This window comes from Nonomuraea sp. MG754425, assembly GCF_021699195.1.
In the GTDB taxonomy this organism is placed as follows: Bacteria; Actinomycetota; Actinomycetes; order Streptosporangiales; family Streptosporangiaceae; genus Nonomuraea.
Genome location: NZ_SSXE01000050.1, coordinates 1 through 54,876, shown reverse-complemented (window position 1 = coordinate 54,876; position 54,876 = coordinate 1). Strand labels below are relative to the sequence as shown.

57 protein-coding genes, 3 tRNA genes and 1 pseudogene are annotated in these 54,876 nt (G+C 69.7%); 25 read left to right on the top strand and 36 right to left on the bottom strand.

Annotation, left to right across the window (positions count from 1 at the left end; genetic code table 11):
* Positions 1–10: 10 nt before the first annotated feature.
* Positions 11–1,234 (top strand): XRE family transcriptional regulator, encoded by a 1,224-nt coding sequence (locus FAF44_RS19275; protein WP_237104580.1) that lies wholly within the window; start codon positions 11–13, stop codon positions 1,232–1,234.
* Here FAF44_RS19275 and FAF44_RS19270 read toward each other — a convergent pair.
* Positions 1,212–1,775, bottom strand: coding sequence for an NUDIX hydrolase (locus FAF44_RS19270; RefSeq protein ID WP_237104579.1), 564 nt, complete (start codon positions 1,773–1,775; stop codon positions 1,212–1,214). The two genes, FAF44_RS19275 and FAF44_RS19270, sit on opposite strands and share 23 nt — an antisense overlap.
* A 407-nt stretch (positions 1,776–2,182) precedes the next feature.
* On the opposite strand from FAF44_RS19270, the gene FAF44_RS19265 reads away from it, so the two are divergent.
* Positions 2,183–2,560: a hypothetical protein gene (locus tag FAF44_RS19265; RefSeq protein ID WP_237104578.1), complete on the top strand. Its 378-nt coding sequence runs from the start codon at positions 2,183–2,185 to the stop codon at positions 2,558–2,560.
* 737 nt (positions 2,561–3,297) lie between these two features.
* Here FAF44_RS19265 and FAF44_RS19260 read toward each other — a convergent pair.
* Positions 3,298–4,872 (bottom strand): ISL3 family transposase, encoded by a 1,575-nt coding sequence (locus FAF44_RS19260; protein WP_237104605.1) that lies wholly within the window; start codon positions 4,870–4,872, stop codon positions 3,298–3,300.
* A gap of 184 nt (positions 4,873–5,056) precedes the next feature.
* Here FAF44_RS19260 and FAF44_RS19255 point away from each other — a divergent pair, with 184 nt between their 5' ends.
* Entirely contained in the window at positions 5,057–5,839 is a 783-nt protein-coding gene (locus FAF44_RS19255; protein ID WP_237104577.1) for a hypothetical protein, read from the top strand.
* A gap of 45 nt (positions 5,840–5,884) precedes the next feature.
* Here FAF44_RS19255 and FAF44_RS19250 read toward each other — a convergent pair whose 3' ends face one another.
* From FAF44_RS19250 to FAF44_RS19225, 6 genes are all read right to left on the bottom strand, one after another.
* Positions 5,885–6,466: a DinB family protein gene (locus tag FAF44_RS19250; RefSeq protein ID WP_237104576.1), complete on the bottom strand. Its 582-nt coding sequence runs from the start codon at positions 6,464–6,466 to the stop codon at positions 5,885–5,887.
* 42 nt (positions 6,467–6,508) lie between these two features.
* Entirely contained in the window at positions 6,509–7,270 is a 762-nt protein-coding gene (locus FAF44_RS19245; RefSeq protein WP_237104575.1) for a hypothetical protein, read from the bottom strand.
* Between the two features lie 217 nt (positions 7,271–7,487).
* On the bottom strand, positions 7,488–8,396 hold the full coding sequence (locus FAF44_RS19240; RefSeq protein ID WP_237104574.1) for an aminoglycoside phosphotransferase family protein: 909 nt from the start codon (positions 8,394–8,396) through the stop codon (positions 7,488–7,490).
* A complete protein-coding gene (locus tag FAF44_RS19235; RefSeq protein WP_237104573.1) occupies positions 8,393–9,082 on the bottom strand; it encodes a GntR family transcriptional regulator in 690 nt (229 codons plus the stop codon). Before FAF44_RS19235 ends, FAF44_RS19240 begins: the two co-directional genes overlap by 4 nt.
* A gap of 615 nt (positions 9,083–9,697) precedes the next feature.
* On the bottom strand, positions 9,698–9,970 hold the full coding sequence (locus FAF44_RS19230) for a hypothetical protein (RefSeq protein ID WP_237104572.1): 273 nt from the start codon (positions 9,968–9,970) through the stop codon (positions 9,698–9,700).
* The gene (locus FAF44_RS19225) at positions 9,967–10,365 is read right to left on the bottom strand and encodes a hypothetical protein (RefSeq protein ID WP_237104571.1); all 399 of its coding nucleotides are present in this window, start codon (positions 10,363–10,365) and stop codon (positions 9,967–9,969) included. Before FAF44_RS19225 ends, FAF44_RS19230 begins: the two co-directional genes overlap by 4 nt.
* A gap of 101 nt (positions 10,366–10,466) precedes the next feature.
* Here FAF44_RS19225 and FAF44_RS19220 point away from each other — a divergent pair, with 101 nt between their 5' ends.
* The 4 genes from FAF44_RS19220 to FAF44_RS19205 all read left to right on the top strand — a co-directional run bounded on the left by FAF44_RS19220 (position 10,467) and on the right by FAF44_RS19205 (position 15,028).
* A complete protein-coding gene (locus FAF44_RS19220; RefSeq protein ID WP_237104570.1) occupies positions 10,467–11,723 on the top strand; it encodes a hypothetical protein in 1,257 nt (418 codons plus the stop codon).
* Positions 11,720–12,352 carry a 2'-5' RNA ligase family protein gene (locus FAF44_RS19215; protein WP_237104569.1) on the top strand — a complete coding sequence of 211 codons (633 nt, stop codon included), beginning with the start codon at positions 11,720–11,722 and terminating at the stop codon, positions 12,350–12,352. Before FAF44_RS19220 ends, FAF44_RS19215 begins: the two co-directional genes overlap by 4 nt.
* Positions 12,353–13,110: 758 nt before the next feature.
* A complete protein-coding gene (locus FAF44_RS19210) occupies positions 13,111–14,220 on the top strand; it encodes a hypothetical protein (protein WP_237104568.1) in 1,110 nt (369 codons plus the stop codon).
* 701 nt (positions 14,221–14,921) lie between these two features.
* Positions 14,922–15,028, top strand: a tRNA-Tyr gene (locus FAF44_RS19205).
* 116 nt (positions 15,029–15,144) lie between these two features.
* Here the strand turns inward: FAF44_RS19205 and FAF44_RS19200 are convergent.
* Positions 15,145–15,363: pseudogene (locus tag FAF44_RS19200) on the bottom strand (integrase); the annotation flags it as partial.
* Between the two features lie 379 nt (positions 15,364–15,742).
* Here FAF44_RS19200 and FAF44_RS19195 point away from each other — a divergent pair.
* Positions 15,743–16,081, top strand: a complete 339-nt coding sequence (locus tag FAF44_RS19195; protein ID WP_237104567.1) for a hypothetical protein — start codon at positions 15,743–15,745, stop codon at positions 16,079–16,081.
* Between the two features lie 320 nt (positions 16,082–16,401).
* On the opposite strand, the gene FAF44_RS19190 is transcribed toward FAF44_RS19195, so the two are convergent.
* On the bottom strand, positions 16,402–16,998 hold the full coding sequence (locus tag FAF44_RS19190) for a hypothetical protein (RefSeq protein ID WP_237104566.1): 597 nt from the start codon (positions 16,996–16,998) through the stop codon (positions 16,402–16,404).
* 459 nt (positions 16,999–17,457) lie between these two features.
* Here FAF44_RS19190 and FAF44_RS19185 point away from each other — a divergent pair, with 459 nt between their 5' ends.
* Positions 17,458–18,597, top strand: coding sequence for an SRPBCC family protein (locus FAF44_RS19185; protein ID WP_237104565.1), 1,140 nt, complete (start codon positions 17,458–17,460; stop codon positions 18,595–18,597).
* Between the two features lie 77 nt (positions 18,598–18,674).
* Positions 18,675–19,454 carry an AfsR/SARP family transcriptional regulator gene (locus FAF44_RS19180; RefSeq protein ID WP_237104564.1) on the top strand — a complete coding sequence of 260 codons (780 nt, stop codon included), beginning with the start codon at positions 18,675–18,677 and terminating at the stop codon, positions 19,452–19,454.
* A 50-nt stretch (positions 19,455–19,504) separates the two neighbouring features.
* Here FAF44_RS19180 and FAF44_RS19175 read toward each other — a convergent pair whose 3' ends face one another.
* From FAF44_RS19175 to FAF44_RS19140, 8 genes are all read right to left on the bottom strand, one after another.
* On the bottom strand, positions 19,505–19,735 hold the full coding sequence (locus FAF44_RS19175; RefSeq protein ID WP_237104563.1) for a hypothetical protein: 231 nt from the start codon (positions 19,733–19,735) through the stop codon (positions 19,505–19,507).
* Between the two features lie 9 nt (positions 19,736–19,744).
* Entirely contained in the window at positions 19,745–19,996 is a 252-nt protein-coding gene (locus FAF44_RS19170; protein WP_237104562.1) for a hypothetical protein, read from the bottom strand.
* A complete protein-coding gene (locus FAF44_RS19165; protein WP_237104561.1) occupies positions 19,993–21,804 on the bottom strand; it encodes an ABC transporter ATP-binding protein in 1,812 nt (603 codons plus the stop codon). Before FAF44_RS19165 ends, FAF44_RS19170 begins: the two co-directional genes overlap by 4 nt.
* A complete protein-coding gene (locus FAF44_RS19160; protein WP_237104560.1) occupies positions 21,801–22,325 on the bottom strand; it encodes a thioredoxin domain-containing protein in 525 nt (174 codons plus the stop codon). The genes FAF44_RS19165 and FAF44_RS19160 overlap by 4 nt, the downstream gene beginning before the upstream one ends.
* Positions 22,325–22,840 (bottom strand): MauE/DoxX family redox-associated membrane protein, encoded by a 516-nt coding sequence (locus FAF44_RS19155; protein ID WP_237104559.1) that lies wholly within the window; start codon positions 22,838–22,840, stop codon positions 22,325–22,327. The genes FAF44_RS19160 and FAF44_RS19155 overlap by 1 nt, the downstream gene beginning before the upstream one ends.
* A 293-nt stretch (positions 22,841–23,133) precedes the next feature.
* Positions 23,134–25,287, bottom strand: coding sequence for an RNA polymerase recycling motor ATPase HelR (gene helR / locus FAF44_RS19150; RefSeq protein ID WP_237104558.1), 2,154 nt, complete (start codon positions 25,285–25,287; stop codon positions 23,134–23,136).
* 2 nt (positions 25,288–25,289) lie between these two features.
* Positions 25,290–26,555, bottom strand: coding sequence for a glycosyltransferase (locus tag FAF44_RS19145; protein WP_237104557.1), 1,266 nt, complete (start codon positions 26,553–26,555; stop codon positions 25,290–25,292).
* A gap of 176 nt (positions 26,556–26,731) precedes the next feature.
* Positions 26,732–27,709 (bottom strand): YafY family protein, encoded by a 978-nt coding sequence (locus FAF44_RS19140; protein WP_237104556.1) that lies wholly within the window; start codon positions 27,707–27,709, stop codon positions 26,732–26,734.
* Positions 27,710–27,772: 63 nt separating this feature from the next.
* Between FAF44_RS19140 and FAF44_RS19135 the strand changes: the two genes are divergently transcribed.
* Positions 27,773–28,348, top strand: coding sequence for a DinB family protein (locus FAF44_RS19135; protein WP_237104555.1), 576 nt, complete (start codon positions 27,773–27,775; stop codon positions 28,346–28,348).
* Positions 28,345–28,596: a VOC family protein gene (locus tag FAF44_RS19130; protein WP_237104554.1), complete on the top strand. Its 252-nt coding sequence runs from the start codon at positions 28,345–28,347 to the stop codon at positions 28,594–28,596. The genes FAF44_RS19135 and FAF44_RS19130 overlap by 4 nt, the downstream gene beginning before the upstream one ends.
* Positions 28,597–28,615: 19 nt before the next feature.
* Here FAF44_RS19130 and FAF44_RS19125 read toward each other — a convergent pair whose 3' ends face one another.
* The 7 genes from FAF44_RS19125 to FAF44_RS19095 all read right to left on the bottom strand — a co-directional run bounded on the left by FAF44_RS19125 (position 28,616) and on the right by FAF44_RS19095 (position 33,068).
* Positions 28,616–29,185 (bottom strand): TMEM165/GDT1 family protein, encoded by a 570-nt coding sequence (locus FAF44_RS19125; protein ID WP_237104553.1) that lies wholly within the window; start codon positions 29,183–29,185, stop codon positions 28,616–28,618.
* Positions 29,186–29,412: 227 nt separating this feature from the next.
* Positions 29,413–30,450 carry a UDP-N-acetylmuramate dehydrogenase gene (locus FAF44_RS19120; protein ID WP_237104552.1) on the bottom strand — a complete coding sequence of 346 codons (1,038 nt, stop codon included), beginning with the start codon at positions 30,448–30,450 and terminating at the stop codon, positions 29,413–29,415.
* A gap of 11 nt (positions 30,451–30,461) precedes the next feature.
* Positions 30,462–31,538 (bottom strand): glycosyltransferase family 2 protein, encoded by a 1,077-nt coding sequence (locus FAF44_RS19115; protein WP_237104551.1) that lies wholly within the window; start codon positions 31,536–31,538, stop codon positions 30,462–30,464.
* A gap of 132 nt (positions 31,539–31,670) precedes the next feature.
* Positions 31,671–32,099 carry a MaoC family dehydratase gene (locus FAF44_RS19110; protein ID WP_237104550.1) on the bottom strand — a complete coding sequence of 143 codons (429 nt, stop codon included), beginning with the start codon at positions 32,097–32,099 and terminating at the stop codon, positions 31,671–31,673.
* A 1-nt stretch (position 32,100) separates the two neighbouring features.
* On the bottom strand, positions 32,101–32,550 hold the full coding sequence (locus FAF44_RS19105) for a MaoC family dehydratase N-terminal domain-containing protein (protein WP_237104549.1): 450 nt from the start codon (positions 32,548–32,550) through the stop codon (positions 32,101–32,103).
* Between the two features lie 208 nt (positions 32,551–32,758).
* Entirely contained in the window at positions 32,759–32,923 is a 165-nt protein-coding gene (gene rpmG / locus FAF44_RS19100) for a 50S ribosomal protein L33 (protein ID WP_019632658.1), read from the bottom strand.
* 71 nt (positions 32,924–32,994) lie between these two features.
* Positions 32,995–33,068, bottom strand: a tRNA-Met gene (locus FAF44_RS19095).
* Positions 33,069–33,300: 232 nt separating this feature from the next.
* Between FAF44_RS19095 and FAF44_RS19090 the strand changes: the two genes are divergently transcribed.
* The 4 genes from FAF44_RS19090 (at position 33,301) to FAF44_RS19075 (ending at position 35,218) form a co-directional block, all read left to right on the top strand.
* Entirely contained in the window at positions 33,301–33,504 is a 204-nt protein-coding gene (locus FAF44_RS19090; RefSeq protein ID WP_237104548.1) for a hypothetical protein, read from the top strand.
* Between the two features lie 230 nt (positions 33,505–33,734).
* Positions 33,735–34,037: a hypothetical protein gene (locus FAF44_RS19085; protein ID WP_237104547.1), complete on the top strand. Its 303-nt coding sequence runs from the start codon at positions 33,735–33,737 to the stop codon at positions 34,035–34,037.
* Positions 34,038–34,145: 108 nt separating this feature from the next.
* Positions 34,146–34,310 (top strand): hypothetical protein, encoded by a 165-nt coding sequence (locus FAF44_RS19080; RefSeq protein ID WP_237104546.1) that lies wholly within the window; start codon positions 34,146–34,148, stop codon positions 34,308–34,310.
* A 128-nt stretch (positions 34,311–34,438) separates the two neighbouring features.
* Positions 34,439–35,218 (top strand): DUF899 family protein, encoded by a 780-nt coding sequence (locus FAF44_RS19075; protein WP_237104545.1) that lies wholly within the window; start codon positions 34,439–34,441, stop codon positions 35,216–35,218.
* 23 nt (positions 35,219–35,241) lie between these two features.
* Here FAF44_RS19075 and pstS read toward each other — a convergent pair whose 3' ends face one another.
* From pstS to FAF44_RS19045, 6 genes are all read right to left on the bottom strand, one after another.
* Entirely contained in the window at positions 35,242–36,309 is a 1,068-nt protein-coding gene (gene pstS, locus FAF44_RS19070; protein WP_237104544.1) for a phosphate ABC transporter substrate-binding protein PstS, read from the bottom strand.
* 165 nt (positions 36,310–36,474) lie between these two features.
* A tRNA-Thr gene (locus FAF44_RS19065) sits at positions 36,475–36,547 on the bottom strand.
* 39 nt (positions 36,548–36,586) lie between these two features.
* A complete protein-coding gene (locus tag FAF44_RS19060; RefSeq protein WP_237104543.1) occupies positions 36,587–36,817 on the bottom strand; it encodes a transposase in 231 nt (76 codons plus the stop codon).
* Positions 36,818–36,900: 83 nt separating this feature from the next.
* A complete protein-coding gene (locus tag FAF44_RS19055; protein ID WP_237104542.1) occupies positions 36,901–37,422 on the bottom strand; it encodes a C40 family peptidase in 522 nt (173 codons plus the stop codon).
* A 42-nt stretch (positions 37,423–37,464) separates the two neighbouring features.
* Positions 37,465–38,427, bottom strand: a complete 963-nt coding sequence (locus tag FAF44_RS19050) for a lysozyme (protein ID WP_237104541.1) — start codon at positions 38,425–38,427, stop codon at positions 37,465–37,467.
* A 50-nt stretch (positions 38,428–38,477) separates the two neighbouring features.
* Positions 38,478–39,020, bottom strand: coding sequence for an ATP-binding protein (locus tag FAF44_RS19045; RefSeq protein WP_237104540.1), 543 nt, complete (start codon positions 39,018–39,020; stop codon positions 38,478–38,480).
* A 239-nt stretch (positions 39,021–39,259) separates the two neighbouring features.
* Here FAF44_RS19045 and FAF44_RS19040 point away from each other — a divergent pair, with 239 nt between their 5' ends.
* Genes FAF44_RS19040 through FAF44_RS19030 form a run of 3 tightly spaced genes read left to right on the top strand, consistent with a single transcriptional unit; the run spans position 39,260 to position 41,466 of the window.
* A complete protein-coding gene (locus FAF44_RS19040; RefSeq protein ID WP_237104539.1) occupies positions 39,260–40,201 on the top strand; it encodes an ATP-binding cassette domain-containing protein in 942 nt (313 codons plus the stop codon).
* Positions 40,182–40,925: an ABC transporter permease gene (locus FAF44_RS19035; protein WP_237104538.1), complete on the top strand. Its 744-nt coding sequence runs from the start codon at positions 40,182–40,184 to the stop codon at positions 40,923–40,925. Before FAF44_RS19040 ends, FAF44_RS19035 begins: the two co-directional genes overlap by 20 nt.
* Before the next feature lie 43 nt (positions 40,926–40,968).
* Positions 40,969–41,466, top strand: a complete 498-nt coding sequence (locus tag FAF44_RS19030; RefSeq protein WP_308193341.1) for an NUDIX hydrolase — start codon at positions 40,969–40,971, stop codon at positions 41,464–41,466.
* A 19-nt stretch (positions 41,467–41,485) separates the two neighbouring features.
* Here the strand turns inward: FAF44_RS19030 and FAF44_RS54740 are convergent, their stop codons facing one another.
* Both FAF44_RS54740 and FAF44_RS19015 read right to left on the bottom strand, forming a co-directional pair.
* Positions 41,486–44,338: an AAA family ATPase gene (locus FAF44_RS54740; RefSeq protein WP_272894711.1), complete on the bottom strand. Its 2,853-nt coding sequence runs from the start codon at positions 44,336–44,338 to the stop codon at positions 41,486–41,488.
* Positions 44,339–44,439: 101 nt separating this feature from the next.
* Positions 44,440–44,586, bottom strand: coding sequence for a hypothetical protein (locus FAF44_RS19015; protein WP_237104537.1), 147 nt, complete (start codon positions 44,584–44,586; stop codon positions 44,440–44,442).
* A 207-nt stretch (positions 44,587–44,793) separates the two neighbouring features.
* Here FAF44_RS19015 and deoC point away from each other — a divergent pair, with 207 nt between their 5' ends.
* From deoC to FAF44_RS18990, 5 genes are all read left to right on the top strand, one after another.
* Complete coding sequence (deoC, locus tag FAF44_RS19010; protein WP_237104536.1) at positions 44,794–45,723, top strand: deoxyribose-phosphate aldolase; 930 nt, start codon at positions 44,794–44,796, stop codon at positions 45,721–45,723.
* Between the two features lie 127 nt (positions 45,724–45,850).
* A complete protein-coding gene (locus FAF44_RS19005) occupies positions 45,851–46,402 on the top strand; it encodes an RNA polymerase sigma factor (RefSeq protein ID WP_237104535.1) in 552 nt (183 codons plus the stop codon).
* A complete protein-coding gene (locus FAF44_RS19000) occupies positions 46,399–47,259 on the top strand; it encodes a hypothetical protein (protein ID WP_237104534.1) in 861 nt (286 codons plus the stop codon). The genes FAF44_RS19005 and FAF44_RS19000 overlap by 4 nt, the downstream gene beginning before the upstream one ends.
* A gap of 140 nt (positions 47,260–47,399) precedes the next feature.
* Positions 47,400–48,818, top strand: coding sequence for an aldehyde dehydrogenase family protein (locus tag FAF44_RS18995; protein ID WP_237104533.1), 1,419 nt, complete (start codon positions 47,400–47,402; stop codon positions 48,816–48,818).
* 179 nt (positions 48,819–48,997) lie between these two features.
* Entirely contained in the window at positions 48,998–49,843 is an 846-nt protein-coding gene (locus tag FAF44_RS18990) for an aldehyde dehydrogenase (protein WP_237104532.1), read from the top strand.
* Positions 49,844–49,879: 36 nt separating this feature from the next.
* Here the strand turns inward: FAF44_RS18990 and FAF44_RS18985 are convergent, their stop codons facing one another.
* Entirely contained in the window at positions 49,880–51,163 is a 1,284-nt protein-coding gene (locus FAF44_RS18985) for an FAD-binding oxidoreductase (protein WP_237104531.1), read from the bottom strand.
* Between the two features lie 71 nt (positions 51,164–51,234).
* Positions 51,235–52,671 (bottom strand): amidase, encoded by a 1,437-nt coding sequence (locus FAF44_RS18980; RefSeq protein WP_237104530.1) that lies wholly within the window; start codon positions 52,669–52,671, stop codon positions 51,235–51,237.
* A gap of 56 nt (positions 52,672–52,727) precedes the next feature.
* Between FAF44_RS18980 and FAF44_RS18975 the strand changes: the two genes are divergently transcribed.
* Positions 52,728–53,906: a pyridoxal-phosphate dependent enzyme gene (locus FAF44_RS18975; RefSeq protein WP_237104529.1), complete on the top strand. Its 1,179-nt coding sequence runs from the start codon at positions 52,728–52,730 to the stop codon at positions 53,904–53,906.
* A 9-nt stretch (positions 53,907–53,915) separates the two neighbouring features.
* On the opposite strand, the gene FAF44_RS18970 is transcribed toward FAF44_RS18975, so the two are convergent.
* Positions 53,916–54,876, bottom strand: a 961-nt coding sequence (locus FAF44_RS18970) for an ATP-dependent helicase C-terminal domain-containing protein (protein WP_272894710.1), incomplete at its 5' end; no start/stop codon positions are given.

Here is a 54,876-nt window from a genome sequence, read left to right as displayed (position 1 = left end):
GGAGGACCGCATGCGCAAAGCCGCTTTCGACCCGATCGACATACCAGAATGGGTATGGGATCGCGATGAAACCCGCGAAATCCTCCAAAAACGCGATATCACGGGGCTATTCCGCCTTGTCGCCAAATACGCCGGACTCAGCCAGGTACGCATCGCCACAGCAACCGAGATCGCCCAACCCCGAGTCAACAAGATCTTCAACGGGAGTGCAGGCCCCATCGAGGAACTCGCGGTATTCGAGCGCATCGCCGCCGGACTCGGCCTGCCCGACCACGCCAGAATGCTCCTCGGCCTGGCCCCGCTCGACCTCGCCTCACCGACCGGGGATCATGACGACGAGCACCAGGAGCAGACCAGCGAACTCGCCGCCCGCCTGGACGCCGCCTCAGCCATCGACCCCATGATGGTCATGATCCTCACGACGGACACCAACAACCTCCGCCTCCAGGACCGCCGACTCGGCAGCGTCGCCATCGCCGACAAGATGCGCGCCCAGATGGCCCAGATCGAACGCGCCCACCGCCACGCCGTACGCCCCCAGATTCGCGCCCAACTCGCCCACCTCCTCGCCGAGACCGCATCACTGGCCGGATGGCAGGCCATCAACACCGTGGCTCTCAACGACGCCTGGAACCACTACGAGCACGCCAAGGCCGCCGCACGGGAAGCCGACGACCCCGCCGTCCTCGCCTACGTCTCCGGTGAGCAGGCGTACGTTCTCATGGACCTTGGAAGACCGGCCGAAGCCGCACAACTGCTCCAGTACATCCACGCCACCCACCGCGACCACGTCCCCGCCCGCCTCAGAACCTGGCTGGCAGCAGCCGAAGCAGAGGCCGCCGCCGTCCTCGGGGACGAGGACGCCTGCCGTCGCGCTCTCGACCAGGCCGCCGCAGTGCTGCCGGAAGGGGACGGCGACCCGGAGACGCCTTACCTGTCTATCAACGTTCACCATTTCGCCCGCTGGAGAGGCAGTTGCCTGCTCCGCTTCGGCGACCCCGGCACCGTCGAGGACCTCCGGTCAGCACTGGCCGGAATGGACGGCACCTACAACCGCGCTGAGTCCGGCGTCCGCTGCGACTTGGGACACGCCCTCCTCGCGGCCGGCGACCCGGAAGCCGCCCAACCGCACATCCAGCGTGCGCAGCAGCTCGCGACCATGACAGGTTCCCGCCGTCAGCGCCGTCGCATCGAGGAACTGTCGCGGGCGGTCAACCGCGCTCTCGGCCGTTGAGCCGCTGCTGAGCCTGGAGTAGCCCGATCAACGTCCCGGACGTCCAGATGTCACCGCGGGCGATCATGTCGGGGATCTCCGACATCGGAACCCATTCGAGCCGGTCGGCCTCCACCTCACCCTCAGGCTTGCCCACCAACTCGGCCCCACGCGCCAGGAACAGGATGTGCTCGGAGTCCACCATGCCGGCCATCGGCTGATAGCTCACCAGATGCTCAACCTGCTTGGGCCGATACCCGGTCTCCTCCTCCACCTCCCGCGCAGCGGTCGTCATCGGGTCCTCACCCGCCTCGACCAGGCCGCCGGGAAGCTCCCACCCCCACCGATCGAACACGAACCGATGCCGCCACATCAGCAGGACCCGGTCCTGCTCGTCGACGACAACCGCGATAGCGGCCCGATCCAGATGCACAACGTGATGCTCGAACCGCTCCCCACCGGGGATCTCCACATCGGCCATGCCGAGCCGGATCCACCGGTTGTCGTAGATCAGTCGTTCCCCATGAACGACCCAGCGCGTCAGCTCAGCGTCATCAGCCACAACGCGAAGCTACCGGCCCACACCCCCGACGTACACGCACTTCCAAGCGACAGCCTCGGAACGTTGCCGAATAGCGCTCATAGGGATCAAGCGGCGGCGCGGCGCGCCGCCGTACCCCCGGCCCTCCGCCCGCCCGCCGTCCGGGCGTGCGGCCTGGGGGCCGGTCCCGGACGGCGGCGGGACACCGGGCCGGCCACCGCACGCCGGCTCCGCCGTACTGACCGAACGCACCGGCCGGGGTTGCCGCACCGCCGCACAGATGCAGCCCTTACGATCGCCACTGCCTGGCCAATCGCCATACGTGCTTGGGGGCGATCGACGATCCAGGGTTCGTTCCTCACCCTGGCTCACCGGAGCCCGTGGCTGATCGCCGTTCGCCCGGCCGGTGCGCATGTGATGATGACCACATGGGTGGAACGATCGCGGTTGAGGGATCTGCGTTACGCAGAGTGGCGTACATGGGCATGGCACTGTTAGCCGGCGTTCTCGTGCTGGTCGCGGCCGTGACCATGGCCCCCACCGAGGACGAGCGATTCACCAACTCGGTTGGGGGCATGGAGGCGGCCGCTCGCTCGCTGGGGGAGGGCGATGAGCTTGAGAGGCAGACCATCGGGAACCTCACGTTCGAGAAGGTTTTCCGGGCGAACGGTCTGGTCTATTTCCAGCAAGGCCAGGGGTGGTTGGGAGACCGCGCCTACGGCTACGTCTGGAGTCCCCATGTACAGCCGCGCGATGTTGAGCACGTGGAGGGCCCGTGGTACATGTACACGGATCTTGAGGACTGACCTTTCGGATGGCCAGAGTTGCAGTTCGAGTTGCAATACGAAGCCGTCCAAGGGCGTTCAGGGCGGATCGCGCATGCCCGCTGGCCTGCATTGAACTTCCTGGAACCATGATCGGCCGAGCTTTTAATTCGCAGGTTCCAGGGACGTTCGTCGCTGGCTCGGCCTCGCGGGATATACGCGGGATGATCTTCCCTGGCATAGGGAGGGCGGGAGCCGTACACCAAGGTCAGAGGCCAGATGTGGTCAGTAACGTCAGCCCGCTGTAAAACCGTCGGCTCAGCCTACGCAAGTTCGAACCTTGCACCTGCCACACCAGCAAGAAGAGGCCCGTCACCAGCGGAAACGCGGTGACGGGCCTCTTCGCTTTGTGTCCGGCCGTCTACGGCGATCACGCGTGCCCTACGGCCGCTCACGGCCAATACGCGGCCAAGTTTTCGAGGCGTGAGATGTTGTCTCCAAGGACGTTCCGACTGATCCACGTACTCGGATGTTGTTGAGAGCGGTGACATGCGGACGAGTCGCGGACACATGGGGGCGGCGCTTCCGTGGCCACAGCTGGCACCCTGCGCTGAGCACGCTAGGTGGATGAGTTCGCTGTAACCATGCGTAGTCAAGGCTAGATCGTCTGCCGGCATCCGATCCGGACGGTGCACGACATCCAGAGCTGGACGTCGCAGCGGTCGAACCCCGCGCCTGTCAACGGCCGAGTGCGTGTGGGTCTGGCCCACTTTTCGTGATCAGTAGCGGTGCAGGACGCGGATGCGAAGCAGGTCGGCGTTGGCTCGCCCGTACATGATCCGTTTGATCATCTTGATGCGGTTCACGTTGCCTTCCACCGCGCCGGAGCTGTAGGGCAGGGTGAGCCCGGCCTTGACCGCCGCCCAGTCTCGACGCAGCCCGGCGGCAAAGTCGCGCAGTTCCCGCGCGGGACTGGCTTCCGCTCGCGCCGCCCAGTCGTCCAGGTCCTGTTCACCGCGGCGGTGGACGAGCATCTCGGCGAACTGACGCGTCAGCTCGGTGACCGAAGCGAGTTCCGGGCAGCGGGCGGCGATCTGGTCGAGCGTGGCCAGGTCTTCGGCGGCGACCTTGCCGGGTGACTGGACAATCCAGCCGGTGACCTCCCGGATCTTGGGCGCGGGAGGCCGCGCGGGTGTGACGGTTGCCGTGCGGAGCTTGGCGGTGAGGCGCCGGAGCGTCCGGGCGCTGCCGAGGAAACCTCGGTCGCGCAACTCGGCCAGGAGCTGGTCGGTGCTGCGGCAGCCCTGTTCCCAGCGTTCGAGCAGGTAGGGAAGATAAGCATCGAGGATCGTCTGACGTGGTGCACGCTCGTCGATAATCAGTTCGTCGGCGCTGGCGGCGGTAGCGTAGCGGCGCACCGTCTTGCGAGAAAGCCGCAGCTCACGGCTGATCGCAGTGATGGTCATCCCCTGCGATCGGAGCTGGTGGATCTCAGCGTGCCGCGCCCTGGTCCGGGCCGCCGCTGCCCCTTCCTCGTGGTCCGATTCCAACCCCTCGGCAGGAGGTTCGGTGGTCTCGGGCTTGGCTGGTTCGCGCAGATGCGCGCGGTTTCGAGACACCGCCCGCTGGACCGCGCCCGACAGGTTGTGGAGCAAATGCCAGCGATCGGCGACCTGCACCGCCAGCGGAGCGCCGCGCTGCGCGCCTTCGGCATAGCAGCCGGCCCGGTCCCGGCAGATCACCTCGACCCCGGGATGCGCCTGCAGCCAGGCCGCGAAGGAGTCCGCCGAGCGATCCGGCAACACCTCGACCACATGACCGCCCTCCACATCGACCAGCACCGTTCCGTAGGTATGGCCCTTGCGCCAGGCGAACTCATCGACCCCCAGCACCCGCGGGGTCGCCACCTTCGGATCCGGCACGTTCCGGAGCAGCCGCAGCAGCGTCGAACGGCCCACCGCACAGGCCAGCCGGGCGGTGTGACGGGCACCGGGACGGCCGCCCAGAGCCAGCGCCACCGTCCGCAACATCGACAGCAGCCCCGCCGCGCGCCGGCCGTGCCTGCTGGTCAGGCCGGGCACCTGCTCGGCGAAGGTCTTCCGGCCACAGCCGGGGTTGTCGCAGAAGAAGCGACGCACCCGCACCTGGAGTAGCACTTCCTGCCCGGCCACCGGAAGATCTGCCAGGCACCGCTCATAGCGGCTGTGAACCCGCACCGACTCGCATCCACAGCCCGGGCATAAGCTTTTCGGCTCCGTCGTCGCAGCCTTCACCCGCACGATCGCGCCCACCTGGTACACCCGCTCGATGCGGACGGCGGCAAGGTGCGGGAACACAACCGCCAACAGCTCCATGATCGACACAGAGCAGCGTCTCGGCACCAGCACCGGTTCGCACCCGGCTCTACAACATCGTGATCTTGGATCTCTGGCCGATCACGAAAAGTGAGCCAGACCCTTCGCGAGCATGGGTTTTCAATTCGGGGGCGGACATGCACGTTCCGCGCTCGTCCAGTATTACCACCGAGAAGTCGTTCCCATGCTCGACGGGAAATTCGAGGAATCGGTAGGGCGGGCGCTGTACGCGGCGGCGGCCGAGATCACGGAGTTGGTCGCATGGACGGCGTACGACCTCGGCCGGCACGGGCTCGCGCAACGCTATTTCCTGCAAGGACTGCGTCTCGCCCAGGTGTCCGGAGATCGCATGCTGGGTGGCCTGATCCTGGCCGACATGAGCCACCAAGCCAATTATCTGGGCCGATACGACCAGGCCATCCAACTCGCGCGTGCGGCGCAGGAGGGCTGCCGTAACGCGTCCACCGCGACGCCCATGGCCTTGTTCTTCGCCATGGAGGCCCGCGCGCACGCCGGCAACGGCGATGAGGCCGCCTGTGCGCGAGCCCTGCTTGAGGCGGAGAAATGGTTCGCCAAGCGCAACGTGGACGATGACCCTTCGTGGGTCGGGTACTTCGACGCCGCCGAGCTGGCCAGCGAGGGCGCGCATTGTTACCGCGACCTTCGCAAGCCGTCCCGGGCGATGGAGTTCGTCGGCCAGGCGGTCGGGCTCTGCGATCCGATGTACGTGCGGACCCTGGCCTTCGACCGGCTGGTCCAGGCGGCGAGCTACGTGCACATGGGCGACCCGTCACAGGCCGCGGCCGTCGCGCTGGAGGCCATCGACCTCGCCGGGCCGCTCAAGTCGGAGCGCTACCTCCGGTACATCCGAGACCTGCAAGCAGACCTGAACGCGTACGCGGACGATGGTTTGGTGGCGGAGTTCAACGCCGTCGTCGCCCGGAAGTATTCGTCGGAGAGCGATTAGTGCGGTGACCGCTAACGTTCACCGGGTTCAGTGACCTGCGGCCGGTCAGTCGTCGTTGACCAGCCACTGCCGTCCGTCGATCAGCTCCCGGACCGCGTCGAGCTGTCCGGCGTGCGTCGCAGTGTCGACGATCACGTGCATCAGCACTTCGCGCAAAGACCCCAGCCGCCATGACCCCGAACCGAACATCTTCGTCGGCCACCAGGCCGGCACGGCATCGATCGCCGTCGCCCCGATGACCATGTTCGACTGCTCGATCGTCCGTCGATACCGCGCGAGCACGTCCGCACCGGAGAACTCCTCGGGGACCTTCCAACCGAACTCGCCGACCACGAGCGTGTCGATGACCTGGCGATCGGCGGTCATCGCGCCGCGAAACCAAAGCGCCTCGGACCAGGTCAAATGGTGCACCAGGTCGCGGGGCGACCAACCGGACGGCAGCACCACCTGGCGTAGTTGCTCCTCGCCAAGGCCGTCCAGGATGCCCAGGACGTGCTTGCGCTGCGAGTCCAGGTAACCGACCAGTGTTTCGCGCTCCACGGCCTTGCCCTCCCCACGATATTTGCCGACGTCAGACCATACAACAACGAGATCGGCAACCGCGTGGATCAACGTGAGCGCGGTCAAGCCGGTGCGTTGTCCACCCGGTGAACGTTCATGGTCACCGCATTAGCTGTCGTACCCGTGGCGAGGTGGCCGGCCGTATCTCCACAGGAGGTAACCGAGCGGCAGCACGAGCACCAGCAGCCGAACAGGGGCATCGCCGAGGCCGTCGAACTGGAGTTGGTACAGCAGGCCGGCGCGCAGGGATTCGTCCCGGGTGAGGAGAGGGGCGAGGCCCAACAGCCCGTACACCACCAGGGCGTCCATGACGGTCGTCAACGCGCGCCGCCCAGAGATCGGCAGCGCGGGGGAGTTCGATGCGAGCAGCACCAGCAGGGCAGCCGCCAGCAGGCACAACTCCCAGAGTCCCCAGCCGCCGGACAGAGCCTCGAACCAGTCCGGGGTGAACATGGGCAGTGAGCCCGAGCAGATGTTGTCCCCCTGGTAGTCGGCCGAGAGCGGCCGGGCGAGCGCGAGCAACGCCAGCACCCAGGCTGCACGTGGTCCGGCCGTCGCCGAATGCCGTCGCATCAGGGCGACCAGGACGGCCAGCAGGGGCACGGCCCAGGTCGTCGCGAGGTCGGTGAGGGTGGCGAGGTCGTCGCGCAGCGGTAGGAACGGCGAGTGGTCGATCGCGTCGTACGGACGTACGCAGCTCACTACGCCCTCGGTGAAGCCTCCGAAGTGCTCCTTGCCGTAGTAATCCTCCGACATGCTGATGGCCGTGAACAGCGAGGACCAGTCGAACCTGGTCTTCCAGGTGTCCCAGGTGGGGTAGGCCGCAGCGGCGAGGGCCGCCATCCAGGCTAACGGGGCGGAAGGTGACACGTCAGAGGCTCCTTTTGCTTCTGGCGCACCCTATCGGTGATCTTGAGCGACGAGAGCTGTGGCTGTTGGAGAGGGGCATTCCGTCCCTGCGACTGACAGACGTCACAACATGTCGGATACGGCACGTGAGCCGCAGACACCGACCTTAATTTTCGAGCAGGTGGCACCCGTACTGTGCTCCTGCAGGGCGGTCATCTCCCGGCCCAGGACATCGACCTTAGAAAGCACGCCAGCGGCGAGGTGCGTCGGGATTCCGCAGCGAGTTCATGCGATTGCGGAACTCCCGGGCTATGGCCGCGTCTTCGTCGACGTTCTGCATGAGCCACGTCGTCATTTTCAGCTCATTGATGTCTCTAAGCACCGGGTAGCCTTCCCAGGCCAGAACATCGAATCCGTACCGCTCCGCGAACCGGTCATATTCGGTGCGCGTTCCCCAGCCGACGGCGTGCTCGATGGCGGTGACCGCGAGGTCCGTCTCCGGCGGGCCGAATGCGAAGCGCTCGAAGTCGATGAGCAGGACCCTTCCATCGACGGTCCTGATGAGATTCTCGTTGTGTGCGTCCCCATGAACTGCGCACGGCGTGAGAGGGAAGGCCAGCTCGTCGTACGCGCTCTGCAACTCGTGTCGCCGTGTCAGCAGGAAGTCTCGATCCTCATCGGTGAGGACGGACGCCGCGTTGATGCGTTCGGAGACGCGGCTGAGGATGTCCATCGCCGGCAGCTCCAGGTCGGTGGGGACGGCCAGGCCGTGGAACTCGCGCAGGACGCCGGCCAGGTCGTCGAGGGTCGCGGGCGAGCCGCTGTCGGGGATGAGGTGCCAGAGCGTCACCGGGTGACCTCTGACGATGAGCGGTTGGTTGTGCGCTGTCGTTCTCGCCGCCGGTATCCCGGAGTCGTTCAGCCAGGCCGAGACGGCTACTTCCTTGTGTACGTCGTCCAGCACCTCGACGCTGCGCGCGATCCTCACGACCACCTGCTCGGCGGGGAGTGCGAACAGAGCGTTCTCGCCGAGGCGGATCAGGCGGGCGTCCTGGCTGGCCAGCCCGGTGCTCTCGCAGGTCTCGTGCAGGGTCGCCAGTGCTTCGGTGGTGGTGAAGGGGATCGAGGGCGTCTGGGATACGGTCACGTGTCACCTTCGGCTCGTGATTTGACGACGCGGCCCATGCCGGGCCTTTTCTCGATGACTCCTTCCGCTTCCAGCAGCGCGAAGGCGCGCCTGATGGTGATGCGGCCGACGCCGCGTTCTTGGGCGAGTGCATTCTCTCCGGGCAGGACGGACCCCACAGCGAGCTTGCCTGTGGAGATGTCCTGTCGGAACTCGGCGGCGACCGCGTCGGCTCGGGTTTGCGCGTGCTCGGGGCCGCCGACGAACCAGCCCTTGCCGTGGACGGCTGTGATGAGCCGTTCGCCGGCCAGGAGTTGCAGCGCCTGGCGGGCCGTGCCCTTCGACACCCCGAATTCCTCCGCTGTTGCGGCCTCTCCGGGCAATTGCTGGCCAGGCACCAGCTCGCCGTTCTCGATGCGCCCTCGGAGCGTCTCGGCGATCGACTCGTACTGTGTTGTTGCTGCCCGCGGGGCTGTGGGGTCCTCGCTCTTCACGCGCCAGCCACGGCCGGCCTCGCTGGCCACCAGCCCCGAGCGTTCCAGCTCGGCGACCGCCTGCCGTACGGTCCCTCTCGCCACGCCGTACGTGCCGGCAAGGGTTGATTCGGAGGGCAGCATGGCACCGGCCGGCAGATCACCCTGAAGGATGCGAGTGCGGATGTCCTCTGCAATTCGGACGTAGATACGGGCGTCCTTCGCCTTGCTCATCGCGCTCCCTCGCCGAGGCACAGTGTCTCTAGGGTAGGGCGGGGGACACGGCCACTGGCGAAGCTTCGCGGACCATGTCACCCCTTGGTCTTTCCCTACGCGCAGCGAGGGGACGCCGTGCAGAACCAGCTTGTTCACGCTGGTGGGCAGGCGTCGATCTTGTCGGGCGTGCCGCGCAATCCGCAGAATCCTCCATCTCAGCGTCCAAGCCCATGACCCCTCGCTGGCCATCGCGGCCACGGCGGTTCGCACTTTGCCGCGGAACACCGCAGATTGGATCAGCTCTCTTGTTCCCAGGGAGTTGCTCTGATGGCGGTTCACGTGGCCTTCCCCGGAAGTGCCCGGCCGCGCGGCTTGGGACGAGCAGCCATCCGAGCCCGAACCTTCCGCTTGTGCTCGTCCTCGTGAGGGATGAGTAGCGCCTCCCAGACGGACCGTGCATGCCGGTACAGTCCTCTGGCCGTCTCCTCGTACTGGCCTGTAGAGGTGCGCCGGAGGATCAGGAACTGCCCGCCCTGGCAGGCCCACTCAAGGGCACCGCAACATGAGGTCTCCGTGATCCGGATGCGGTCCCTCGGAGGACGCAGGTACGGCTCCCACTCAGATACGCGCTCGTCAGGAGGCTGGGTCATGCTCCGGTTCCCCTGCGCCGTACTGCCTCACGTACCGGTAGACCTTGCGACGGCTCCGCTGCCAGGTGCACCTGTAGGCGAGCTGCAGGCGCGAGTCGGCGACCAGCTCCCGCTGGACGCCGTAAGCGACTTCGCCGGCCGTCAGCTTGGGCAGCGGCCTCGCATGCCATAGACCCGCGTTGTCGCACCAGATGTAGAAGCGCCTGAACGCACCGCGCAGATCAAGCTCACACGCCTGCTCAAGCGTCGAGGTCATGCCGGCCGTCCTTGCAGTTGGCGAGCCGGACGGATGTGTGGAGGTTCTCCGGGATTCTCGATGTTGCCGATCAGAGTCGACTGCCAGGCCAAGGCGGCCGCAAGCGCAATCGCGTCCTCGCACCTGACGATGCGCATGACCCCCTCCGCCACCAGCTCGACGGTCAGAGACAGGTTCGGCACGGCGGTCCACCACAGCCTTTCCGCGGAGTCGAGCTCCAGAGTGATGTCCCACGCCGGATAGGTGCCGCGCAGAACGGAGAGCTGACGATCCCGCAAGCCCTGTATGAGCGCCGCCAGTGCGGAGGCTTGGCGAACGCTCTGAGCCGTGGCCCTCAGCAGCTCGTCCAGCCCGGCTTTGGTGTCGGCGTCTAGGTGATTCGTGTCCCAGTACACGAATCCATCACAACGCTGAGTAACGACGCGTAGACAGATGTGATTGGGGGACACTGGGGGCGGCGACCGTGTCCCCCAACTCGGTGGTGAGGTGCGACGGCATGCTGGAACAGCCCAGAACTCCCCGGTGGGCCGAACGCCTTCGTGACGAGCGACGTCAGCGCGGCTGGTCACAGAAACAACTGGCCAGACACCTGTTCCAGGCGGCGGGCGTGGAGATCGCCTTGCCCGAGTTCGACTCGGTCGTCCGCAGAATCAAAGATCACGAGGCGGGCAACAGCCGTCCGAAGGACCCCTACCCCTTGCTGTACTGCCGCGTGTTCGGCATGGACGAGGCCGTTCTCTTCGACCACGACGGCGAGCTAGTGGGGACGCTGCCCACGAGCGGCGACTTGATCGAGCACACAGCCTGGATCGAGCAGACCAACGTCGGCAACAGCACCATCGCCATGATTGACGAGACCCGTTACCACCTGACGCAGCGCCACACCCAGACCGCCCCCGCGCCACTGCTCGCCGATGTGCTCCGCCTGCACCGGCGAGTGCTGGCGCTCCTGCGGGGTGGCAAGCAGCGACTTCACCAGACGCGTGAGCTGTACCGGATCGACGCCGAACTCCTCGCCCACGCCTGCATCCTGCTGGGCGACCTGTACGACGACGAATCAGCCATCGTCCACGGTAGAGCCGCCCTCCTGTCCGCCCAAGAGGCTGGCGCGAGCGAGGCGGCGGCATTGAGCGCCCAGGCCAAGACCGAGCGGTGGCGATGCCGGTACGCCGTCTCTGCCGACGCAGCCAGACGCGGCTACGAATGCAGCCCGCCCACACCTCTGCGAGTACTCCTGGCCAGCCAGGAAGCGAATGCCGCAAGCCTGCTCGGCGACTTCGGCCGAGCCCGAGAAGCCCTCCACCGAGCGGACGAGGCGGCCGGTTCCGTGGGCGGCGACTCCGGCGTGACGCCCTGGTCGTGCCCAGCACCAAGGCGGGCACTGTACGCCCTGTCGGTGGCACTTCAGGCCAGCGACCATGCCGCGGCACTACAGGCGGCAGCGGCGGCCGACGACGCATGGGCCAATGGCGCTCCCTGGGTGGCTGGCACGTGGGCACAAGTGCGCTTCGGCGCCGGAATCGCGTACGTGATGATGGAGGACCTGGACGCCGCCGCCGAACAGGTGACGCCGGCCCTATCCCTGCCGCCCGAACACCGACTGTCCACGATCACCAACTACCTGGTGCGGATGGATGCTCGATTGGCCGCACCTCGGTTCCGCGGCTCGGATATGGTGACCACGCTGCGCGAGCAGATCAAGACGTTCAACTCCGCTCGGGCTCTGCCCGCCCCTGTCGAGGAGGATGCGTGAGCCCGTTGCCAACGCGGATGGTGAACCGCTGGGAGAAGCGACGAGCGCTCATGCTGCCGCCAGGCCAGGGCCAGCTCTACTGGCATGTCCTCCTGGGAGAGGACCCCGAAGCGCAGGCCATCGTCCAAGAGGCTCACGACCGCCTGGCCGGCCTGCCCGGCCTCGACCTGGTGCCGCAGAAGTTCATCCACCTCACCACGTTGGTCGCCGGCTACTCACACGAGATCACCGACCACCAGGTGCGCGTGATGGCGGAGGAGGCTACGGCCCAACTCGCCCGAGTGGCACCCATCACCGTCACGCTAGGGCGCGTGCTCTACCACCCTGAGGCGGTGGTCCTGGAGGCGCGCCCGGCGGACCGTCTCCGCCCACTGCTCGAAGCGGCGAAGTTCGCCACGCGGGCGGCCACCGGCCGTGATGGTGCTCTCGCTCATACAGCGTGGGTACCGCACGTCACTGTGGCGTACAGCAGTGCTGACGGCCCGGCGGCTCCCATAATTACGGCCCTCGGCAAGCAACTCCCCGAGCGTGATGTCACTATTCGTAGTATCCACATCGTCAACCAGGATGGCCCGGAGACGGTTTGGGACTGGCGTCCGTTGGCGCAAGTGCGGATCGGGACCTCGTGAGGCGTCGGCGTCACTACGTGACCCTTGACGCCCTGCTCTTCACCACATGACCTGCCGATCAGCTCATTAAGGCCGCGGAAGCATCGCCAGGTTCTGCGTGGGAATCGCCTGGGCTGGTCGTGGAGGATGAGCTGCCCGGCGAGTGATATGGCTGGCGGGCGGCGGTTCTGCGGAATACTGCGGCAATCTGCTGACTCGCCAGGGTCATTGTGCGGTTGCCGCGTCCGAGCCGCTTGACCTGCGACAACGCCTTGACGTATCAATTTTGCGGATTACGCGGGACGCGTCTCCCACACATCGGTTGAACCGTCAAGGATCAACTGGGTTTTTCATGCCCATCATGCACGCACAGAGCCTAGTCAGAGGCGTGATCACCTATGGTGATCGTCAACTGGATGAGGACCCGCTCCACGGTTTCAAGGGCAGCCCGCCTGCGGCGGCCTGCCGCGCGTCGGGCGGTCGCTGGCCGCGCTGCGGCTCTTCGGCCGGTCGTGGCCAGCGCCGCCCGCACGAAAAGGGGCCGAGCCTGGGACCTTGCTGTAACGACGCTTCCCGGAGACAGGAAGCGTCTACACTCGATAGCCCCTACCTCCATCAGACGAACGGCTCAGGCGGATGAGTGATCGCTTCTGGCTGTACGACTGGATCGACGAAAAGGGCATCCAGTCAGAGAAAGATGTACGGAGAATCATAAAAGACGGTCTACTTATGGAGAGCTTGAGCGCATCGCACAAGCTATTCCTTATGAGGTAGAGACCGTGAGCTATGACGGCCTCTATGTCCTCGCTGGCAGAGGTATGGATCTTTCTGGTGAACTGGACTGCAATGCGTGGGAGTGCCAGAAGAAACAGGTGGATGTTCTCTTCTCTCGCACTTGGCATTACTTCAACAAGATTGTGGTAACTGGACTAACTCCCGAGAAATTCCAGGAAAATCTACGTGATCAATATTTTCGGAAGGTTGCACTCGAATCGCAGCTGCGACTGCTGCTATATCTCAGAAAAATCGGTGCCGAAAAGCATCTAATGTTCCGGCAGAAAGCTCCCGCCTGTCAGCTACATTTCGAAGACCATCTACAAGAGGCGGGGCTGGATCATCTGAAAGATGCCGCTACACAAATAGTCGGAGAATTGGCTCGAACTGGAAAATGTAGAATTAGCAAAGCGTGTGAGGGGCATATTCACTACTCATATGACCACTCGATTCTCGAACATACACAGTGGGGGGTAGTGAGAGTGGAGCCTGGAGCGGATCCGGCTCGCTGTATTGCAGAAGACGTTTTTAAGCTGTTCTCTGCGCACATGGTGGCGGATGTCCGCACCTCAAAAATAATCGGGGCCCCGCTTTCATTAGTCGTGGGATTACATCGTGAAACATTTCACCGGTTGACGGATGCCGATGAACATTCCGTCGCCTTGGAGCTTGCGCTACCCTTCCTGGAAGGAGTCCCAGTCGGAGACATCCTCAAAATCAGAGATGATGAGTACCTATCCTTCGAGAAGTTCCGCTCGGCGCTCAGGAGTGCCATAAAAGAAAAAGTCGCCGCAGTCGGTGATCGCTCATCTGTCGATATAGCTGACGAAATAGCAGACGACATGATACTCCCGGCTCTCAATGAGATAGCGTTGAAGCTGAATAAAGCGCAACAACTGCTAACACGGAAGTCCGCGCTCAGCGTAGGCGTAGGCGTGGCGACCACTCTGATCGGAGCGCTCGGAGGAATGCCGCTACTCCTACCTGCCGGCATCGCATCGATTTTGTTGCCCTCCGGCGCCCATGCCATTAAATACCTTGAAGAGAAAAGAGATGTTGAGCTGTCCGATATGTACTTTCTATGGAAGTTGCAGGGTCGAGCAGACGTCCGGTAATGCAATTATGCTTGACATGTCAATATTATCTAGTCGATTGTATAGTTGGTGATATGCGCTTCGGTATATCAATCCTCGCTCTGCTCTTTTACCGATGAAAAGCCGGCGCAGGGCCATGATCACAGCATGCGCCCCAGGTCACTTCCTGGCACTTCCAGTTCACCAACTACTGCTGTTGCTGTACGGCAGTGTGTACAGCAATCCCACCTCATGCCGTCCCACCTCACCGGTTCGCATCTCCCGCTACAGCAGGGCGAGGAGCCGTCGGCGAGATGACTGCCCTTCCCTTCGGATCAGAAGGTGGCGCGGCTGCTGAGGCCGTGACGATCGTGGACTTCGGTACCCGTCGTACGGGCTGGGGCGATCGCCGGCAAGGCCCTCCTTCGTCGGCCCTTGCCACCGGGGGACCACGGTTGAGTGACAGCAGCGCTGACAGCAACGTCCCCACACGCCGACGCATCCGCGCCACCATCCACATGCGCCTTATCGCGGCCTCCATCACCCGAGCAGGGTGATTGCTCCGCCTGAAAAGCGGACGATCGTACTGCCGCCAGACCGGGCTACGACATTCGAGGCCGACATCAGGGCCGCTCGGCAGACGGAAGACGCGCCAACAGGGGCGCCCTCAAGGCGCGAGACATAGGCGCATCTCTGCCTCCCTCGGGGACCAATGAACCTTGATCGTTCCCAATGCGTTCCCTGTGGAGGGCAGCTCGGGATAAAAGCACAGGTCAGAGCCGTGTTGGGACGGGTCTGTAAAACCGTCGGCTCAGCCTACGCAAGTTCGAACCTTGCACCTGCCACACCAGCAAGAAGAGGCCCGTCACCAGCGGAAACGCGGTGGCGGGCCTCTCGCTTTGCGTCCGGCTGTCTATGGCCGTCAACGGCGCTCTACGGTCGCTCGCGTCGGATGCGCGTCGGCGATCAGTCGGTCTCTCGCGGCGGCTTCAGCGCGTCGCCGATCAGCTTGCGGGCGAAGCCGTCCTGACCCACGATGCACGTCGCGTAGCCCCGTAGAAGCACGTTCACGCTGTGTCCTGCCCACTCGGCGACTTGGGGAGCCGGGACCCCGGCGTTGAGCCATGTCGAAACGCAGGCGTGCCGCAGGTCGTAGGGCCGGGCCGCGAGCGGTGAGGCGGCTTCCACCTTGCCCTCCGGCGGGGTGATCGGCGTGTGGTGCTTGGGGCGTGGCTGGTTCAGGTGGGAGGGGTGTGCGTCCGTACGGGGATGTGGCCGCGTAGGTTGTTGCAGCAGATGGAGAAGCCGCTATGGCGAGGGCACTCGACCTCGTCAGACGTTGGGCAGAAGTAGATGTCCGGGCAGCCGCAGTCGTAGAAGTGCGGCAGTGGGTGAGGGAGTTGCGAGGCGGTCACATGCTCCAGAATGCATGATCAGGAGGGTGCCGGCAGTACCTGCTCTTACTGATCGTCGAAGTTCAGCGGAGCGGTTACCTCGAGAGCCCCTGATCATCGACAATCACGTTGTGCGTCTTCTCTTGAGGTCCGCCTTGGCAGGGTCTGTGGTGGCGTTCTTACTGTTGTTTCTTCTCCACTGGCCGACCCATGATTCGAATTCCGAGCCCAAGCTGGCGATTGCGTTCGTGCTGGCGCCGTTTCCGCTCAGTATGGTGGCCGCGTGGCTGGCCCGCGGTCCTGCATGGCCGATCGTCGGGTTGGTGGCGGCTTTCGTCATGCTGGCGCTCGCGTTCATCCAGCCGGATTATGACCTCTGGGTGTCTGGTGGGAATCTCTCGTTCTTCCTCTTCATAGCGGTCCCGGCGGTGACCGGCTTCACGTTTACGTGCTCAGCTCTGCTCCTCGGGAAGATCGCAGGATTGCTGGCAGCAGCCGTAGGAAGGTGACACCATCGCCTGATGGAGCCGGTGACCAAATTGGGTGGCCAACCGGTTTCGGCTTCCCGGGGAGGAGACGGCCCCACGATGAGTGCGGATCTTGCTGTTGAGCTGGTGCCGGCCAGTCCGGCTGTGCTTGGGGAGGGTGTGCTCGCCAGCGCCTTTGTCGGTCTCGTAGGCCCCAGCGCGGGATGAACTCCTGAAGGTCCGTTCGGGGGCTCGGTGTTCGGGTGGGTGGCCTGGGCCGGTTCTGGGCGCTGGCGGGGCACTTTACGCCGGCCCGCCGACACGAGGGCGATGGTCATCCAGTTGATCGCTCGTGGCGGGTGTCAGAACTTGCCGGTGTGTACGTCGATGCGGTGCCTCAGTTGCTCGCTCAGTTCCGCGTGGAAGCTGACGCCGAGAGGTGGCCATCCCCAGAAGTCGAATGCGAGTGCCCCCAGGGCGAAACCGGACCCGTAGAGCCACTCGGTGACCGGGACGGAGGCTTCACACGAGGAGCAGGTGACGCTTCCTTCACCGGTCTCCTTCCAGGTGTCGATGCCGTCGCTGAACGGTTGCCAGACCTGCTGATTCGCCTCCCACTCGTTCGGGTAGTCGATGATCACGGTTGTCGTGTCACAGCGCGGGCAGGTCGCGGAGTCCGCCTCGCTCATCCCTTGCCCTCCGACGTGGGAATCCCGCCCGACGATGACGGCCACCGGGCCCGGTATCCACGACGGGTCCGAGGAATCGGCCACCGCCCGCGCCCAGTTGGGGCCGGGCTCGTAGCCGACGTCTACCTGCAGGCTGTACATGCCGTCGCTGGACGTCTCGCGCGTGATCAGTCCCTCGGAGACCAGCCAGTCGACCATACGGTCGGCGAGCAGCCCAGCCTCTTCGCCGGTCACTTCGACATCGACGACCCGCTCGAAGTAGTCACCCATAGTTCTTCAACTCCTCCTTGGTCACTGGTGCCCACTGTGCCACCACTTCTGAGCGCCGGAGAAACCAGGGCGGCGGCTGGTCGTGGTGCTGTTTGTGCGTCATCAGGAGGGGCAACCACGACCGGCCTCAGCCGCTCACGCGGAGACACAGCATGCCGGCCAGAGATCCCTGAGGTCCCTTCATTCGGACGTGCGGGCATTCTTGTGCTCTTTACCGGGAGTCAGGTGAGAAGCGTCGAGGTCCGGTGAAGATGCGGTCTTCTGGATCAGGGGGGTTTGGCGAGGTGGACGCGTGAGTGGTTGCATGACAGCCGCACGGGGCTGAAGAGGAGCGCGGGTGGTCGTGGGTGGATCTCCGGGGTCGGGTGGGTCTTGAACCCGTGCGGGAAGGATCTTAGCCTCGATCGGGAAGGCAGAGCCGCTGCGTCCGCCAGGGCACGGCCCGCACCTGGAGGTACGGTGACCCTCGACCCGAGCCCCTCCTTCGACCGCATCTCGGCCGGATACGACCCCGACCCGGCGCTGTCGATGTCCCTGCACGCCGACGCCTACACCGACCCGTCGTGGTTCGGCGTCGATCAGCGGGCGATCTTCGCCCGTACGTGGCAGTGGTTGTGTCACGTGGAGAGGTTGCGGGAGCCGGGCGCGTACGTGACGGGCACGGTGGCCGGTATGCCGGTCGTCGCGGTCCGGGACGAGGCCGGCACGCTGCGCGCGTTCTACAACGTGTGCAAGCACCGGGCGCACGAGTTGCTGTCCGGTTCGGGGGTCCGGCGCAGCATCGTGTGCCCGTACCACGCCTGGAACTTCGACCTGACCGGACGGTTGCGGCGGGCGCGCAACACCGGCGGCATGCCGGGTTTCGACGTCTCGGCGGTGTGCCTGGACCAGGTCCAGGTCGCCGAGTTCGGCGGCATGGTGTACGTCAACCTCGACCCCGGGGCGGCCCCGCTCGCGGCGCAGACCGGGGAGCTGGGGGCGGAGATCGCGGCGCGGGCGCCGGACGTGGCCGGGCTCACCCTGGCCCGCCGGCTCACCTACGACATCGCCTCCAACTGGAAGAACGTCGTGGACAACTTCCTGGAGTGCTACCACTGCCACGTGGCGCACAAGGACTTCGTGTCGCTGGTCGACATGAGCACCTACCAGGTCACGACGTACGGCATCTACTCCAGCCACATGGCCCAGGCCGGCCGGACGGACAACTCCGCCTACGACGTGTCGGGCGCGACGGTGACCGAGCACGCGGTCTGGTGGTTGTGGCCCAACACCTGCCTGCTGCGCTACCCGGGACGGGGCAACTTCATGGTGTTGCAGATCGTCCCCGACGGCCCGGAGCGCACGCGCGAGACCTGGGACTTCTACCTGGAGAGCGCGGAGCCCGACGCGGCCGAGCTGGACAGCATCCGCTACATCGACGAGGTGCTCCAGGTGGAGGACATCGCTCTGGTGGAGAGCGTCCAGCGCGGCATGCGCACCCCGGCGTTCACCCAGGGGAAGATCGTCCATGATCCGGGCGGGTCCGGGCTGTCGGAGCACGCGGTCCACCACTTCCACGGCCTCGTCCTGGACGCCTACCGGCGCGAGCTACGCGGATGACCAATCGTCACTGACATACCAGGATTAAACCGGGCAGCCGTAGCGTGATCCGCACTTTGTGGTGTGGAGGCGAATGGATGTTCCTGGTGCTAGGCCCCCTTCGGGTGGTGGTGGACTCCGAGACGGAGATCCCTGTTCAGGCTGCCAAGCAGCGAGCCATCCTGGCCACCCTCCTGCTGCGAGCGAATCGGACGGTCTCGTTCGACTTCCTCACGTCGGAGTTGTGGCCGGACGGTCCGCCGCCCACGGCCAAGACGAGCCTGCAGACGTACGTCTACCGGTTGAGGCGGGCCATCGGTCCCCTCGCCCCGCGAGGCGTCGAGCTGCGCACCGAGGGCGCCGGGTATCACCTGGTCGTCCCGGACGCCGCCGTCGACCTCGAAGTCTTCGAGCGGCTGATCACCGCCGGCCACGAAGCCCTGAACACCGGAGAGCCCGGCGTGGCCGCCGAGTGCCTGCGGGAAGCGCTCGGGATGTGGCGCGGCCCGCTGCTGGCCGACGCGGACGTCGAGGGCGTCCGCCAGGAACGTGTCCGGCTGGAGGAGGTCCGCCTGAACGCCCATGAGATGTGCCTGGAGGCGGAGCTGCGGCTCGGCCACAACATCCGCATCGTGTCCGAGCTGGAGCAGTTCATCGCCGCCCAGCCGTTCAGGGAGACCTTGTGGGCCAAGCTGATGCGGGCGCTGAACGCCGGTGGCCGCCGCATGGAGGCCCTCGCCGCGTACCGCAGGCTCTACCGGGTTCTCGACGAGGAGCTCGGCATCCAGCCGGACGCCGAGGTGCAGCGGCTCTACCAGGACATCCTGCACGGCCGTCTGGGCGGGCCGGTCCTGTCGGGAGGGCGGCAGCAGAGCTGAGCGCCGGGTCCGGCCGCCCGGCAGGCGACAGCGGGCGGCCGGCGGCGGCCCTAGCAGCAGCGGCGGCCGAGGATGACCAGGTTGCCGTGGCTGGACCCGGGGCCCCACATGCAGTTGTACTTGGTCTGCTCCAGGTTGCCGCGGCAGCCCGGGTTGTAGTAGCAACGCCCCCACCAGTAGTTCCCGATGGGCTTGTTGTAGCACTTGGTGGCGGCGGCGGCGGAGTCCTCGGGCAGGACCATCGACGCGATGCGGTCCGCCAGGTTGTTGATGAGCTTCACTTGCGTCCTTCATGTTGTGGGTTCGGTCTTCGGGAGGTACGGGTCGAGGTCGGGCACCCTCCTTCGTCGCCCGGCTTGCGACACCACGCGCCGCAGCGCCGGCACGCTCACCCGCCTGGTGAGCACCCGGTCCCCGTCGGCGAGGGTGAGGTTCATGCGGTGGCCGTCGATTCTGATCAGCGTGTACGTCGCGCGCAGCCGCGGCACCGCCGGCACCGCGCCCGCGACCACGCAGGTCATGGCGAGCGGCGCCCGCCTCATAGGACCACCGCCTCCTCCGGCTCGCGGTACCCGGCCGCCTGGAGGTTGAACAGGTGGGCGTAGGGGCCGCGGGCGGCGATGAGGGCGGCGTGCGTGCCGGACTCCCGGATGTTCCCGTGTTCGAGGACGACGATGAGGTCGGCGTCGCGCACGGTGTTGAGACGGTGGGAGATGAGCAGGCTGGTGGCCCCGTGACGCCGCCGCCGGGTACGGGCGTGCACCTCGGCCTCGGCCTCCGGGTCCAGTCCGGCGGAGGGCTCGTCGAGGATGAGCAGGTCACGGTGGCCGCGGAACATCGCGCGGGCCAGGGCCGTGCGCTGCCACTGGCCGCCGCTGAGCACGACGCCCGTGTCGGGGTTGTCCTTGTCCTCCTCGCTGAAGAACGTCCGCGTGAGCAGGGTGTCGTAGCCGCGCGGCAGGGAGGAGAGCTTGTCGTCGATCCCGGCCTCGCGGGCGGCCCCGCGGATCCGCACGTCGTCCTCGCGGGCGGGGACGAAGCCGATGGAGACGTTGTCGGAGGCGGACATGTCGTAGGCCATGTGGTCCTGGAACACCCCGGCGATGCGGTGGCGCAGGTCGTCGGGGTGCACGTCCCGGATGTCGAGGCCGTCCCAGGTGATGCTGCCGTGTTGCGGGTCGTAGAAGCGGCACAGGAGCTTGACGAGCGTCGACTTGCCGGCGCCGTTCAGGCCGACGATGGCGACCGACGCGGAGGCCGGGATGAACAGCGTGAGGCCGCGCAGGATCCACGGGTGGTCGTCGCTGTAGCGGAACCACACGTCGGTGAGCTGGATGCCGCGCCTGAGCCGGGGCAGCGGCACGGGGTCGGCGGGCACGGGGAGGTCGGACTCGGCCGAGGTGACGGCGACGTAGTGGCTGAACATGAGCAGGTCCTGGTGCAGCGCGGCCAGGCCGGCGATGAGGCCGTTGAGCGAGGCCTGCACCGCGGCGATGGCGGTGATCAGCAGGGACACGTCGCCGACGCTCAGCGTGCCGGTGCTCGCGGCGGTGACGGCCCAGACCAGGCCGCCGCCGGCGACCGCCGCGCCCAGGAGCGTCAGCAGGCCCTCGACGGCCAGCTCCTTGAGGTCCATCCGGCGGCGGGCCGCGTTGGAGGCGCGCAGCTCGTTCATCATCCGGCCGCGCAGGAACCGGCCGCTGTTGAACAGGCGGATCTCCTTGGCCGCCGGCACCGTGGTGAGCAGCTCGCCGTAGAACATCTGGCGCCGTTCGGTGGGGCCGATGTCCCACATCATCGCGGCGCGCCGGCGTGACAGCCGGAGTTGCGCGATCAGCGCGGGCACCCCGGTCGCCAGGACGACGCCGGTCAGCACCGGGCTGATCACCAGCAGCGAGCCGATCATGCCGACCAGCGTGATCACGGCGCTCGCCGCCCCGAGGCCGCCGGCGACGATCTCCTGCCCGGCCGTGAGGCTGCTCTGCGCGAGCCGGAGCTGGTCGTGGAAGTTCGGGTCCTCGAACCGGCGCAGCCCGGGGAAACGCAGCGTCGCGGAGAAGAGCTGAGCGGTGGTGTACGCGGTGCACACCCTGCCCATCTCGTTGTTGAGGAACTGCATGAGCTGGGGCAGCGCCGCGACCAGGATGCCGGCCAGGGCCAGCCCCAGTGCGAGGGTGCCCAGTTCGCCGGTCGATCCCTGCCCCGCCAGCGAGTCGACGACCAGCTTGGTCAGCCACACCACCGCGATCGGCGCGAGCGCCTCGACGATCACCGCCACGAGGTAGACCGCCATCAGCCCGGGGCCGGCGCGCAGGGCGACCCCCGCCGCCGCCTTGGCGGAGGAGATCATGCGGGCGCTCCGGCGGGCCGGATCGGATCGTGCCCCGTGACCGTCCGGTCCGCGCCGAACGTCATGACGGTCGGGTAGCCGCTGACCTTGAAGGCGGTCTGGATCGCGGCCTGCGGCGCCTCGACCACCACGCGGGCCACCTCGGACAGCCGCGCGACGTCGGCGGCGGCCTCATCGGCGCTGTCGGCGACGACGACGGCGAACACCGTCTCCGGGGCCCGTCGGGCGTGCTGCACGAAGTGCGGCATCAGCTCCTGGCAGGGCTGACAGGCGGGGGAGAAGAACCCGACGAGGACGGGCCCGTCGAGCAGCTCGTCCGAGATCGGCTCGCCGTCGGTCGTGGTGGCGGCGAAGCCCGGCATCCGCTCCCCGACCGCGAGCCCTTCCGCCACGGGCGACGGATACGCCATGCCCGGGGCCGCGGCCTGCCTGCGCAACCGTCGGATGACCCCGACCGTCAGCAGGAGGTTCAGCAGGCACAACACGCCGATCAGGACGACGGCCACGATCAGGTACGGCATCACGAGCTCCCCGAAGCTGCCATGAACAGATCGGCGATGTCGTCGAAGACGATCAGCAGGATGGCGCCGACCAGCCCCGCCGACCCCGCGACGGCGATCCCGGCCACGCTCACCGGACCACCGGCCGTCAGCGCCACCCCGCCCAGCGCGGCCACGAGCAGCAGCAGCCCGTTGCGGACCAGGTGCGCCGGGCCCAGCGGAGTCGCCGACGCGCCGAAGCACCGGCACGGCTCGCGCTGTCCCCGGTGCAGCGACAGGACGATCCACGCGCAGAACGCGACCAGCAGCAGCCCGCTGACCGCCAGTCCCACGCCCGGCAGCGGCAGCAGGGTGCCCACGGTGACGACCTCCGCCGCCACGACCGCCATGGCCGCCGGGCGACGGGTCCGGCGGGGCAGCAGGCTCAGCGTGGCGGCGAAGGCACGCAACGCCGCACCGCTGCGCAGCTTCGAGTACGCGGAGACGGCGAAGACCGTCGTGAGCAGGACCTGGGTCGCCACCAGCACGTGTGACATGACCAAGGATGGTTCCGGGCCGCGCTAGCGCGCGGCTAGCGCGGCGGTAGTTTCAGCAGGCGGCGTGGATGAGGGCTCCCGAGCGTACGAAGGGTACGGCGGTGCCGTTGAGCAGGACTTTGGTGGCCTCCGGCGCGGCGACGGCGATCGCCTTGGCCGGGTCGGTGCTCGCGGTCAGCCAGTTCGCCGCCGAAGGTGTACCCGCCGAACGTCCGCGCCGCCTTCGCGGCCCAGGACTTGTCGGACACGCCGGAGCCGCCGTTCAGGCTGAGCGCGCCGCCGGGCTCCGGGCGTCAGGTGCTGGTGAGGATGACGAGCTGCCGCGTCGCGCGCGTCATCGCGACGTAACGGTCGACCGCCCCCTCGATGCCCTCGCCGAACCTCTCCGGATCGATCAGGACGACCAGGTCGAACTCCAGCCCCTTCGCCAGCTCCGGGCTCAGCGACCGCACGCGGGAGGTCGCCTGGAACGCCGGGTCGCCGATGACGCAGGCGACCCCGTCGTCGTGGGCGGCGAGCCAGTCGTCGAGGATCGGGCCCAGCTCGGAGACGCCCCCGCGGATGACGGGGATGCCGCTCTCGCGGATGGAGGTGGGCACGTTCGCGTCGGGGAGCGCGGCCCTGATGACCGGCTCGGCCTCGGCCATGATCTCCTCCGGCGTCCGGTAGTTGATGCTCAGCGCGGCCAGCTCGACCCGATCGAGCCCCACCCGTTCCAGCCGCTCCTGCCACGACTCCGTGAACCCGTGCCTGGCCTGGGCGCGGTCACCCACGATGGTGAAGCTCCGCGACGGGCAGCGCAGCAGCAGCATCTGCCACTCCGCGTCGGTGAGCTCCTGGGCCTCGTCCACCACGATGTGCGCGAACGGGCCGGCGAGCCGGTCGGGGTCGGCCCCGGGGAGCACGCTCTCGTCGACCAGGCTGACCCGCGCGTCCTGCCCGCGCAGCATCGTCACCAGGCCCTCGCCGTCGTCGTCGGCCTCGATCAGGTTGTCGACGACGTGCGACATCTGCTCGCGCTGGGCGGCCAGCGCGGCGGCGCGGCGGCGCTCGACCCGTGCCGTCTCCGGGTCGCCGAGCCGCTGGCGGGCCGCGTCCAGGAGCGGCAGGTCCGACACCGTCCAGGCCGCGGGGTCCGCGCGTTGCAGCAGCCGGATCTCCTCGCGGCTCAGCCAGGGGGCGCACATCCGCAGGTAGGCGGGCACCGTCCAGAGGTCTCCGACGAGGTCGGCCGCCTCCAGCAGCGGCCAGCCGCGGTTGAAGGTCGTCAGCAGCTCCCGATTGCGCAGCAGCGACCCGCGGAGCAGGTCCTCCGTGACGTTCTCATCGCCCTCGTACTTGTCGGCCAGGATGGTGACGAGTTCCTCCCAGATCCGGTCGCGGGCCTCGTTGTGCGGGGTGCCGGGCTCCGGCGCGTCGAACGCCTCGGCCCAGTCCTCGGCGCTCAGCCAGAGGTCGGACCATGGGGTGGTGACCGCCATGCCCTTGGCCGGCGGGTTCTCGTAGAACCTGACGGCCGGCTCGATCGCCTTCACCATGGCGGCGGACGCCTTGAGCCGGGCCGCCTCCGGGTCGCTCTCGGCCACCGCCGCGGCTCCCTCGGGGACCAGGTCGCGCAGGGTGCAGGTCCGCACACCTTCCTCACCGAGGCTGGGCAGGACGTCGGCGACGTAGGCCAGGTAGGGCTGGTGCGGGCCGACGAACAGCACGCCGCCCCGGCGGTGACCGAGACGGGGGTCGGCGTACAGGAGGTAGGCGGAGCGGTGCAGGGCGACGACGGTCTTGCCGGTGCCCGGTCCGCCGTCCACGACGAGGGCGCCGCGGGAGCTCGCGCGGATGATGGCGTCCTGGTCGGCCTGGATGGTGCCGAGCACGTCCCGCATCCGGGACGAGCGGCTGCCGCCCAGGCTGGCGATGAAGGCGGACTGGTCGTCGAGCGCGGCGTGCCCGGCCAGCCCGTCGTGGGTGAACACCTCGTCCCAGTAGTCGCTGATCAGGCCGCGGGTCCAGCGGTACCTGCGGCGGCTCGTCAGGCCCATCGGGTTGGCGTGGGTGGCGCCGAAGAACGGTTCGGCCGCGGGGGAGCGCCAGTCGAGCAGCAGCCGGCGGCCCGCGCTGTCGGTGAGGCCGAGCCGTCCGACGTACACGGGTTCGGGGTCGTCCGCGCCGACCATGTGGCCGAGGCACAGGTCCAGGCCGAAGCGGCGCAGGGCGCGCAGGCGGGCGGTCAGCCGGTGGATCTCCAGGTCCCGGTCGAGTGCCTGCCGGCCCTTGCCGCCGGGGGCCCTGCGCTCGGCGTCGAGGCGGGCGGACAGTTCGGCGATCGTCTGCTCCAGGGTCGCGGCGACGGCCGCGAAGTGCTGCTCGTCGCGGGCGATCAGCGCCGGGTCGGCCTTGGGCGCGAGGTTGGCGGGAAGGTCAAATGCGCTGGTCGTCAGCGGGTTCACGGTTATCGGCTCCGATCTCCGGTGTGGTCGCTCCCGGCCGGCACGCTCGGCCGGTCCTGGACGTTCGCCTCGGCCAGCAGGTTGGCGGCCACCGCCGCCCCGTCGGCGCGGACCGCGCCAGCCACGGCGTCCGCCCGCGCGCGGGTCTCGGCGGCGAGGGCCGTCTCCAGCGCGGACGTCAGGGACCCGGCGGTCGGGACCGGGCCGTCGTGCGCCACGCCGACGCCCAGACCGGCCACCCGCCCGGCCCAGTACGGCTGGTCCGCCGCCTGGGGCACGACCACCTGGGGCGCTCCGGCGCGGGCGGCCGTCGTCGTGGTGCCCGCGCCGCCATGGTGGACGACCGCCGCCACCCGGCCGAACAGCACCTGGTGGTTGACCTCGCCGACGGTGAAGCAGTCGGCCTCGTCGTCGATCAGCGCCAGGTCGGCCCAGCCGCGGCCGAGCAGCACCCGGCGGCCGTGCGCGCGGACCGCCTCGACGGCCACCCGGGCGACGTCCGTCGCGGCGCTCATGGGCATGCTGCCGAAGCCCACGTACACCGGCGGCGCGCCGGCGTCGAGGAACGCCTCCAGTTCGGCGGGCAGCGGGCGCTCGTCGGGCAGGATCCACGCGCCCGTCTGGACGACGTCGAGGCCCGGCGTCGCCCGCCACGGGTCCAGGACCGGGTCCGTCGCCAGCCACGGCCGGTCGCCGATGACGTAGTCGCGCACGCCGTCCACCGGCGGCAGGCCGATCGTGGCCCGGTTCTTGTTGACCGCCTCCCCGAACAACTCCTCGATGCTCAGGGCGTCCAGCTCCCACAACTCCCGGTTGCCGGTCACCTCCGGCGGGAACGCCCGGCCCGGGTACGCCAGCGGCGCGTGGTCCGGAGACGGCAGGGTGAGCTGCTGGAACGTCACCGCCACGGACCGCACGCCGAGCTTCTCGGCGATCGACCGCGCGCCCGCCACGGCCGGCAGCGGCCCGGTCGCCACCAGCACGTCGCATCCCTCGGCCGCCGCCACGACCGAGTCGAACTGGCCGGCGATCAGCTCGGCCGCGCGCTCGGGCAACGACGACGGCGACGGCGAGGAGGTCATGACGGCCCGCGCTGACCGGCTGACCGGCACCATCGGCACGCCGAAGCCGGCCAGCCGTCGCGCGAACTCCTCGTCCGGCGGGGCGCACACGCACACCTCCGCGCCGCGTTCCCGCAGCCGTACCGCGAGCGCCAGCAGCGGCTCGACGTCACCGCGCGACCCGTACGTGGACAACACCACACGCATTCCGCATCCCCCGTTTCCGCAGGTGTAGCCTTCGGCGGACGATTCTGCGGCATGACCGGGGTCTTGCCGCAAGCCCCCTGGTGCGCTATACGTTGAGAAGGGCAAGGAGTTACGCACTCCCGTTCGCCCCACTTCCCCCGCGATTCCCGCCGCTCTTCGGCGCGCCTGCCGATGGCTCAGGCTTCCGGTGCGGGGGCGGCCGACAGCAGTCTTCGCGCCAGCACCTGGCAGCGCCGGCCCAGCTCCGGAGGGTCGAGCACCTCGAAGTCGTGCCCCAGCAGGAGCATGTGCGTGAGCACGAAGTCGGGATTGACGCCGCCGCTGAGCACCTCGCACCGCTCGCTCCCGCTCGGCCGTACGACGGCGGCCGAGGGCGGGATCTGGGCCCGTACGGTCTCGGCCGGCGCGTGCACGAGGAAGCGCGCCCGGTGCGGGTAGACCCGGCTGGCCACGCTCTCCTGCACGTACGCCGCCGCGTCGGGCGCCGGGCGCGGCCGGAACCGCCAGGTGCGGGGGGACACCTCGGTCATCCGGTCCACGCGGAAGTTGCGCCAGTCGTCGCGGTCGAGGTCGTAGGCGAGCAGGTACCAGCGCCGGTCGGAGGCGACCAGCCGGTAGGGCTCGACCCGCCGCCGGCGTACGTCGTCGCCCGACGGGTAGCTGAAACCGGTCTCGACCTCGTCGCGGCAGGCCCTGGCCAGCGTCATGAGCACCTCGGGATCGACCGGCGTACGTCCCCCGCCGAAGGACTCCACCGAGCCGGACAGCGCGCGCACCTCCTGCCGCAGCCGGATCGGCAGCACCCGGTCGAGCTTGGCCAGCGCCCGGAGCGCGGCCTCTCCTGCCCCGGCGACCGCGCCGCCCGCGCCGGCGAGCAGCGAGACCGCGGTGGCGATGGCCTCCTCGTCGTCGAGGAGCAGCGGCGGCAGATCGCGCCCGGGGCCGAGCTGGTAGCCGCCGCCGGCGCCCTGGTTCGCCCGCACCGGGTAGCCGAGGGCGCGCAGCCGCTCGACGTCGCGGCGTACCGTGCGCGGGGTGACCCCGAGCCGGTCGGCCAGTTCGGGGCCGGTCCAGACCTGGCGCTGCTGCAGCAGCCCGAGCAGGGTCAGCACCCGTTCCGTCGTGCCGCGCTCTTCGCTCCTCGCCCCGTCCATGTCGTTCACTCTGCCAGACGAATGCGGACCGATCCTGTCCGCCCGGGGTGTCAGGGTGACGGCATGGACACCGACGAACTCGACTGGAACCGGACGTTGCGCGAGCAGTGGGAGCACCACTGGGACCACCAGCTCCGGGCCCGGCTCGAGGGCCTCACCGACGACGAGTACTTCTGGTCACCCGTGCCGGACGCCTGGAGCGTGCGGCCACGCGGCAGCTCGACCGCGCAGACGCAGGCCGGCACGGGAGACTTCACGATCGACTACGCCTTCCCCGAGCCGGTCCCGCCGGCCTTCACCACGATCGCCTGGCGGCTCGGCCACGTCATCGTCGGCGTGCTGGCCGCGCGCAACGCGGCCCACTTCGGCGCGCCGGCGGCGTCGTACGAGAGCTGGGAGTACGCCGGCGGCGCGGCCACCGCCCTGGACCAGCTCGAGACCCAGCTCGACCGCTGGCTGACCGGGGTGCGCGAGCTCGGCCCCGCCGAGCTCAGGACGCCGATCGGCGACAAGGAGCCCTTCCCCGAGGCCCCGATGGCCGATCTGGTGCTGCACATCCACCGCGAGCTGATCCACCACCTGTCCGAGGTCTGCCTGCTGCGCGACCTCTACCGGCACACGAACGGAGCCACCCGATGAGCCGCCACTTCCAGGTCACCTTCGACGCCCGCGACCCGAAGGCGCTGGCGTCCTTCTGGCGGGAGGCGCTGGGCTACGTCTTCCCCAGCCCGCCCGGCGTCGACCTGCCCGAGGGCGCCGACCCGCTGGCCGCGTGGGACGACTTCCTCGCGCGGGCCGGCGTGCCGGAGGAGGAACGCGACAGCAGATCGGCCCTGGAGGACCCGGACGGGCCCGACCCTGAGGGCAACGAGTTCTGCCTCGACTGAAGTCACTCGTGGGGGGCCGTTAGAAGATCGCCTCGACCAGCAGCAGCACGCCGAAGACGGCGAACGCGGCGGCGGCGCCGTAGCGGATGACCTTCTCGGGCAGGTGCTTGCCCAGCAGCCGCCCGACCAGGATGGCCAGGGCGTCGGCCGCGACCATGCCCACCGTCGAGCCGATCCACGTGCCGACCCAGTCGTCGTAGCGCGAGGCCAGCGTGATGGTGGCCAGCATGGTCTTGTCGCCCAGCTCGCTCAGGAAGAACGCCACGGTCACCGCGATCAGGGCGTTCCTGGTGGTGCGCTGGGCCTTCTTCGACTCCTCCTCGGTCAGCTCGTCCCCGCGCAGCGTCCAGACGGCGAAGCCGAGGAAGGCCAGGCCCGCCACGATGGAGATGGCCGTCGTGGGGAGCACGTCACCGAGCAGACCGCCCACGGCGACGCTGACCAGGTGCACGACCGCCGTGGCGATCGTGATGCCGAGGATCACGGTCCAGGCCTTGAAACGGGTGGCGAAGGTCATCGCCATGAGCTGGCTCTTGTCGCCCAGCTCGGCCACGAAAATGGCGACGGTACTGATCCAGAACGCTTCCAACGGTCCTCTTCCGCGCGACCGGACCGGAAGCGGGGCGCCCAGGGGAGTTTCGGGCACGTCTTCGGCCCGGCAGCGTCTTTGTCACATGACTGCCAGGCCGAAGGTCTCGTCCGCCCGTGAAAGGCCCGCGCGACCGGGCGCCCGAAAGCGCCAGTGTGTCGATCACGCGATTGGGACTACTCCCCTTCGGTAATTCCAAACCACCATAACAGGCCCGGGCCCGTGGGTTATTCCCCGAGGACGCAACCCACCAGCACCGGCTCGTTGACCAGCAGCACCCCGAACTTCTCGCGCACCCCGTCGCGCACCTCCCTGGCCAGGGCGAGCAGATCGGCCGCGGTGGCGCCGCCGGTGGGGTTGGTGAGGGCCAGCGTGTGCTTGGTGGAGATGCGCACGGGGCCGCGCTCGTAGCCCTTCGGGTAGCCGGCCTGCTCGATCAGCCACGCGGCGGGCACCTTGACCAGGCCGCCGGGCAGCTCCCAGCGCGGATGCCCCGGGGCGCGCACGGCCAGCTCCTTCGCCTGCTCGGACGTGAGCACCGGGTTGGTGAAGAACGAGCCCGCGCTGCGGGTGTCGGGGTCGTCGGGGTCGAGCACCATGCCCTTGCCCCTGCGCAGCTCCAGCACGGCCGCGCGGGCCCGGTCGAGCGGCACCCGGCCGCCGGGCTCCGCGCCCAGCCCCCGGGCCAGCTCCTCGTAGGCCAGCGGGCCGGACGACTCGGACAGGTCCAGCGCGTATGTCACCGCCAGCACCACGTACCTGGACAGGTCGCGCTTGAAGACGCTGTCGCGGTAGGAGAACCCGCACTGCCGGGCCTCCAGGTCGACCACGTGCCGGGTGCGCCGGTCGTAGGCGCGTACGCACCTGATCGTCTGGGCGACCTCCTGCCCGTACGCGCCGACGTTCTGGATGGGCGTCGAGCCCACCAGGCCCGGCACGCCGGACATGCACTCGATGCCCGACCAGCCCTCGCCCACCGCGCGGAGCACCAGCCGGTCCCAGTCCTCGCCCGCCTCGACCGTCACCACGACCTGCTCGCCGTCGCGCGAGACGGCCACGCCCTCGGTGGCGACCTTGACCACCAGCCCGTCGAAACCGTCGTCGGACACCACGACGTTGCTGCCGCCGCCGAGCACCAGCGTGGGGGTGCCGTTCATGTCGGCCTCGGCGATCAGGGACACGAGCTGCTCCGCCGAGGTCGCCTCGGCGAAGTCGCGGGCAGGGCCGCCCAGACGCAGCGTGGTGTACGGCGCGAGCATCTCCATGGGCACCAAGCTTATGAGGCGCGCAGCATGCGCAGCACCCTGTCGTAGGTGCGCCGTGACTCGCGGGCCAGGTAGCCGGGGGGCAGGTCATGCCTGCCGAGCGGCAGCACGGGCGCGGCCTCGTTGGGGACGACCAGGTCGCCGGGCAGGCCGAGGGAGAACTCCAGGTCGGCGTACGCGCCGCAGGAGGCGTCCGCGGGCAGCGCGCCGATCGCCTGCGCCCTGCGTACGGCGATCAGCCCGCCGGTGAGCGCCCGCACCCTGCCCGGCTCGGCCTCGCACCACCGCTCGTCGATCAGGTCCAGGCCCTTCCAGGCCGCCGCCACCGCGCCCTCGGTGACCGCCGCCACCAGTGGGGTGATCGCGTCGCCGCACAGGACGACGTCCGTGTCCATCAGGACGTGCACCTCGGCCTCGTCCAGCCGCAGCAGCTTGGCCCGGCACTCGCCCCAGGTCGCGGCGCCGCCCTGCCAGTGCGGTCGTTCGGCGACGTGCCAGACGGCGATCCGCTCCGGGTGGCGCTCGGCCAGTTCGGTCAGCACGTCTCCGGCGCCGTCCACGTTGCCCAGGTCGAGGGCCAGCACCCGGGCTCCGGTGTGTTCCACGACCGACTGCAGGCAGGCCCTGACGTCCTGCGGCCAGCCGTCCACGAGCAGCCCGACGCCGACCGTGACGCCCTTGGTCTCCACGCGCAGCCGCTCGGCGTTGACGCCCTGCTCGTCGAGGCGGTTGGTGGCCAGCGTGCCGTCCCAGACGCGCTGGGCGTGCAGCATGCCGTCGTCCGGGTCGCCGTGTTGCCCGGGGTCTCCGGAGAAGCCCAGCTCCGCGGCGGGGTTCAGCCGGGCGTGCGTGCCCGTGGGGCGGGTGCCCGCCGTGCCGACGCCGGGTGCCCGCCCGCCACCGGCCAGGGCGCGGGCGGGGCCGCCGGTGGGAGCTCTGGCGGGCGCGCCAGTGGGGGAGCCGGTGGAAGCGCCTGCGGGGGCGCCTGCGGGGGTGCCGCCTGTCGTGTCGCGTCCGGTGCCGGAGCTGCCCGCCACGCTCTCGGCCCGCGCGGGCCGCAGGTGGCCGGGCGGTCTGCCGTCGGTCACCGCGGAAACGGGGATAGATCGAACCGTCGGCCAGACCCGTCGCGCAGCATCACTCATACGGACATGCGCTACCCGGGAGCCGCCCGCCCTATCATCACGCCCGCCGCCCGGACGACCCCGCGCCCCGCGCCGTCAGGAGAGTTGGATCACCGCCCGTGCCTTGGACAGCACCTTCGCCTCGCCAGACCTGGCGGTGAGCCCGATGACCACCCTCTTGTCCTCGAGCTTCTCCTCCACCACCCCGCTGACCGAGATCGTCGCCCCCAGGTCGTCGTCGGGCACGACCACCATCGACGAGAAGCGCACCCCGAAGTCGACCACCGCCCCGGGATCCCCGGCCCAGTCGGTGACGTACCGTCCGGCCTGTGCCATCGTGAACATGCCGTGCGCGATCACGTCGGGCAGCCCGACCATCCTGGCGAAGCGCTCGTTCCAGTGGATCTGGTTGAAGTCCCCGGACGCCCCCGCGTACATCACGAGGTTGACCCGGCGCACGCTGTAGTCCGCGGCCGGCAGTTCCTGCCCGACCTCGACCTCGTCGTACCTCACCGTCGCGGTCATCTCAGCCGGCCCCTCCGCGCTCGACGATCGTGTTGTACGTCACGCACACCGGCTCGCCCGCCACGGTGCGCACCTCGCTCATGACCGTCATCACCTCGTTCTGCCCGGCGGTGCGGATGTCGGTGATCGTGGAGGTCATGACCAGCTCGTCGCCGGCGTGGACGGGGCGGACGTACTCGAAGCGCTGCTCGCCGTGGACCACCATGGCGAGGTTCAGCCCCAGGCCCGGATCGACCAGCGCCTCGCCCCCGCTCTGCAGGCTGAACACGATGGGGAAGGTGGGCGGCGCGATCACGTCGGGGTATCCGGCGGCCTGGGCGGCCTCCCTGTCGCGGTAGAGCGGGTTGTTGTCGCCGATCGCGGCCGCGAACTCTCTGATCTTCAACCGGCTGACCTCGTACGGGGCACTCGGCGGATAGGTTCTGCCCACGAAGTCACGATTCAAGGCCATCGCTGCTCCCTCGCATGTCTTCGTCCCGGCGCTGATGGGGCCGACGCTAACAGAACAAGGTTCGGCTGTCCCTGGGGATGGGCTGCTTTTTGCCCGGCCCAGTTCGGCGGCTGACCATGGAGGAGAACACGACAAACCGGCGCCCAGTAAGAGGACGCCGGTTGTGCGATATGACAGTTGTGGGCGGAAGCCCTGCCCTGGGAGAGCCTTAGCGGGTCTCGCGGTGCGCGCGGTGGCAGCGGCAGTTGGGGCAGTACTTCTTCAGCTCAAGCCGATCCGGGTCGTTGCGCCGGTTCTTCCGCGTGATGTAGTTGCGGTGCTTGCACTCCTGGCAGGCCAGCGTGATCTTCGGCCTAACGTCTGTGGCAGCCACTTGGGAGTGCCTTTCTACGTTCGGGACATGGACACGCCCGTACCCAGGCCGGTCGACCTGGGATTGGGCAGTAGCGGAGGCCGGACTTGAACCGGCGACACAACGATTATGAGCCGTTTGCTCTGCCTGACTGAGCTACTCCGCCTTTGAGCCGGAACGACCCGGCCTGTAGAGGATACCCGACACGGCGAGCACATTCGTAACTCACCCGACCGGGTGGGGTGGTCCTAGTATGCCGCAGAAACCCCGACAGCCGAAATCAATAAGCGACGGCCCCGTCCGCGACCTCCGATGGAGGGGACATCAGCCTAGCAGTGGCTGCGAACCCCCGCAGACCATCACGAAACTCCTCGCTATGCTCCCCGCGAGGAGGGATCTTGAACATCGGTGACTGGCTGGCCAAGGTGCTTCTCTGGGTCGTCGGGCTGGCGGTGATCACCGTGGTCTTGGCGGTGGTGCCGTTCATCTTCCACTGGAACCTCCTTGAGGCCCTGGCGTCGGGCGCCTGCACCGCGGGTTGCTTCGCCGTCAGCATGCTCTACCGGAAATGGAAGGGGCGGTCGGGCCCGCCGCCCGAGTAGGGGTGCGGCGGCTGTCCTGGCCGGCGGTGCGGCGCCGAAGCGGGGTCGTCCGTTGCAGGGTACTCTCCGTGTTCGTACGGTCACGGAGGGATGTTCGGCCGGATGGGGCGGCCCGGTGCGGTCGCCGCGCCCCGCCGTGCTGCCGGAAGGGCAGCGCTTTGGGCTGGACTCGCCGGGGACGGCTGGGCTGATCCTCCATCAGACCGTCTTCCGATGAAAGGGAGTACCTCATGCACCTGACCTCAAGAGCGGCCCTCGCCGTGATCGGCGCCGCGTGCTGCGCCTTCGGCTCCGGGCCGGCCCTGGCGGCGGTTCCGGTGGGCAACGCCCCGATGTGCGTGACCGTCTGGCAGACCACGGGACGCATCACCAAGACCGGCTTCGCCCGCAACGACTGCAAGTCCCGGCTGCGGCTGAAGATCAAGTGGGCGCGCGGAACCGACAGCGACTGCCAGACCGTGGACCCCGGGCAGACCATCTCCGCGAAGGTCCCCCGTGGCGTCCGGGCCTTCGACGGCGCCGACACCTGCTGAGCCGCCGTCACCCACGACGTGACGAAGATCCCTCCTCCGGTCCCGCAGCACTGAAGGAGGGTTCAGGCATGACCGGGCCTTGACGATCATGCGACTAGCGTGGCAGCCATGCCTGACACACCCCGCCGCCCCAGGATCCAATGGCAGGACGAGAGCGAGTACCTGAAGAACAGGAAGAGCCGGATCGTCAGCGAGGCGCCCAGGCCGTCCGAGCCCGACCTGTCGCAGCGGGGCGGCGGGAGAGACGCGGACGAGGGGCCGAACCGCGCGTAGCCGAAGAACGGCCGCGAACCGAGGCCCTCCTGTCGCGATGAGTTTCGTGCGGTTCGCGAGTCTGCTCCGGTGACCGTCGCCGGGCCGTCGTACGACGCCGCCGGGCACGAGACACCACGGAGGACACCATGGCGAGCACGCCCCATGACCCGGCCGAACTGCCCGGTCGCCCGCCCGTCGCCGACCTGGCCACCTGGCAGGCCGCCCGCGACGAACTGCTGGTCCGCGAGAAGGCCCACACCCGCGAGGGTGACGCCATCGCCGCCGCCCGCCGCCGCCTGCCGATGGTGGAGTTCGACGGGACGGTCGAGGTCGTCGGCCCGGCCGGCCCGGTCCCGTTCCTGGACCTGTTCCAGGGCCGCGACGAACTCGTGGTCTACAAGCACATGTGGTACGACGGCGCGCCGCACCAGGGCCAGTGCGAGGGCTGCACCACCACCGCCTGGCACGTGAAGGACGCCGTCTACCTCAACGCCCGCGGCGTCTCGTACGCCGTCCTGACCGCGGGCCGGTGGGACGAGGTGGCCCCCTACGTCGAGTTCATGGGCTACACCGAGCCCTGGTACTCGGTGCGCGGTGTGGCCGCGCCGGTCGGCGACGACATGGGACGCATCACCTGCTTCCTGCGCGACGGCGACCGCACGTTCCTCACCTACTCCACGACGGGTCGCGGCAACGAGCCGGTCAACGGGTCCCTCAGCCTGCTCGACATGACGCCCTACGGCCGCGGCGAGGCGTGGGAGGACCATCCCGAGGGCCGGCCCGAGGGGCGGCACCCGTGCTGGTACTGGCGCTCGGCCGCGGACGGCTCCGCCACCTGGGGCCCGACCAGCCGTCCCGTGCCGCAGTGGACCCGTCCCGGAGCGACCCCGGCGGAGACCCTCGGCCGCACCGGCGACCACCACTGACCGGCGGTCCGCCGGGGACCTGATCAGGACATGGCGCCGAGTCGCGCGCGGACCTGGGCCAGCAGGTCGTAGGGGAGCGGGGCGTAGCCGTTGATCGCGAGGTAGGACTGTCCGGCGTCGCTCGAGGTGTAGTTCAGGAAGGTGCGCACCACCGGGTCGGTGTCCCGCGCACAGATGATCTCGTACGTGGCCAGGACGAGGGGGTAGGCGCCGGGGGTCTCGGTCAGGTAGTCGAGCCGGACCACGACGTCGCCCTCCCGGCCCGTGTTCTGCGCGCCTCTCAGCGTCTTGGTGGCGCTGCCGGGCGAGAGCGCGACGAACTGCCCGGCCGCGTTGCGCAGCTTGGCGACCTTCAGCCGGGCGCTGCTGGCGAAGCCGTACTCGACGTACCCGATCGAGTCCTCGCTGTGCTGGACGGCCTGCGTCATGCCCGCGGAGCCGACGACGCCCAGTCCGGGGCCGGTCCACTTCCTGGACGGCTGGTGCGGCCAGCGGCCCGCCGCCTCCAGGTAGGACAGGAAGTTGTACGTGGTGCCGGAGTCGTCGGAGCGGTGGAAGGCGCGGATGGCGGTGCCCGGCAGGCGCGTGCCGTGGTTGTCGGCGGCGATCCTGGCGTCGTTCCAGGTGGTGATGCGCCCGCTGAAGATGCCGGTCAGCGTGGCGGGCGAGAGCTTCAGGTCGGGCACGGACGCCACGTTGTAGACCAGCGCGATGGGGCCGATCACCATGGGCAGGTGCACGGCGCGGTCGCCGCAGCGCCGGTCGGCGAGCGCCTGCTCCTGCGCGTCCATCGGGACGTCGGAGCCGGCGAACGCGCTGCGCCCGGCGATGAAGTCGCGGATGCCGGCGCCCGAGCCGTTGGCCTCGTAGGTGACGCGCAGCCCGGGGTGGGTGCGCTCGAAGTCGGCCCGCCAGGCTTCCATCGCGCCCTTCTGGGCCGTCGAGCCGGAGCCGTGGGCGGAGTTGGTGATCATCGGGCTGCGGCGGTCGTCCTCGCTGGTGAGCAGGACGACGCTGGCCACGGCGACACCGGCCGCCACCACGATGGCGACGGCCATGGCCGTACCCGCGAGCCAGCTCGATCGTGCCATCCCACCCAGGCTAGGGACCGGGCGTGGCGCGGCGGCTGAGTCACATCTCAAATCTCGGACTTGAACGCTTTGTCGTCGATATGCGTGACGTACTCGCGGGAGAAAACGCGAAACGCCCGACCCCGTGATTCTTCGGGTCGGGCGTCAGATGCCTGGTGAAGTGCGAGCCCCCAAACGGAATCGAACCGTTGACCTTCTCCTTACCATGGAGACGCTCTGCCGACTGAGCTATAGGGGCCTGTCCGGCGCTGCGGACAGGTGTAACCATACACGGCACTCACCGATGATGCGAACTCGTTCGGGCCGCCACGACAGGCGTCGTACGGCGGCGTGCGGGAAGATCGATCACCTCGCACAGGTCGGCCAGATCGAGGTGCCCGGCCACCTCCGCCACGGAGGTGCAGTCGGCGACGAGCCACCCGTCTTTGAGCACCCGGAGCACCTGCCGCCCCGCCCGCACCGCGCCCACGACCTCGTAGCCGTCGAGCCCGACCCATCGCCTGTCCATAGCGGCACACATTAGCCGTGTGGTCTCTCAATTTTCGCCGTGTCACAGGCGTTACCGGCATACCGAATCGGTACGAGCCGCATTCAGTACCGGTAGAACCCGGCGAAGTCCTTCTTCCGGGCGATCTCGTCGATCCGGACGACGGCTCCGGTCTCCGGCGCGTTCATCATCTTCCCGTCGCCCAGGTAGACGCCCACGTGGTGGGTCCTGACCGTCCGTTTCGTGATCTTGCCGAAGAACGCCAGGTCACCGGGTTCGGGGGAGGAGACGCGGCGCATCCTGCGCACGTGGGCGTCGGTGTTGCCCGGCCCCAGCACGTCCGCGCCGTACGCCAGCGCGTAGACCCAGCGGGTGAAACCCGAGCAGTCGAGCCCGCGGGTCGTGGCGGCGGGGCAGGGTTTGACGCGGCCCCGGTAGCCCCGGCAGGTCCCCTTGGAGGGGCCCGGGGCGACGCCGTGGCCGCCGCCCCACGAGTACACGATCCCGCGCTGCTCGATCTCGTACGCGATCCGTACGACGAGCGGCGGCAGGGGCAGTTCCAGCGGCATGGAGGCCGTGGCGGTCAGCAGGAGCAGCGCCGCCGCCACGGCGAGCCGCCGCCTCATGCCGTGTCCTCCCAAAGTCTGACTCTTGGGATAGATACTGCCTTATCGGGCTTTAAGCGTGAGTCTCACCGAGCCGACCGTCACGTTCATGCCCACCGTGCCCGTCGGCTTCCTGGGCTTGGTGGTGAACGTGAACGTCTTGTGCTGCCCGCGCGGCAGCTCCGCGACCCGGCAGCTCACCGCCGTGCCGCTGTGGTCGCAACCCGGCGCGCGGACCACGTTCTGCCCGCCGAACGCGCGTCCCGAGACCTTGATGTCCTTGACCGGGTGCGGCCCGGTGTTGGTGATCGTGACCGTGTAGGTCTTCCTGTCGCGTGCCTGGCCCGACACCTTCACCTCGGCGGGCGGGTTGGCCAGCGTGGCGAGCGCGGACTCCGTGCCGTTGAACGAGTTGCCGCCGCCGACCAGCGGGCCCTTGTCCGCCGACTGCCAGAACGTGTGCTTCTTCCAGCTCTTCGGCAGCTCGCCCGGGTCGCTGCCCCAGCGGGCCAGCCACAGGGGGTTGGAGCGGAACTTGTCGGAGTCGCCGGTGCACGTCCGCCACCAGCTCGTGGTGGTGTAGATGATCGCGTGCCGGCCGGTGGCCGCGCGGTACTTCTTGGTGAAGTCCTTGAGCCAGGTGACCATGTCCTCCACGGACAGGCCATAACAGTTGTTCTTGCCGTTCGTATCCTTGTACGGGTTGTCCTCGATATCGAGGACTCCCGGAAGGGTTTGGCCATCGCCGGCCCAGTTGCCGCCGTTCCGCAGGAAATATTCGGCCTGCGCTGTCCCATCGGTTTCGTGGGGTTGCGCGAAGTGATAGGCGCCACGGATGAGCCCGGCCGCGGAGGCGCCGTCGTACTGGGCCTGAAAACGCGGGTTGGTGTAGTCGGTACCCTCCGTGGCCTGCACGAACGCGAACTTCCCGCCCCCGGTCGCGACGCTCGCCCAGTCGATGTCGCCCGTCCAGTTGCTGACGTCGACACCGGTTACTCCGTCGGCCGCCTGAGCGACCCCCGGCATACCGAGCGTAACAATTGCCGCGAATAACAAGAGACGTTTCACGCGGGAGATCATTGCGGAGCGGCGCACAATTTCGCAAGTCCAGAAATGTCAATTGTTTCGGCGGTCGAGACGCGGAAGACCGGGCCGAGTCCCAGGGGCCGCGCCCCGGCCGTCCACTCTCGCCAGCGCTCGTCCCCGACCTCGTCGTCCAGGTGGATGGGGTGCCGCGTGCGCCGCTCGTACCGGTGCCTGGCCAGTTCGGGGGTGGCCTCGCACCACACCTCGCGGACGCGCCGGCCCGGCTCGACGCCCGCCCGCGCCAGCCCGGCGAGCACCACGGGCCGCAGTGGGGCGAGCCAGGGGCTCTCCATGACCGCGCCCCGCCCGGCCATGGCCAGCAGGGTCCACATGCTCTCCCCGGCGGCCGTCCCCAGGCGGGTGCTCCACTCGCGCGGGGACGTGCCGGGCGGTCGCTCCAGGGTGTCCGCCAGGGTCTCCTTGATGGCGTCCTTGCTGATGACCGGCCAGCCGAGCGCCCGCCCGAGCGCGTGCGCCACCGTGGTCTTGCCGGACCCGGGCAGGCCGTTGACGAGCACGACGAGATCACCCATGGGGGCATGGTCGCACCGGGTGCGGAATTCGTCCGGGGAACGCCGGGAAACCGCACTTCAGGGCCGGAAAATTGGGCACGTGGCCCGACGTCCCCCGGAGGGCGTTCGCGCAGGTCAGAGCCGTTTGTGAAGGTGACATTCGCGTTTGCCAAACCGGGTGAAGGCTGCACAAACTGGGGCTCGATCCTAAATCCGCCCCCGACCAGGGGTTTCTTCGTCATGCCCGGAGGAGGGCGACCATGATCCATGCCCGTGGACTGACCCGAGAGTTCAAGGTGAAGAAGGAGACCGTGCAGGCCGTACGCGGCATCGACCTCGACGTGGAGGCCGGCCAGCTCGTCGCGTTCCTGGGGCCGAACGGCGCAGGAAAGTCCACGACCCTGCGCATGCTCACCACCCTGCTGCCGCCCACCTCCGGCACCGCCACCGTGGCCGGCCGCGACGTGGTCTCCGACCCCCGGGGCGTGCGCGCCCGCATCGGGTACGTCGGCCAGGGCAACGGCGCCGGCGAGGAGTTCCGCGTCCGCGACGAGCTGGTCACCCAGGGCCGCTGCTACGGCATGCGCCCCAGGGAGGCGTCCGTACGCGCCGACGAGCTGCTCGACCTCCTCGACCTCGCGCCGCTGGCGGGACGCCTGCCCGGCACGCTGTCAGGCGGCCAGCGCCGCCGCCTGGACATCGCGCTCGGCCTCATCCACCGTCCCGACCTGCTGTTCCTCGACGAGCCCTCGACCGGCCTCGACCCCAAGAGCCGGGCCGAGATCTGGCAGCACATCCTGCGCCTGCGCGAGACGTACGGGACCACGCTCTTCCTGACCACCCACTACCTGGAGGAGGCCGACAACATGGCCGAGCGGGTGGTGATCATCGACGGCGGCCGGATCATCGCGGACGGCACAGCCGAGCAACTCAAGAACGACCTGGCCGGCGACCACATCGTGGTCACCGCCGGCTCCGGGGAGGAGGCGGACCGGGCCGCCGGGATCCTCGGCGGTTCCGCCGACGGCCGCACCGTGCGCGTGCGCGTCGCCAACGCCGCCGCGGCCCTGCCCGGCTGCCTGCGCACCCTCGACTCGGCGGGCGTCAAGGTCGCCGCCGCCGAGACCGTCCGCCCCACCCTCGACGACGTGTTCCTCACCCTGACCGGGAGAAGCCTCACCGATGACGACATTCCTGCGTGACACCACCACCGTCTTCTCCCGCGAGATCCGGCCCAGCCTGCGCAACCCGGTCGGGCTGATGTTCGACATGGGGCAGCCGCTGCTGTTCCTGTTCCTGTTCGGGTCGCTGCTGGACGGGGCGGTCGGCTCGTCCTGGCAGTGGTTCGTGCCGGGGATCCTGGTCATGATGTGCCTGACCGGGCCGATGAGCGCGGGCTACACGCTGCTGGTCGAGCTGATCGGGGGCGCGATGGAGCGTCTGATGGTCACCCCGCTGAACCGCACCGCGATGCTGGTCGGCAAGAGCGTCAAGGCCATGCTCACGCTGCTCGTGCAGGCGGTGCTGATCATCGCGCTGGCGCTGCCGCTGGGCTTCGAGCTGCACCTCGCGGGCGTGCTGGCGGCGCTGGCGCAGCTCGTCGTCTTCAGCGTGGGGCTGGGGGCGTTCTCGTTCGTGCTGGCCATCAGATCGGCGCCGGGCGGCACCCTGTTCTACGTCGTCAGCCAGTCGATCATGTTCCCGCTGCTGCTGCTCTCGGGGGTGCTGCTGCCGCTGGAGAGCGCGCCGGGCTGGCTGCGCGCGCTCGGGCAGGTCAACCCGGTCACCTACATCGTGGACGCCCAGCGCTCGCTGTTCGCGGGCGACCTGTCCGACCCCTCCGTGCTGTACGGCTCCGCGGCGGCGGGCGTCGTCGCCGTGCTCGGCCTCTACCTGGGCAACCGTGCCCTGAGGCGAGGCGTATGAGCTGGTTTTGACAGCCGTTTCCCCTGGCCGCGAGAGTGAGCCGGTGACTCATGTGGTGGCTTCGCACACGGTGCCGTGGATCCCGGTGGCGCACCGGCTGGACGTGATCCGCTCCGACGCCCTCCCGCCGGCCGGGCGGACCACGTCGGCGTTCGCGTTCGTCTCCGACGACGCCGGGCGCACGCTGATGACGTGCGTGGACCGCGAGGGACGCGGCTGGGACATCCCGGGCGGTCACCTGGAGCCGGGCGAGAGCCTGGCGGAGGCAGCGGCCAGGGAGTTGTGGGAGGAGACCGGCCTGCGCCTGCCGCCCTCCGCCCTGTCGATCTTCGCCTGGCAGCGCATCGAGCTCCTGGAGTCGCCGCCCGCGGACTACCGGTACCCGGCGCTGGCGTACATGGCGATGTTCCGGGCGCTGCTGCCGGGGCCGGGCGCGCCGACGTGCCCGCCCGCGGGCTCCGAGAGCACCCACGCCCGCTGGCTCTCCAGGGCCGAGATCGAACGCGTCTGCCCCGGCCACACCTGGCTGGCGCTGCTCTGAACCGCGCCGGACGGAACGGTCAGGACAGCAGCGCGAGCCGGTGCGCGGCGGCGGCGGCCTCACCGCGGGTGGTGACGCCGAGCTTGGCCAGGATGTTCGACACGTGCACGCTCACCGTCTTCGCCGAGATGAACAGCTCGGCCGCGATGTCCCGGTTGGTCCGCCCCTGGGTGACCAGCCGCAGCACCTCCAGCTCGCGCGGCGTCAGCAGCTCCGACGGCTCCTGCGCCGGCTGGAGGCCGCCGCCGACCCGGCGCGAGAGCGTCTCGATCTCCTCCACCAGCGGGGCCGCGCGCAGCGCGCGGGCCAGCGGCAGCCCTTCCTTCAGCCGGGCCGCCGCGCCCTCCCTGTCGCCGTCGCGGGCGGCCACGCCGGCCGCCTTCAGCAGCGCCTTGGCCTGGTTGTGCGGGCGCTTGAGCCGTTTCCACGCCGCCGCCGAGGCGTCGAAGTCGCCCAAGTACGACAGCCGGTACGCCTCGACGACCGGCCCGATGGCCCGCAGCTCGGCGGCCACCTCGGCGGCCTGGCGGCGTACGGCCGCGGCCCGGTCCGGCTCGCTGACCTGGGCGGCGTCGCATACGTCGGGCACCTGGGCGAGCAGCCGCCAGCCGAGCATGGCCTTGCTCGGCTGGTAGCGCTCGAGCACCCGCTCCGCCTCCTCCAGCGCCGAGCAGGGCTGGTTCGAGGTCAGGTACCAGGTCATGCGCAGGCGGGCGTTGTTGATGATGTCCTGGACGAACTCCTCCGAGCGGTCCTTGAACGCGCCGATCTCCGACAGCAGGGCCTCGACGAACTGCCGCTCGCCCCTGGCCATGGCGATGTCGCCGCGCACGCGCAGCAGGGCGAACCGGGTGCGCAGGACGGGGCCGTGGCTGAGCGCGTTCTCGACCACCTCGATGGCCTCGTCCCAGCGGCCCAGCACCTCCAGCGCCTCGGCCCAGTTGTTGGCGATGAACGTGCCGCTGCCGCGCAGCCGGCCGTACTCCTTGGCGACCCGCCAGCCGTCCTCCGACATGCGCAGGGCCTCGTCCTCGCGGCCCATGTCGAGCAGCGCGTCGATGCGGTTGCCGATCGCCCGGGTGAGGATCCGGCCCGAGCCCTCCTCGTGGCCGATGCGCAGGACCTCGTCGTTGACGGCGATCGTGGTCTCCGTGTCGCCGTTCAGCGAGTGGCCGAGCGCCTGGTTCAGCAGCAGGTCGCCTTCGAGGCAGCGGTCGTCGTACTCCCTGGCCAGGCGCAGGCCCTCGCCGACGAGGCCGGTCGCCTCCTCGATCTTGCCCCGCAGCATCAGGTGGCGGCTCAGCGAGGCGACGACCTCGGCCCGGTCGATGCTGTCCTCGGGGACGAGCCGCAGCGCGTGCCGGAGGTCGTCGATCACGCCGGGCTGGTGCTTGGAGTTCTTGAGCCCCGCCCGGCGCACGAGGAGCTGGGCCACGCGGACGGGCTCGCCGGTCTCGTCCAGCTCGGACAGCGCGCCCTTGACGAACCGCAGGCCCTTGTCCACCTCGCCGCCGGAGTTGGCGGCCGAGGCGGCCTTCTCCAGCACGGCGGTGTGGTCGGCGCCGATCAGCTCGGCGGCGTCGGGCACCCGGTCCCAGAGCATGAGCACACGTTCCAGCAGCGGGACGGCCTCGGTGTAGGCGAACGCCTTGAACGACTTGCGCGCCGCCTCCCAGGCTGAGATGAGCGCCCAGCGGTCGTCGCGGGCGCCGTACCAGTGGTGTGCCAGCTCGACGGGGGCGCGGCCGGGCGGGACGAGCGCGCGGTTCTTGGAGATCTCTTCGGCGAACCTGGCGTGCAGGCGCTGGTGTTCGCCGGGCAGCAGCTCGTCGTGGACGGCCTCGCGGATGAGGGAGTGGCGGAAGACGTAGGCGCGGTTGTCGGCGATCTGCAGCACGTTGCGGGCGATGGCGGGCCGCAGCGCGGTCTCCAGCTCGATGTCCGACAGGCCGCTCACGGCCGCCAGCAGCGCGTGGCCGACCCGGTTGCCGCCGGCGGCGGCCACCCGCAGCACGCGCTGGGTCTCCTCGGGCAGCCGCTCGACGGAGGCGAGAATGAGGTCCTGCATGGAGTCGGGGAACGTGGCCTCCTCGCCGCTCTCCAGCATGGCCTCGACGAACAGCGGGATGCCCTCGCTGCGCTCGTAGACCTTCTCGACCTTGCCGTACTCGGGGGGTCTGCCGAGGATGGCGGTCATCTGCTGGGCGACCTCGTCGCGCGACAGGCGGGGCAGGTCGAGGCGGTGCACGCCGTGGACGCGGCCCAGCTCGGCCAGCACGGGCCTGAGCGGGTGCTGGCGGTGCAGGTCGTCGGAGCGGTAGGTCATGACGATCAGCACCTGCGGGGAGTGCAGGTTGCGGCTGAGGAAGGCGATGAGGTCGCGGCTGGAGCGGTCGGCCCAGTGGATGTCCTCGATGACGAGGATGGTGGGCCGGTTGTCCGCGAGGCGTTCGAGCAGGGTGAGGATCTGCTCGAACAGGCGGGCGCGGCCGGTGTCGGTCTCGCCGTCGCCGTTGGGCTCCCCGAACTCGGGCAGCAGCCGGGCCAGGTCGCGTTCGGCGCCGTCGGGCAGCAGGCCAGCGACGGCCGCCGGGCCCAGCTCGCGGACGAGCTGGCGGAGCGCGGCGGTGAAGGGCGCGTACGCCAGACCCTCGGTGGACAGCTCCACGCAGCCCCCGAGCAGCACGTGGGCGCCGTCCGCCGCGCGTTGCTCGGCGAAGCGCTGGACGAGCCTGGTCTTGCCGACCCCGGCCTCGCCTCCCAGCAGGACGGCCGTCACGGTGCCTTTTCTGGCCTCGTCGAAGCTTTCCGACAGAGCCGTCAGCTCCTCTTCCCGCCCGACGAAGACGGGACTGACAGATCGTCCCCGCATGTCATCCAGCATGTCATGCAACATCCGATGCTTTCGACGGTTTTAAGGGGGTATTGAGGCCCGGCCGCGAGCGAGGTTGCGGCCGGGCTCTCGTGGGGTGGTCATGACGAACGGCGCTTGCCGAAGAACGAGCGGCGCTCGCTCTTGTTGGCCCGCTCGGCCTCGCGTACGCGCCGGTGCTCGGCGGCGGCCTTGCGCAGCTCGCCGGCCTGGTTCTTCATGAGCTCGAATTCGATCTCGGGATGCATGGCATTTCTCCTGATGTTTCGCATATTTCGTGTCGTTTGCCGACACCCTTAAGCTTCGGGCTAAGGCCCGTCCCACCGCATCGGGTGGATGCCTTATCTCCGGCCGCAGAACGCCCCCGGCATACCTAGAAGCCGGGCCCCGGCGCCCTAAGGTGGCCCGGTTTGGAGGTAGTGGCCCTGGTCGGGGATGCTGTCCAGGTGGCAACTGTGACTACTTCGCTCGCGGACGTCGCCTCGTCCGACGCGGCGTTGCGAGCGTTCCTGCAGGGCCTGCCCGGGGTTGACCGGGTCGGCGCGGACCAGCGGGCGGCGATGCTGGGCACCCGTTCGATCAAGACCACGGCCAAGGCGCAGGCCATCGACCTGGCCATCTCGATGGTGGACCTGACCACGCTCGAGGGGGCCGACACGGCCGGCAAGGTGCGCGCGATGTGCGCCAAGGCCGTGCGTCCCGGTGGCGGCGCGCCCTCCGTCGCGGCCGTCTGCGTCTACCCCGACCTCGTCCCCGTCGCCGTCGAGGCGCTCGGCGGCACCGGCGTCAAGGTCGCCTCGGTGGCCACCGCGTTCCCCAGCGGACGCACCTCGCTGGAGGTCAAGGTGAGCGACACCGCGCTGGCGGTGTCGGCCGGGGCCGACGAGATCGACATGGTGATCGACCGGGGCGCGTTCCTGTCGGGGCACTACCTGAAGGTCTACGAGGAGATCGTCGCGGTGAAGGCGGCCTGCGGGGCGGCCCATCTGAAGGTGATCCTCGAGACCGGCGAGCTGTCCACCTACGACAACGTGCGGCGGGCGTCCTGGCTGGCGATGCTGGCCGGCGCCGACTTCATCAAGACCTCCACGGGCAAGGTGTCGCCGGCCGCCACGCCGCCGGTGACAATGATCATGCTGGAGGCGGTGCGCGACTTCCGCGAGGCGACCGGCCGCCAGGTCGGCGTGAAGCCGGCGGGCGGCATCCGCACCACCAAGGACGCCGTCAAGAACCTCGTGCTGGTCAACGAGACGGCCGGCGACGACTGGCTGACGCCCGACTGGTTCCGGCTGGGCGCCTCCTCGCTGCTGAACGACCTGCTGATGCAGCGCGAGAAGCTGGCCACCGGCCGGTACGCGGGGCCCGACTACTTCACCCTCGACTGACGCATATACGGCTCCGCGCAGGCCGGGCGACTCGTGGACACCGCTGAACATCCCGGAAAGGGGTGAAACATCAAGGAATAGCCGGACATCTCCTCGGGTGTAGCCGTCCACCGGAAGGAATTCCCCCATGGGGCCACCCGAGCCCGAACAGCGCTTCGAGGCGATCTACCTGGCGCACTACGGCGCCATCGCCACCTACGTAAGGCGCCGCACCGACTCCTCCGACGACATCGCCGACGTGATCGCGGAGACCTTCACCACCGCCTGGCGCCGCATCGACGACATCCCCGACGGGGACGAGGCCAGGCTCTGGCTGTACGGCGTGGCCAGGCGCACCCTGGCCAACCACCACCGCGGCCAGAGCCGCCGAGCCGGCCTGGCCACACGACTGCGCGAAGAGGCCGCCGACTGGGCGCACTCGATGCCGGACCGTGACTCCGACGCCGCCTACCAGGCGTTCAAACGCCTGCCGGACCAGGACAGGGAACTGCTGGCCCTGGTCGCCTGGGAAGGGCTGAGCCAGCCGGAGATCGCCAAGGTGCTCGGCTGCTCACGGGGAGCCCTGCGGATCAGATTGCACCGTGCCCGCAAGCGGCTCGCCAAGCAGCTCGCCGCCGCCGAACTCGACCTCACCCGGTACGGCGCGCACGCCGTCGCCCTCGCGGAAGGCCAGTCATGAGAGCAGACATCGACCACATCGTCGCCCGGTTCGCCGACGAGCCCGCGCCCGGCGTCAGCGACGGCGCACGTGAGCTGATGCGGGAGATCATGGCCGGACCCCCGCCGCTGCGGCCGGCCAGGCGCAGGCGGCTGAGCTGGAAGCTGACCGTCCCGGCCGTCGGCGTGCTGGTCGCCGGCGTGCTGGCGATGAGCTGGGTGCTGCCGTCGGGCCTCGGCGGCCCCGCCCCGGTCGCGGCGCTCGACATCAGGCAGGAGGACGGCTACTACGTCATCCAGATCAAGGACCTCTACGCCGACCCCGGCAACTACGAGGCGCAACTGCGGGCGGTCGGGCTCGACGTCTCGCTCAGGGTGCTGCCCGCCTCACCCGCCTTCGAGGGCCAGGTCTTCTCCACCCGGCCGGATCACCAGGTCGACGAGCGGATCAAGGGGATAGACGCGCCCGGCGCCTGCGACAAGCTGGGCGGTTGCATGATCGGGGTGAAGATCCCGGTGGGGTTCACGGACAAGGTCCAGATCGACGTCGGCCGTCCCGCCAGGCCGGGCGAGCGTTACCGCAGCGGCGGGGCCTTCGACGCCAAGGGCGAGCCCATGCACTGCGTCCCCTATCTGAACAAGTCTCTCGCCGAGGTGCGGCAGATGCTGACCGAACGCGGGCTGGCGATCGGCGAGGTCTTCGTCGCGGGCGTCCCCGGGACGGAGACTGCTGACCTCAGCCCTGGTGACGTGCGCGACTCGTGGCTCGTCCACGGTGGTTATCTCACCGAACCCGGTAGGGCCAGCCTTTTCGCGAACCCGGCGCCGATGTCGCCGGAGGCCGTCGCGAAGAGCACCCGGGAGTGCCCGACGTCCTGACGATCACTTTGTCCGGGAACGCGGCTGAGCCCAAGAACGGCCGAACGCCTTCCCCTGCCCTCGACGTGCCCTCTGAGCACTTGATCTGACGGTCTAGGCTGGCAGGCGTGATGCACAGATACTTCACCCGGGACTAGACGATGTTCGAATACGCACCGGCCCCCGAGTCACGCGACGTCGTCGATCTGCGCTCCGCCTACGGGCTGTTCATCGACGGCGAGTTCGTCGAGGGCTCGGGCACCCCGTTCAAGACCGTCAACCCGGCCACCGAGGAGACGCTCGCGGAGGTGGCCACCGCCACCTCCGACGACGTCGATCGCGCCGTACGGGCGGCGCGCAAGGCGTTCGGCGTCTGGAGCGCGCTGCCCGGCGCCGAGCGCGCCAAGTACCTGTTCCGCATCGCGCGGATCATTCAGGAGCGGGCCAGGGAACTGGCCGTGCTGGAGTCGCTCGACAACGGCAAGCCGATCAGGGAGTCGCGCGACGTCGATGTGCCCCTGGTGGCCGCGCACTTCTTCTACTACGCGGGCTGGGCCGACAAGCTGCGTCACGCGGGCTTCGGCACCACGCCGCTCGGGGTCGCCGGGCAGGTGATCCCGTGGAACTTCCCGCTGCTGATGCTGGCCTGGAAGATCGCCCCCGCGCTGGCCTGCGGCAACACGGTCGTGCTCAAGCCGGCCGAGACGACGCCGCTGACCGCGCTGCTGTTCGCCGACATCTGCCGCCAGGCCGGCCTGCCGCCCGGCGTGGTGAACATCGTCACCGGCGCCGGCGAGACCGGCGCCGCCGTGGTGGCCCACCCCGACGTGAACAAGGTGGCCTTCACCGGCTCCACCGAGGTCGGCCGGACCATCGCCAGGGCGGTCGCCGGCACCGGCAAGAAGCTCACCCTGGAGCTGGGCGGCAAGGCCGCGAACATCGTCTTCGACGACGCCGCCCTCGACCAGGCCGTGGAGGGGATCGTCAACGGGATCTTCTTCAACCAGGGCCACGTGTGCTGCGCCGGGTCGCGGCTGCTGGTGCAGGAGTCGGTCCAGGAGGAGCTGCTGGCCGCGCTCAAGCGGCGGCTGGGCACGCTGCGGCTGGGCGACCCGCTGGACAAGAACACCGACATCGGCGCGATCAACTCGGCCGAGCAGCTCGCCAGGATCCGGCGGCTGAGCGACCTCGGGGAGTCGGAGGGGGCCGAGCGCTGGTCGCCCGCCTGCGAGCTGCCCGGCAAGGGGTTCTGGTTCCCGCCGACGCTGTTCACCGGGGTGGCGCAGTCGCACAGCATCGCCAGGGAGGAGATCTTCGGGCCGGTGCTGTCGGTGCTGACCTTCCGCACCCCCGCCGAGGCCGTCGAGAAGGCCAACAACACGCCGTACGGGCTGTCCGCCGGGGTGTGGACCGAGAAGGGCTCGCGCATCCTGTGGCTGGCCGAAAGGCTCAGGGCCGGTGTGGTCTGGGCCAACACGTTCAACAAGTTCGACCCGGCCTCGCCCTTCGGCGGCTACAAGGAGTCGGGGTACGGGCGTGAGGGCGGACGGGCCGGGCTGGAGGCATACCTTGCCGTGTGAGCACCGCCGTCCCCGCCGCCGTACGCGGCGCGCCCAGGCGACCCGGGGGCACGCATTCGCCAGGTCCGGCCGGCCCGTACGCACCGGCTGGTACGCCCACCGCTGCGGCGTGAGCCGGTGCGGGCAGATCTTCGCGCCGGTCCAGACGTCGCAGGAGTCCACGTGGAGGGGGCGGGGCGATGAGTAGGTTGTCCGTCAAGAAGACCTACAAGCTGTACATCGGCGGGGCGTTCCCGCGCTCGGAGAGTGGAAGGTCCTACCCCGTGACCACGGCCAAGGGCGAGTTCCTCGCCAACGCCTCGCGGGCCTCGCGCAAGGACGCCCGCGACGCCGTGGTGGCCGCCCGCAAGGCGTTCGCCGGCTGGTCGGGCGCGACGCCGTACAACCGGGGGCAGATCCTCTACCGCGTCGCCGAGATGCTGGAGGGGCGGCGCGCGCAGTTCGCCGAGGAGCTCGGCGGCGGCAAGCGGGCCGCGCTGGAGCAGGTGGACGCCGCCGTCGACCGGCTGGTCTGGTACGCGGGCTGGTCCGACAAGGTCGCCTCCGTGCACGGCGCGGCCAACCCGGTGGCGGGCCCGTACTTCAACCTGTCCACTCCTGAGCCGACCGGTGTGGTGGCCGTGGTGGCGCCCGCCGATCCGCTGCTCGGGCTCGTGTCCGTGGTCGCGCCGGTGATCGTGACGGGCAACACCTGCGTCGTGGTCGCCTCCGAGCCCGCGCCGCTGGTGGCGATCACGCTGGCCGAGGTGCTGGCCACGTCCGACCTGCCGGGCGGGGTGGTCAACGTGCTCACGGGGCGGCAGGCCGAGCTGGCCCCGTGGCTGGCGGCGCACATGGACGTCAACGCCCTCGACCTGACCGGCGTCGCCGCTGCCGACCTGGCGCTGAGCTGCGAGCAGGCGGCGGCGGAGAACCTCAAGCGGGTGCTGCGGCCCGTCCAGGAGGACTGGACGGCCGAGCCGGCGATCACCCGTATGACCCGGTTCCTGGAGACCAAGACCGTCTGGCATCCGATCGGCGTCTGAGCCCGATGTCCGCACACGGCGTCCCTCCGGCCCGGTTCAGGCCGGGGGGATGTTGTGGTTCATGCGGAACAGGTTCGCCGGGTCCCACTCGGTCTTGAGCCTGGTCAGGCGGTCGTAGTCGGCCGGCTCGTACGCCCTGCGCACCTGTTCGGGGCCGGCGTTGCCGGCGTACAGGAAGTTCAGCACCTGGCCGCCGGTGGCCCAGGGCGACAGCGCGTCCGCGACCGCGTCGTGCGCCGGCCGCAGGGCGGCGAGGTCGGCGCCGGGGGGCAGGCCGGGGCTGAGCACGGCGGCGAGGTACTGGGCGTCGCGGTTGCCGACCGAGTTCGGCGCGCCCTGCGGCTTGGTCAGCGCGCCGCCGAGGTGGCGCACCTCGACCACGCCGCGCACGCCGAGCAGCGGCTCCACCTCGGGCAGCGCGCGCAGCAGCGAGTGCGTGGCGAAGTAGCCGGACGGGTGCTCGGGGTCGTTGTGGATGGCGGCCGTGCCGGTGTACGGCAGCTCGCCCACCGTGTCCGCCAGGCGGGGGCCGATCGCGCGCAGCGGGCGCACGAGTTCCTCGCCCTCCTCCGGGTCCCCGTTGAAGGCGATGCGGACGTGGGCCACCGTCCTGCCGGGGAAGGGCGCCTGGGGGACGTCGGGGAACGGGATGACGGCGATCGACGAGGTCATCTCGTCCGGGAGCGCGTGCGTCCAGTCTCGCCAGGTCCGCAGGGCGGTCTCCACCTGGTCGAAGTAGAGCGCGCCGCCGTACAGCCGGCGGACCGGTACCAGGCTGATCTCCAGCGCGGTGACCACGCCGAAGTTGCCCCGGCCGCCGACCAGGGCCCAGAACAGGTCGTCGTCGGGGGTCACGTGGCGCGGTTCGGCGTCGGCGGTGACGACGTCCAGGGCCCGCACCTGGTCGGCGGCGTAGCCGTACTGCCTGGCCAGCAGGCCGAGCCCGCCGCCCAGGGTGTACGACACCACGCCCACGCCGGGGGACGAGCCGGACAGCGGGGCCAGGCCGTGCCGGGCCGCCGCCACGATGACCTCCTGCCAGCGCGCGCCGGCCTCGACCCGGGCGGTGGCGGTGGCGGGATCGACGGTGACGCCGTCCATCCGCTTCGTGGTGATGAGCACGCCTTCGGCGGCGGCGACGGGCAGGCCGTGGCCGGTGGCCTGGACGGCGACGGGCAGGTTCCGGCTCGCGGCGTGGGCCACGCCCCGGCGGACGTCTTCGGCGGTGGCGGCGGGGACGATGAGGTCGGGCCGGTGCGCGGCGAGAAGCTGGAAGCCCTGGCGTTCGTCGTCATATCCGGAATCGTTCTTGAAAAGCATGTATGTCAGGATTTCGGATCCCATCTCATAAGTCCAAGAGATAGATCTGATGATCCCCATAAGCGATGCTTCTAGAAGGAGTAGCCGGGTGGCCGCAACGGCGGATGGGCCCGCTGGAGCTGCGCCGCCAGGCCCAGCAGGTGCGGCTCGCCGCCGGGCGGGGCGACGATCTGCACGCCGATCGGCAGCGCCCCGGAGTGTGTCGCCACGGGCACGGTGACGGCCGGCCAGCCGCACATGTTCCAGGGGCCGGTGGCGGGGGCGTAGGCGATGTTCGCCCACGCGTTGCGCACGAAGCCGCGCTCGCCCCACCGCCCGGCCCGCGGCGGCACGGTGGCCAGGGCGGGCATGATCAGCACGTCGGCGTCGCCGAACCACTGGTCGGCCCCGTACGCGCTCCAGCGCTCCCGGCCGCGCACGCCGTCCAGGCTGAGCCGCCGCAGCACCCGGCCGGCGCGGGCCAGCCCGCGCGTCCGGCGTTCCAGCCCGTCGAGTCCCTCGGCCGACTCGGCCGCCCGCACCAGCCAGGTCGCGACCGTGGCCGGGCCGAGCCACGCGGGCAGCCTGCGCTCGTGCTCCACCACCGTGTGCCCGGCCACCCGCAGCGTCTCGGCCGCCCCGCGCACCGCCGCCCGGAACTCGCCGTCCACCCGCAGGCCCGGGGGCAGCGGCTGGGGCGCGTAGGCCACCCGCAGGTCGAACGGCTCGGGGCTGTCCGACGGCGGCTGCGGCTCCCACACCTCGTCGTCGTCCGCCCAGACCGAGCGCAACATGCGCGGCGGCGGCTCCACCCGCCGCCCGCCGCGCCACGCCTGCGCCAGCGCCGGGTCGGCGGCCAGCACGGACAGCGCCAGCGCCAGATCGGGGACGGTCATGGCCAGCGGGCCGTTCTCGGTGAGCCGCTCCCAGTCGTTCGCCGGCGGGGGCACCAGGCCGGCGCCCGGCTTGACGGCCAGCACGCCGCAGCACGCCGCCGGGATGCGCAGCGAGCCCATGCCGTCGTTGCCGAGCGCGATCGGCACCATGCCCGCCGCCACCGCCGCCGCGCTCCCGGCCGAGGAGCCGCCCGCCGTCCGGGAGGGGTCCCAGGGGTTGCGGACGATGCCGTACACGCTGTCGCCGAACGCCACCAGCCCCAGCTCGGGCAGGTTCGTCAGGCCCACGATCACCGCGCCGGCCGCCCGCAGGCGCGCCACCGTCTCGTGGTCGCGCGGCGCGGGCACGTCGGACGTGGCGGCCGACCCGCCGCGCGTGGCCTCGCCCGCCACCTCCAGGTTGTCCTTCACCGCCACCGGGACGCCCGCCAGCGGCAGTTCGGCCAGGTCGCGCCGCCTGCCCAGCAGCCGCGCCTCGTCCACGGCCCGCTCCCTGACCCGGCGGAACGCCCCCACCCCGGGATCCCGCTCCGCGATGACGTGGAGGTGCTCCTCGACGACGGTCGTGGCCTCGACCTCTCCGTGCCGGACGGCCGTCGCGATCTCGATGGCGGACCTGCCTGCCCACAACATGAGAAGAGTGTGCAGGTTTTCCCGCAGGGTTGCGAGGCTCGATAAGGTCGATTCACGTGAACGGACCCTCGCTTGCCCTGCGCCAGCGCTCCCTGGGCGACCCCTCGGCCGAGTTCCCCCTGTTCCCACCGCTGACGCGGGGCTGCCCCCGGACCAGCACCGACGAGATCGCCTACCCGCTGGACGTCGTCTACGACTACGCGAAGGTCGATCGCCGCCTGTTCGAGCAGGCCCCGGGCCCGGACCTGGCGCGCTGGTCACCGCTGCTGCCGCCGCTGGCGGCGCCCACCCTGGGCGAGGGCGGGACCCCGCTGGTGCCGTTCGGCGACGTGTTCGTCAAGGACGAGTCGCGCAACCCCACCTGGTCGCACAAGGACCGGCTCAACCGCGTCGCCGTGAGCGCCGCCGTGGCCGGCGGGGCGGCCGGCGTGGTCGTGGCCTCCTCGGGCAACCACGGGGCCTCGGCCGCCGCCTACGCCGCCCGCGCCGGGCTGCCCGCCATCGTGCTGACCTCGGCCGACTCGCCGCCCGCCGTGCAGGCGTTCGTGCGGGCGTACGGGGCGAAGGTCGTGTCGGTGCCCGCCGAGAGGCGCTGGCCGCTGCTGCGGGAGGTCGTCGATCGGCTGGGATACCACCCGGTCAGCAACCAGACCGTCACGCACACCGGCCACCCGTTCGGGCCCGAGGGTTACAAGACGATCGCGTACGAGCTGTTCCTGCAGCTCGGCGAGGTGCCCGCGGCGGTGTTCGTCCCGACCGGGTACGCCGAGCTGCTCTACGGCGTGTGGAAGGGCTTCACCGAACTGCTGCTGCTGGGGCTGGCGGAGCGGACGCCCCGGATGTTCTGCTGCGAGACGGCCGCCGGCGGGCCGCACGCCAAGGCGCTGGCCACGGGCGCGCCCGCCGCGATCGTCGAGTTGGGGCCCACCGACGCGTACGGGGTGGCCGGAACGGTCGGCGGGCACCGCGGGGTCCTCGCTGTGCGCGACAGCGGCGGCGAGGCGGTGCTCGTGACCGACGATGAGCTGCGGCGGGCACAGCGCGAGCTGGCGCGGGCCGGGCTGTGGCAGGAGCTGTCGGGCACCGCCGGGCTGGCCGGGTACCGGCGGCTGCGGCGCGACTTCGACGGGCCCGTGGTCTGCGTCGCCACGTCGAGCGGGTTCAAGGACCTGGGGGTGGGCGGCGAGCGCCACCCCGTCCTGGAGCACCCGACGCTGGACGACCTCACCGCCTGAGCCGGCGGGTCACGGCGTCTTCCGTTTGGTGCGGCGGGTGGGCGGCGCGGTGAGCGGGTCCTCCGGCCACGGGTGCCTGGGGTAGCGCCCGCGCATCTCCGCGCGGACGTGCCGGTAGCCCTCCCGCCAGAACGAGGCCAGGTCCGCGGTGACCGCCAGCGGCCGGCCGGCGGGGGAGAGCAGGTGCACGAGGACCGGGACCCCCGCGACGCGCGGCGTCTCCTGCCAGCCGAACAGCTCCTGGAGCTTGACCGCCAGCACCGGTTGCTCGCCGGAGTAGTCGAGGCGGACGGCGGAGCCGGTGGGGACCTCGATGCGTTCGGGGGCGGTCCGGTCGAGGCGTTCGCTCCAGGGGACGAGCCGTTTGAGCGCGGCGGCGACGTCGATGCGCTCCACGTCGGCGCGGCGGCGGGCCCGGGACAGCTCGGGCTCCAGCCACCGGTCCGCGAGGCCGACGAGGTCGTCCATGGAGGGCCAGGGCTCGCCGACGGCGCGGTGGCAGAACGCCAGGCGGTCCCGCAGCTCCCTGGCCTGCCTCGTCCAGGTCAGCAACTCCTCGGTGCGCAGGCCGTGCAGGATCGCGGCGCGGACGTCGGCGTCCTTGAGCGGGACGGCCGACAGCTCGATCGCGCCGAGACGTTCCACCCGGCGGGCGGAGACGTCGCCCCGGCGCTCGCCCGGCGGGACCCGCCAGGCGATCTCGTCCTCGGTCGTGACCTCCAGCGCCGCCCTCGCGATGGCCTCGTCGATGACGACGGCCTGCCTGACGCGGGCCGAGGCCGACCCCGTCGGACGGTCGGCGACCGCGACGGCCAGCCACTCGGCGGTGCGCAGCCGGGAGCCTTCGGGGAGCTGGGCCTGGGTGCCGGAGGCCATGAGGAAGCCGCCGCCGCGCCGGCGCGCCACCCGCTCGGGGAACGCCAGCGCCACCGCCATGCCCGCCAGCACATCATCGGACGCGGCCCGGCCG

Coding starts and splice junctions, on each gene's coding strand:
- FAF44_RS19120 (WP_237104552.1), bottom strand. CDS start 30,450: ATGGAGATGCTCGCGCCGTACACCACGCTGCGTCTGGGCGGCCCTGCC.
- FAF44_RS19165 (WP_237104561.1), bottom strand. CDS start 21,804: ATGATCTCCTCCGCCAAGGCGGCGGCGGGGGTCGCCCTGCGCGCCGGC.
- FAF44_RS19085 (WP_237104547.1), top strand. CDS start 33,735: ATGCACCTGACCTCAAGAGCGGCCCTCGCCGTGATCGGCGCCGCGTGC.
- FAF44_RS19145 (WP_237104557.1), bottom strand. CDS start 26,555: ATGCGTGTGGTGTTGTCCACGTACGGGTCGCGCGGTGACGTCGAGCCG.
- FAF44_RS19160 (WP_237104560.1), bottom strand. CDS start 22,325: ATGCCGTACCTGATCGTGGCCGTCGTCCTGATCGGCGTGTTGTGCCTG.
- FAF44_RS19180 (WP_237104564.1), top strand. CDS start 18,675: ATGTTCCTGGTGCTAGGCCCCCTTCGGGTGGTGGTGGACTCCGAGACG.
- FAF44_RS19265 (WP_237104578.1), top strand. CDS start 2,183: ATGGGTGGAACGATCGCGGTTGAGGGATCTGCGTTACGCAGAGTGGCG.
- FAF44_RS18995 (WP_237104533.1), top strand. CDS start 47,400: ATGTTCGAATACGCACCGGCCCCCGAGTCACGCGACGTCGTCGATCTG.
- FAF44_RS19015 (WP_237104537.1), bottom strand. CDS start 44,586: ATGCATCCCGAGATCGAATTCGAGCTCATGAAGAACCAGGCCGGCGAG.
- FAF44_RS19235 (WP_237104573.1), bottom strand. CDS start 9,082: ATGAGCAAGGCGAAGGACGCCCGTATCTACGTCCGAATTGCAGAGGAC.
- FAF44_RS19110 (WP_237104550.1), bottom strand. CDS start 32,099: ATGACCGCGACGGTGAGGTACGACGAGGTCGAGGTCGGGCAGGAACTG.
- FAF44_RS19275 (WP_237104580.1), top strand. CDS start 11: ATGCGCAAAGCCGCTTTCGACCCGATCGACATACCAGAATGGGTATGG.
- FAF44_RS19190 (WP_237104566.1), bottom strand. CDS start 16,998: ATGGGTGACTACTTCGAGCGGGTCGTCGATGTCGAAGTGACCGGCGAA.
- FAF44_RS19005 (WP_237104535.1), top strand. CDS start 45,851: ATGGGGCCACCCGAGCCCGAACAGCGCTTCGAGGCGATCTACCTGGCG.
- FAF44_RS19060 (WP_237104543.1), bottom strand. CDS start 36,817: ATGGACAGGCGATGGGTCGGGCTCGACGGCTACGAGGTCGTGGGCGCG.
- FAF44_RS19135 (WP_237104555.1), top strand. CDS start 27,773: ATGGACACCGACGAACTCGACTGGAACCGGACGTTGCGCGAGCAGTGG.
- FAF44_RS19080 (WP_237104546.1), top strand. CDS start 34,146: ATGCCTGACACACCCCGCCGCCCCAGGATCCAATGGCAGGACGAGAGC.
- FAF44_RS19230 (WP_237104572.1), bottom strand. CDS start 9,970: ATGACCTCGACGCTTGAGCAGGCGTGTGAGCTTGATCTGCGCGGTGCG.
- FAF44_RS18985 (WP_237104531.1), bottom strand. CDS start 51,163: ATGCTTTTCAAGAACGATTCCGGATATGACGACGAACGCCAGGGCTTC.
- FAF44_RS19050 (WP_237104541.1), bottom strand. CDS start 38,427: ATGCCGGGGGTCGCTCAGGCGGCCGACGGAGTAACCGGTGTCGACGTC.
- FAF44_RS19000 (WP_237104534.1), top strand. CDS start 46,399: ATGAGAGCAGACATCGACCACATCGTCGCCCGGTTCGCCGACGAGCCC.
- FAF44_RS19260 (WP_237104605.1), bottom strand. CDS start 4,872: ATGGAGCTGTTGGCGGTTGTGTTCCCGCACCTTGCCGCCGTCCGCATC.
- FAF44_RS19170 (WP_237104562.1), bottom strand. CDS start 19,996: ATGAGGCGGGCGCCGCTCGCCATGACCTGCGTGGTCGCGGGCGCGGTG.
- FAF44_RS18990 (WP_237104532.1), top strand. CDS start 48,998: ATGAGTAGGTTGTCCGTCAAGAAGACCTACAAGCTGTACATCGGCGGG.
- FAF44_RS18980 (WP_237104530.1), bottom strand. CDS start 52,671: ATGTTGTGGGCAGGCAGGTCCGCCATCGAGATCGCGACGGCCGTCCGG.
- FAF44_RS19055 (WP_237104542.1), bottom strand. CDS start 37,422: ATGAGGCGGCGGCTCGCCGTGGCGGCGGCGCTGCTCCTGCTGACCGCC.
- FAF44_RS19255 (WP_237104577.1), top strand. CDS start 5,057: ATGCTCGACGGGAAATTCGAGGAATCGGTAGGGCGGGCGCTGTACGCG.
- FAF44_RS19035 (WP_237104538.1), top strand. CDS start 40,182: ATGACGACATTCCTGCGTGACACCACCACCGTCTTCTCCCGCGAGATC.
- FAF44_RS19105 (WP_237104549.1), bottom strand. CDS start 32,550: ATGGCCTTGAATCGTGACTTCGTGGGCAGAACCTATCCGCCGAGTGCC.
- FAF44_RS19040 (WP_237104539.1), top strand. CDS start 39,260: ATGATCCATGCCCGTGGACTGACCCGAGAGTTCAAGGTGAAGAAGGAG.
- FAF44_RS19155 (WP_237104559.1), bottom strand. CDS start 22,840: ATGTCACACGTGCTGGTGGCGACCCAGGTCCTGCTCACGACGGTCTTC.
- FAF44_RS19220 (WP_237104570.1), top strand. CDS start 10,467: ATGCTGGAACAGCCCAGAACTCCCCGGTGGGCCGAACGCCTTCGTGAC.
- pstS (WP_237104544.1), bottom strand. CDS start 36,309: ATGGCACGATCGAGCTGGCTCGCGGGTACGGCCATGGCCGTCGCCATC.
- FAF44_RS54740 (WP_272894711.1), bottom strand. CDS start 44,338: ATGCGGGGACGATCTGTCAGTCCCGTCTTCGTCGGGCGGGAAGAGGAG.
- FAF44_RS19045 (WP_237104540.1), bottom strand. CDS start 39,020: ATGGGTGATCTCGTCGTGCTCGTCAACGGCCTGCCCGGGTCCGGCAAG.
- FAF44_RS19140 (WP_237104556.1), bottom strand. CDS start 27,709: ATGGACGGGGCGAGGAGCGAAGAGCGCGGCACGACGGAACGGGTGCTG.
- FAF44_RS19075 (WP_237104545.1), top strand. CDS start 34,439: ATGGCGAGCACGCCCCATGACCCGGCCGAACTGCCCGGTCGCCCGCCC.
- FAF44_RS19130 (WP_237104554.1), top strand. CDS start 28,345: ATGAGCCGCCACTTCCAGGTCACCTTCGACGCCCGCGACCCGAAGGCG.